43 protein-coding genes and 2 tRNA genes (2 of these 45 only partly in view) are annotated in these 57,671 nt (G+C 60.5%); 28 read left to right on the top strand and 17 right to left on the bottom strand.

Annotated features, from left to right (window positions below; all coding sequences use genetic code 11):
* From ACOYNB_RS04030 to ACOYNB_RS04000, 7 genes are all read left to right on the top strand, one after another.
* Positions 1-1,678, top strand: the 3' portion of a protein-coding gene (locus tag ACOYNB_RS04030) for an efflux RND transporter periplasmic adaptor subunit (RefSeq protein WP_422837835.1). The gene continues 176 nt to the left of window position 1, outside the view; 1,678 of the gene's 1,854 nt are visible here — the last part of the coding sequence; its start codon lies beyond the left edge, outside the window; its stop codon occupies positions 1,676-1,678.
* A 10-nt stretch (positions 1,679-1,688) separates the two neighbouring features.
* Positions 1,689-3,845, top strand: coding sequence for a PqqD family peptide modification chaperone (locus ACOYNB_RS04025; protein ID WP_422837834.1), 2,157 nt, complete (start codon positions 1,689-1,691; stop codon positions 3,843-3,845).
* The gene (locus tag ACOYNB_RS04020; RefSeq protein ID WP_422837833.1) at positions 3,842-5,839 is read left to right on the top strand and encodes a prepilin peptidase; all 1,998 of its coding nucleotides are present in this window, start codon (positions 3,842-3,844) and stop codon (positions 5,837-5,839) included. The genes ACOYNB_RS04025 and ACOYNB_RS04020 overlap by 4 nt, the downstream gene beginning before the upstream one ends.
* On the top strand, positions 5,836-6,600 hold the full coding sequence (locus tag ACOYNB_RS04015) for an efflux RND transporter periplasmic adaptor subunit (protein ID WP_422837832.1): 765 nt from the start codon (positions 5,836-5,838) through the stop codon (positions 6,598-6,600). Before ACOYNB_RS04020 ends, ACOYNB_RS04015 begins: the two co-directional genes overlap by 4 nt.
* A gap of 17 nt (positions 6,601-6,617) precedes the next feature.
* A complete protein-coding gene (locus ACOYNB_RS04010; RefSeq protein WP_422837831.1) occupies positions 6,618-8,678 on the top strand; it encodes a ShlB/FhaC/HecB family hemolysin secretion/activation protein in 2,061 nt (686 codons plus the stop codon).
* A gap of 26 nt (positions 8,679-8,704) precedes the next feature.
* Positions 8,705-18,532, top strand: coding sequence for a filamentous hemagglutinin N-terminal domain-containing protein (locus tag ACOYNB_RS04005; RefSeq protein WP_422837830.1), 9,828 nt, complete (start codon positions 8,705-8,707; stop codon positions 18,530-18,532).
* An 80-nt stretch (positions 18,533-18,612) separates the two neighbouring features.
* Positions 18,613-19,386, top strand: a complete 774-nt coding sequence (locus ACOYNB_RS04000) for a lytic transglycosylase domain-containing protein (RefSeq protein WP_422837829.1) — start codon at positions 18,613-18,615, stop codon at positions 19,384-19,386.
* 114 nt (positions 19,387-19,500) lie between these two features.
* Here ACOYNB_RS04000 and ACOYNB_RS03995 read toward each other — a convergent pair whose 3' ends face one another.
* The 4 genes from ACOYNB_RS03995 to ACOYNB_RS03980 all read right to left on the bottom strand — a co-directional run bounded on the left by ACOYNB_RS03995 (position 19,501) and on the right by ACOYNB_RS03980 (position 21,256).
* Positions 19,501-19,734, bottom strand: a complete 234-nt coding sequence (locus ACOYNB_RS03995) for a cysteine-rich CWC family protein (RefSeq protein ID WP_422837828.1) — start codon at positions 19,732-19,734, stop codon at positions 19,501-19,503.
* A 16-nt stretch (positions 19,735-19,750) separates the two neighbouring features.
* Entirely contained in the window at positions 19,751-19,960 is a 210-nt protein-coding gene (locus ACOYNB_RS03990) for a hypothetical protein (RefSeq protein WP_422837827.1), read from the bottom strand.
* 100 nt (positions 19,961-20,060) lie between these two features.
* Positions 20,061-20,930 (bottom strand): alpha/beta fold hydrolase, encoded by an 870-nt coding sequence (locus tag ACOYNB_RS03985; RefSeq protein ID WP_422837826.1) that lies wholly within the window; start codon positions 20,928-20,930, stop codon positions 20,061-20,063.
* A gap of 116 nt (positions 20,931-21,046) precedes the next feature.
* Positions 21,047-21,256, bottom strand: a complete 210-nt coding sequence (locus ACOYNB_RS03980) for a heavy-metal-associated domain-containing protein (RefSeq protein WP_422837825.1) — start codon at positions 21,254-21,256, stop codon at positions 21,047-21,049.
* 102 nt (positions 21,257-21,358) lie between these two features.
* Between ACOYNB_RS03980 and ACOYNB_RS03975 the strand changes: the two genes are divergently transcribed.
* The 4 genes from ACOYNB_RS03975 (at position 21,359) to ACOYNB_RS03960 (ending at position 26,713) form a co-directional block, all read left to right on the top strand.
* Entirely contained in the window at positions 21,359-23,689 is a 2,331-nt protein-coding gene (locus ACOYNB_RS03975; RefSeq protein WP_422837823.1) for a heavy metal translocating P-type ATPase, read from the top strand.
* 56 nt (positions 23,690-23,745) lie between these two features.
* Positions 23,746-23,822 (top strand) — tRNA-Arg (locus tag ACOYNB_RS03970).
* Between the two features lie 35 nt (positions 23,823-23,857).
* Entirely contained in the window at positions 23,858-24,508 is a 651-nt protein-coding gene (locus tag ACOYNB_RS03965) for a hypothetical protein (RefSeq protein WP_422837822.1), read from the top strand.
* 51 nt (positions 24,509-24,559) lie between these two features.
* Positions 24,560-26,713, top strand: a complete 2,154-nt coding sequence (locus ACOYNB_RS03960) for a type IV pilus assembly protein FimV (protein WP_422837821.1) — start codon at positions 24,560-24,562, stop codon at positions 26,711-26,713.
* Positions 26,714-26,716: 3 nt separating this feature from the next.
* Here ACOYNB_RS03960 and ACOYNB_RS03955 read toward each other — a convergent pair whose 3' ends face one another.
* The 4 genes from ACOYNB_RS03955 to lptF are packed head-to-tail and all read right to left on the bottom strand — an operon-like array spanning position 26,717 to position 30,375.
* The gene (locus ACOYNB_RS03955; RefSeq protein WP_422837820.1) at positions 26,717-27,691 is read right to left on the bottom strand and encodes a CysB family HTH-type transcriptional regulator; all 975 of its coding nucleotides are present in this window, start codon (positions 27,689-27,691) and stop codon (positions 26,717-26,719) included.
* A 26-nt stretch (positions 27,692-27,717) separates the two neighbouring features.
* On the bottom strand, positions 27,718-28,095 hold the full coding sequence (locus tag ACOYNB_RS03950; protein WP_422837819.1) for a sirohydrochlorin chelatase: 378 nt from the start codon (positions 28,093-28,095) through the stop codon (positions 27,718-27,720).
* Between the two features lie 7 nt (positions 28,096-28,102).
* Positions 28,103-29,260: an LPS export ABC transporter permease LptG gene (gene lptG, locus ACOYNB_RS03945; protein WP_422837818.1), complete on the bottom strand. Its 1,158-nt coding sequence runs from the start codon at positions 29,258-29,260 to the stop codon at positions 28,103-28,105.
* Entirely contained in the window at positions 29,257-30,375 is a 1,119-nt protein-coding gene (gene lptF, locus ACOYNB_RS03940) for an LPS export ABC transporter permease LptF (RefSeq protein ID WP_422837817.1), read from the bottom strand. The genes lptG and lptF overlap by 4 nt, the downstream gene beginning before the upstream one ends.
* 42 nt (positions 30,376-30,417) lie before the next feature.
* Here lptF and ACOYNB_RS03935 point away from each other — a divergent pair, with 42 nt between their 5' ends.
* From ACOYNB_RS03935 to ACOYNB_RS03905, 7 genes are all read left to right on the top strand, one after another.
* Entirely contained in the window at positions 30,418-31,971 is a 1,554-nt protein-coding gene (locus ACOYNB_RS03935; protein WP_422837816.1) for a leucyl aminopeptidase, read from the top strand.
* Positions 31,972-31,993: 22 nt separating this feature from the next.
* A complete protein-coding gene (locus ACOYNB_RS03930; RefSeq protein ID WP_422837815.1) occupies positions 31,994-32,431 on the top strand; it encodes a DNA polymerase III subunit chi in 438 nt (145 codons plus the stop codon).
* Complete coding sequence (locus tag ACOYNB_RS03925; protein ID WP_422837814.1) at positions 32,428-33,027, top strand: hypothetical protein; 600 nt, start codon at positions 32,428-32,430, stop codon at positions 33,025-33,027. Before ACOYNB_RS03930 ends, ACOYNB_RS03925 begins: the two co-directional genes overlap by 4 nt.
* A gap of 61 nt (positions 33,028-33,088) precedes the next feature.
* Positions 33,089-34,237: a branched-chain amino acid ABC transporter substrate-binding protein gene (locus ACOYNB_RS03920; protein ID WP_422837813.1), complete on the top strand. Its 1,149-nt coding sequence runs from the start codon at positions 33,089-33,091 to the stop codon at positions 34,235-34,237.
* 39 nt (positions 34,238-34,276) lie between these two features.
* Positions 34,277-34,367, top strand: a tRNA-Ser gene (locus ACOYNB_RS03915).
* A gap of 153 nt (positions 34,368-34,520) precedes the next feature.
* The gene (locus ACOYNB_RS03910) at positions 34,521-35,066 is read left to right on the top strand and encodes a hypothetical protein (RefSeq protein ID WP_422837812.1); all 546 of its coding nucleotides are present in this window, start codon (positions 34,521-34,523) and stop codon (positions 35,064-35,066) included.
* Positions 35,067-35,095: 29 nt separating this feature from the next.
* Entirely contained in the window at positions 35,096-35,806 is a 711-nt protein-coding gene (locus ACOYNB_RS03905) for a glutamine amidotransferase (RefSeq protein WP_422837811.1), read from the top strand.
* Between the two features lie 86 nt (positions 35,807-35,892).
* On the opposite strand, the gene ACOYNB_RS03900 is transcribed toward ACOYNB_RS03905, so the two are convergent.
* A complete protein-coding gene (locus tag ACOYNB_RS03900) occupies positions 35,893-37,731 on the bottom strand; it encodes a TolC family outer membrane protein (RefSeq protein WP_422837810.1) in 1,839 nt (612 codons plus the stop codon).
* A gap of 231 nt (positions 37,732-37,962) precedes the next feature.
* Between ACOYNB_RS03900 and ACOYNB_RS03895 the strand changes: the two genes are divergently transcribed.
* Positions 37,963-38,592, top strand: coding sequence for a transglutaminase-like cysteine peptidase (locus ACOYNB_RS03895; protein WP_422837809.1), 630 nt, complete (start codon positions 37,963-37,965; stop codon positions 38,590-38,592).
* Between the two features lie 23 nt (positions 38,593-38,615).
* A complete protein-coding gene (locus tag ACOYNB_RS03890; protein WP_422837808.1) occupies positions 38,616-40,538 on the top strand; it encodes a bifunctional diguanylate cyclase/phosphodiesterase in 1,923 nt (640 codons plus the stop codon).
* Positions 40,539-40,544: 6 nt separating this feature from the next.
* Here ACOYNB_RS03890 and ACOYNB_RS03885 read toward each other — a convergent pair whose 3' ends face one another.
* From ACOYNB_RS03885 to ACOYNB_RS03870, 4 genes are read right to left on the bottom strand one after another with little or no spacing between them, the layout of a single operon-like run.
* Positions 40,545-41,987, bottom strand: coding sequence for an HlyD family type I secretion periplasmic adaptor subunit (locus ACOYNB_RS03885; RefSeq protein WP_422837807.1), 1,443 nt, complete (start codon positions 41,985-41,987; stop codon positions 40,545-40,547).
* Positions 41,988-42,007: 20 nt separating this feature from the next.
* Positions 42,008-44,194, bottom strand: a complete 2,187-nt coding sequence (locus ACOYNB_RS03880) for a type I secretion system permease/ATPase (protein ID WP_422837806.1) — start codon at positions 44,192-44,194, stop codon at positions 42,008-42,010.
* Positions 44,195-44,209: 15 nt separating this feature from the next.
* A complete protein-coding gene (locus ACOYNB_RS03875; RefSeq protein ID WP_422837804.1) occupies positions 44,210-44,755 on the bottom strand; it encodes an NUDIX hydrolase in 546 nt (181 codons plus the stop codon).
* 30 nt (positions 44,756-44,785) lie between these two features.
* Complete coding sequence (locus ACOYNB_RS03870) at positions 44,786-45,388, bottom strand: chorismate--pyruvate lyase family protein (protein ID WP_422837803.1); 603 nt, start codon at positions 45,386-45,388, stop codon at positions 44,786-44,788.
* 161 nt (positions 45,389-45,549) lie between these two features.
* Here ACOYNB_RS03870 and pgeF point away from each other — a divergent pair, with 161 nt between their 5' ends.
* A complete protein-coding gene (gene pgeF / locus ACOYNB_RS03865; RefSeq protein WP_422837802.1) occupies positions 45,550-46,317 on the top strand; it encodes a peptidoglycan editing factor PgeF in 768 nt (255 codons plus the stop codon).
* Here pgeF and ACOYNB_RS03860 read toward each other — a convergent pair.
* The gene (locus ACOYNB_RS03860; protein WP_422837801.1) at positions 46,249-46,512 is read right to left on the bottom strand and encodes a hypothetical protein; all 264 of its coding nucleotides are present in this window, start codon (positions 46,510-46,512) and stop codon (positions 46,249-46,251) included. The two genes, pgeF and ACOYNB_RS03860, sit on opposite strands and share 69 nt — an antisense overlap.
* A 536-nt stretch (positions 46,513-47,048) precedes the next feature.
* On the opposite strand from ACOYNB_RS03860, the gene ACOYNB_RS03855 reads away from it, so the two are divergent.
* The 3 genes from ACOYNB_RS03855 to phbB are packed head-to-tail and all read left to right on the top strand — an operon-like array spanning position 47,049 to position 50,708.
* A complete protein-coding gene (locus tag ACOYNB_RS03855) occupies positions 47,049-48,707 on the top strand; it encodes a PHA/PHB synthase family protein (RefSeq protein WP_422837909.1) in 1,659 nt (552 codons plus the stop codon).
* 40 nt (positions 48,708-48,747) lie between these two features.
* Complete coding sequence (locus ACOYNB_RS03850; RefSeq protein WP_374255848.1) at positions 48,748-49,926, top strand: acetyl-CoA C-acetyltransferase; 1,179 nt, start codon at positions 48,748-48,750, stop codon at positions 49,924-49,926.
* 44 nt (positions 49,927-49,970) lie between these two features.
* On the top strand, positions 49,971-50,708 hold the full coding sequence (phbB, locus tag ACOYNB_RS03845; protein WP_422837799.1) for an acetoacetyl-CoA reductase: 738 nt from the start codon (positions 49,971-49,973) through the stop codon (positions 50,706-50,708).
* A gap of 88 nt (positions 50,709-50,796) precedes the next feature.
* Here the strand turns inward: phbB and ACOYNB_RS03840 are convergent, their stop codons facing one another.
* Positions 50,797-51,141 carry a hypothetical protein gene (locus ACOYNB_RS03840; protein ID WP_422837798.1) on the bottom strand — a complete coding sequence of 115 codons (345 nt, stop codon included), beginning with the start codon at positions 51,139-51,141 and terminating at the stop codon, positions 50,797-50,799.
* Between the two features lie 124 nt (positions 51,142-51,265).
* A complete protein-coding gene (lexA, locus tag ACOYNB_RS03835; RefSeq protein ID WP_422837796.1) occupies positions 51,266-51,979 on the bottom strand; it encodes a transcriptional repressor LexA in 714 nt (237 codons plus the stop codon).
* A 103-nt stretch (positions 51,980-52,082) separates the two neighbouring features.
* On the opposite strand from lexA, the gene ACOYNB_RS03830 reads away from it, so the two are divergent.
* Positions 52,083-53,054, top strand: coding sequence for an asparaginase (locus ACOYNB_RS03830; protein ID WP_422837795.1), 972 nt, complete (start codon positions 52,083-52,085; stop codon positions 53,052-53,054).
* 152 nt (positions 53,055-53,206) lie between these two features.
* Here ACOYNB_RS03830 and ACOYNB_RS03825 read toward each other — a convergent pair whose 3' ends face one another.
* Positions 53,207-53,956: an SDR family oxidoreductase gene (locus ACOYNB_RS03825; protein ID WP_422837794.1), complete on the bottom strand. Its 750-nt coding sequence runs from the start codon at positions 53,954-53,956 to the stop codon at positions 53,207-53,209.
* Between the two features lie 83 nt (positions 53,957-54,039).
* On the opposite strand from ACOYNB_RS03825, the gene ACOYNB_RS03820 reads away from it, so the two are divergent.
* The 3 genes in view from ACOYNB_RS03820 to ACOYNB_RS03810 are tightly spaced (at most 4 nt apart) and all read left to right on the top strand, a layout consistent with a single transcriptional unit that may run on beyond the window.
* Positions 54,040-55,254 carry an efflux RND transporter periplasmic adaptor subunit gene (locus ACOYNB_RS03820; protein WP_422837908.1) on the top strand — a complete coding sequence of 405 codons (1,215 nt, stop codon included), beginning with the start codon at positions 54,040-54,042 and terminating at the stop codon, positions 55,252-55,254.
* Positions 55,255-55,258: 4 nt separating this feature from the next.
* The gene (locus ACOYNB_RS03815; protein WP_422837793.1) at positions 55,259-57,232 is read left to right on the top strand and encodes a MacB family efflux pump subunit; all 1,974 of its coding nucleotides are present in this window, start codon (positions 55,259-55,261) and stop codon (positions 57,230-57,232) included.
* A protein-coding gene (locus tag ACOYNB_RS03810) for an efflux transporter outer membrane subunit (RefSeq protein WP_422837792.1) crosses the window boundary here: on the top strand, positions 57,229-57,671 show its 5' end (the start). 967 nt of this gene lie beyond the right edge of the window; only the first 443 of its 1,410 coding nucleotides appear in the window; its start codon is at positions 57,229-57,231; its stop codon lies beyond the right edge, outside the window. The genes ACOYNB_RS03815 and ACOYNB_RS03810 overlap by 4 nt, the downstream gene beginning before the upstream one ends.

The following is a 57,671-nucleotide window of genomic DNA, read 5'->3' as shown; positions in this document are numbered from 1 at the left end:
TGCCAGAGCCCTGTGGCCAGAAGGGCAAGCCTGCTCTCCGGAGCTGTCTGCGGCGTGCGAACGTGTGTTGGCGGTGCGCTTGCCGATCGTGCAGCGCACACCTTCAGCCGGCGCGATTCAAGCATTGCCCATCATGGTGGGCAATGCCCTGATCGGTGTCGTGGGTGTGAGGTATGCCCAAGCGCAGGTTCCAGGCACATCGACAGACTGGTTGCGCTGGGGTTGTGGCTGGTTGGCGGCCCGGCATGCCTCATCGGATTCGGAAGACAGTGGGGCTTTGCGTGAGCGCCTCATGGTCGGTCTGGATTTGATGGCACTGGCATTGGGCGAATCCACGCTGGATGCCGCGTGCCAAGCTGTGGTGACCGAGGCCGCGCAGCGGCTGGGTGCCGATCGCGTGGCCCTTGGTTTCGTCAAAGGAAGCCGTGGCGTGCGAGTGGCAGCGCTGTCTCACACCGCCGACGTATCCCGACGTCAAGATTTGACGTTGGCCATCGAAGCAGCCATGACCGAGGCTGCAGATCAAGGTCGTCCCATTGCGTGGGTCGACGAACCGGATGAGACGGCCGCGCCAGACATCGTGCGGCGCGAGCACCAGCGGCTCACACGCGAGTTTGGTAACTGGCGCGTGCTGACCATCCCCTTTTCTGTGACCGTGGACGGTGAAGATGACCGTGAGCACGGTGTCTTCATGTTCGAGTGGTCTCCCGACCGTGATGCCTCCGAGCAGGAAGAGGCTCTGGCGGCGACCTTGCCCTCCATCGTGGGGCATGCCCTGATCATGAAGCGTCGACAGGATCGAACCTGGGCGAGCATGCTGGTGGACAGCATCAAGCGAGAGGCCAAGCATTTCGTGGGGCCACGGCACACCAAGCGCAAGCTGGCCGGACTGGCCTTGCTGGGGTTTCTGGCCTTTTGCGTGTTTGCCAAGGGTGACTTCCGCGTCAGCGGGGATGCTCGCCTGGAGGGGCGCGTCCGCCGCATGATCTCTGCTCCGTTTGATGGATTTGTGGCGTCAGCACAGGCGAGAGCAGGGCAAGTGGTCAAGCAAGGCCAATTGCTGGCCACGCTGGATGACCGCGAACTGCAGCTGGAGGCGTCTCGTTGGACCAGCCAACAATCGCAGTACACACAGCAAGCCAACGACGCCGAGGCGCAACGCAATCTGGCACAAATTCAGATTGCCAAAGCGCAAAGCGATCAGGCTTATGCGCAGCGACAGTTGTCTGAAAGCATGATGGACAAGGCGCGGGTCATTGCCCCCTTTGCCGGGTTGATTGTCAGTGGCGATTTGTCTCAACAGTTGGGTGGTGCCGTCAAAAAAGGGCAGCAACTCTTTGAAATTGCGCCGTTGGACGCCTGGCGCATCGTGCTCGAGGTGCCTGAATCCGACATCGGCCATGTCCGGGTGGGGCAACGCGGCAAGCTGGTTTTGACGGCGATGCCCGACAAGCCCCTGGATTTCGAGGTCACGCTGGTCACCGCTGTGGCGCACGCTGAACAGGGCAAGAACTTTTTCCGGGTGGAGGCCATGCCGCGCTCCAACCTGCCTGATCTGCGTCCTGGGATGCTGGGGCTTGGCAAGGTCACGGTCGGGGAGGCACGTCTGATCTGGATCTGGACGCGCAACTTGACCGACTGGATGAGGCTTCAGGCATGGTCCTGGCTGGGCGTGTGAGGCAGCACGCATGACGTCGGCGCTCTTCTCCTCGTCCTGGTACCGGGTCACAGACCTGAAACCACGCCTGCGCAACCAAGCCAGGCTGGTTCGCCACACCTACCGTGGACAACGTTGGCATGTGATGCAGGATTTGGCCAGTGGGCGTGTGATGCGGTTCAATCCGGCCGCATACCAGGTTCTGGCCTTGATGGATGGCGTGCGCACGCTGGATGACATCTGGCGTCAGGCTTGCCTGATCTTGGGCGACCAGGCACCCACGCAAGACGAAGTGCTCAGTCTGCTGGCGCAGTTGCACCAGGCCAATGTGCTGTTGACCGACAAGCAGCCGGATCTGGACGAGATCACGGAGCGAGGCGATCGGCTGCGCAAAGCCAAGTTGATGCAGTACTTGGCCAACCCACTGTCGGTCAAGCTGCCATTGTTCGATCCGGAGCCCATGATGAGTGCGCTGATGCGCTGGGTGCCGGGCGGGCTCTGGCCTTGGCTTTTGGCCTTGTGGGGCATGATCATTCTGGGGGGCATCGGGATGGCCGCCCTGCACTGGACGGAGCTCACCCACGATCTCACCTCTCGCGTCTTTACGAGCGACAACCTGCTGATCATGGCCTTGGTGTACCCGCTCGTGAAAGGGTTTCACGAGTTTGGGCATGCCTTGGCCATCAAGGCGGTAGGTGGTCGTTGTCGTGAAGTCGGCTTGATGTTTCTGGTGTTCATCCCCGTTCCCTACGTGGATGCGACGCAGTCAGTCATGCTGCCCAACAAGTGGCACCGATTCCTGATCGGTGGCGCAGGGATGCTGGCCGAGTTGGGCTTGGGTGCGATTGCGTTGTGGCTGTGGACACAGGCCAGCGGGGGCATCACTCAAGCGGTGCTTCATCAGGTGGTCATCCTGGCCGGGGTCACCACGGTGGTGTTCAACGCGAATCCATTGCTTCGGTTTGATGGCTACTACATGCTGTCTGATGCCTTGGAGATTCCCAATCTGGCGCAACGCGCCAACCTCTACGTCAGCTATCTGGCCAAGAAGTACCTCTTCCGCGTGGAGGCACGTCCACCTCTTCATCTGACGCCGCGCGAACCCGCCTGGTTGACCTTTTATGCCTTTGGTTCGGTCATTTACCGAACCATGGTCACCTTGTCGATCATCGTGCTCATCGCAGGCAAGTTCTTCGTATTTGGCGTCTTGCTGGCCATGTGGTCGGGCTACGGTCTCCTCATCAAGCCCTTGGTCAACTACGTCAAGTTTGTGCAGACCGATGCCAGCCTGGAGGGCGGACGCCAACGCGTGGTGATCGTGACCGCCGCCGCCGTCATGGCGGTGGCTGCGTTCATCGGATTTGTACCTGTCGCCAACTGGACCATGGCCGAAGGGATCATCTGGATGCCTGAGGAGTCTCGCGTTCGGGTGCCATCTACCTGTTTTGGCGCCAAGGTGTTGGCCAAACCGGGGCAGTTTGTTCAAGCTGGTCAACCACTGCTGTCCTGTGCCGAGCCTACGATCGAGGCACAAGTCGAGCAGGTGCAGGCCTCGGTGCGTGAGCAGGAGGCCCGGCTGGCTCTGGCGGAGACGACAGAGCGCGTCAATTTGCAAATTGCGCGGGCCGAGTTGACCTACCAGCTCCAGCGTCTCGCTGATCTGGAACAACGCCGCAACAACCTGGTGCTGCGGAGTTCACATGCCGGCCGGTTCGACATGGATGCGCCTGCAGATTTCGCTGGCAGCTATTACGACCGAGGCGCCGTGGTGGCCTATGTTCTGGATCCGTCTCGGTACACCTTGCTGACGGTGGTGCCTCAAGATCGTGTGGATCTGGTTCGGCAGCGCACAGAGAGTGTTGAAATCCGGTCTGTCGAAAGCTTGTGGCATGCCTTGCAGGCCCGGATCGTGCGCGAGGTGCCTGCGGCGAGCGCCGAATTGCCCAGCATGGCGTTGGCGCTGCAAGGGGGCGGCAAGATCGGTTTGAATCCGGACGCATCGTCCCGTCAGGAAACGCCTCAAGCTCTGGAGCCGCTCTTTCAGTTCGAGATGCAATTCTCGGGCGATGTGGCGCCGTCTTATCTGGGGGGGCGTGTGTATGTGCGTTTTGCGCACAAGCCAGAGCCGCTGGGAAGCCAGTGGTATCGCAGCCTGCGTCAGCAGTTCATGAAGCACTTCTCTGTGTGAGCACGAACATGTTTGCCCTGGCCCTGCGCTCCGACCCCTATCCACAGAAGCGAGACTGGCAGGATCTGTCTTGGCTTGACCGCGTGGGGGAGAGCTGGCGCATCCGGTCGACCAGCACGTGGCAGTTGCGCGCATCGCGTCGCCAGCAGGTCGTCGCATGGGTGGAGGAATGGGAGCCCTATTGGGCGGCGCTGTCGGAGACCGAGTTGGCGCAAGCGCGCACACAACTGCGCCGCGATCTGACACGCGCAGGCCTGAATGATGATCGCCTGGTCGCCAAAGCGTTTGGCCTGGTGCGGCTGATGTCTCGCCGCCTGCTGGGGATGGGGCATTTCTCGACCCAAATTGAGGGTGCGTTTGTGCTGCTGCATGGCAACGTGGCAGAGATGAACACGGGGGAGGGCAAGTCCCTCACGGCCACTTTGGCAGCGGCCACGGCTGCGCTGTCGGGCATGAAAGTGCATGTGGTCACCGTCAATGACTACCTGGCAGAGCGTGATGCAGCTCATTTCGGCCCCCTGTACGCGTCGTTGGGCCTGAGTTGCACACAGATAGGCGAGCAAACGCCGCCCTCAGACAAAGTCCGGCTGTACGCAGGCGACATCGTTTACTGCAATAACAAGACGCTGGTGTTCGACTACCTTCGAGACCGACTCACGCTCGGCGAACGGACCCAGCCCCTGCGCCTGGCCATGGATCTCATGACCGGACGAACCCGTCAGCCTCAGATGCAGGGTCTGCAGTTCGCCATCGTGGACGAGGCCGACAGCGTGTTTGTGGACGAGGCTCGTACGCCGCTGATCATTTCGGCAACGCGGCGCAGCGAAGAGGCAGAAGCCTTTTTCCGCGAAGCGATTGCCTTGGCCCGCAAGTTGGTGGAGGGCGAGGACTATGAGCTTGCGCCACGCGACCATCACGCAACACTGACTCGGGATGGCCGAGAGCGCCTCCAGCAGTTGACGCAGGACGAGCAGATGTCGCCCGTCTGGCAGAGCCCCTTGCGTGCGGAAGAAGCCGTGCTGCTTGCCCTTCAGGCCTTGCATGCTTTCGTGCCCGATGTGCATTACATCGTGCGCGAGGGCAAGGTCATGATCGTGGATGAGAACACGGGTCGGGTCATGCCGGATCGTTCGTGGGAACGAGGCCTGCAGCAACTCATCGAAGTCAAGGAAGGTGTCGAGCTGTCTGCCGAGAAGGAAACGATGGGGCGCATCAGCTACCAGATGTTCTTTCGCCGCTACCTCCGTCTGTCCGGGATGACCGGGACCTGCAAGGAAGTGTCCAAGGAGCTGGCTGAGGTCTACGGCTTGGGGGTGGTGAAGATCGCGCCTTATAAGCCGACGCTGAGACAGGCGCTGCCCGCGAAGCTGTATGCCACCAGCGGGCAGCGGTGGACTGCCGTGATGGAACGTATCCGCGTCATCGTGGCTGACGGGCGTCCCGTGCTGGTTGGCACGCGGTCGATCGCCGCCTCGGAAGAATTGAGTCGGTTGCTGACCCTGGCCGGTGTCAAGCACCAGGTCCTGAACGCCAAGCAGGACCAGGCAGAAGCGGAATTGGTGGCTGCAGCGGGTGAGGCCGGTTGCGTCACCATCGCCACCAACATGGCAGGGCGGGGTACCGACATCAAGCTGTCGGACGAGGTGTGCGCGCGCGGTGGTCTGCACGTGATCATCACCGAGGGGCATGATTCATCACGCATTGACCGTCAGTTGGCGGGACGCTGCGGTCGGATGGGGGATCCAGGCAGTTGGGAGGCGATGCTGTCCATGGATGACACCTTGGTGCAAGAAGCTTTCCCCATCATTCGAAGTCGTTTGCTGCGATGGCTGGTCAAGCCGGGCATGCAACGTGCAAGTCAGAAGATCGGCTTGACGTACTACAAGTGGGTGCAGCGTCGCGTTGAGCGGGCGCATGGCCTGGTCCGAAATCGGCTGTTGCGTTCGGATTTCAGTAGTCGTCAGGCTTTGTCGTTTACAGGAAAAATGGAATGAGTGTTTCTCGATTCAAGCAGGGACGTCGAGCAGGGCTGGTATCACTGGCTTGTGTGCTTTGGTTGGCCATGGGATCGGTGCAGGCCCAGCAGGCGCGCCCCAAACCCGCTGGAAACATCAGTTGCCTGATCCAGCCTTCTCAAGAAGTGAACGTGGGGACGCCGGTGGACGGCGTGCTGGAAACGGTCAATGTTGACCGCGGTGACATCGTCTCCCAAGGGCAACTGTTGGCCCGCCTCAATGCTGGCGTGGAGTCCGCCGCCGTGGACTTTCAATCGGCCAAGGCCGAGTTCGGTGCACGCAAGCACGCGCGCAATGCCGACCTGCAGCGCAAGCAACTGATCTCGACTCAGGAGTTCGACGAACTGGAGACCGAGTACAAGTTGTCTGAGCTGGAATTGCGTCAGCGACGTGAACAACTCAAGTTGCGGTCCATCGTCAGCCCAATCAGGGGGGTGGTTGTCGATGTTTATCGGCAACGTGGCGATTTGGTTCGCCAGGAAAAAATCTTTCGTGTGGTGCAATTGCAGCCGTTGCATGTTGAAACAGTGTTACCTGCCGCGCTGTTTGGCAAGTTAAGGGTCGATCAGGTGTATGACGTCTCACCAGAGTTGGGTGGTGGGCCGTTCAAGGCGAAAATTAGTCAGATCGACCGTGTAATTGACGCCGCAAGTGGTACGTTTCGCGTTAGGCTTCTGTTACAAAATCCACGGTTGGATATTCCGCCGGGGCAACGCTGCGCCATCAATTTCCCTCTCTGACCATGAAGAGCATTCATATGAACCAAACGCCTACCGTTGAAGCAGGTGTGTCGGCTCCCAAATTGAGCGTTGCCGTGGCCTTGGTGTTGGTGCCTTTGATGGCGCCTGCCGCGCCAACAGCGACGAACGGCAGCGAGACCGGGGTGGTGGTAGAGAGCCTGAATCGGTCAGATGCCGGTTCTGCTGCGGCCAAGCTCACAGGCAAGCCGAAGGCCGTGACGGCCAAGCCTCAGATCAAGTCGTCCATGCCCAAGCTGCAGACGTCGTTGTCTGGACTCAAGCTGTCGATGGCAGGCTTCAAGATTGAGGGCGATGTGCTGGTCTCCCAAGAGGGACTCAAGCAGGCCATGGCGCCTTGGGCGGATCGGGAGCTGGACTTCCCTGAGTTCGAGAAGGCTGTTCACGCGATTGCGGACTATCTCCGTAGCAACGGTCATCCGAACGTGAAGGTGCGCATTTCCCGCACAGCCATGCAGGAAGGGCAGATGGCCGTGGCGATTGAGGGCCTGACGCCGCGCTCCGAAGACTATGCGGCAGCCCCTGCCGTCACGCCGCGCATACAGGTCAAACAGTTCGTGGTCAAAGGCAATAGCGTGTTGACCGCTGCCGAAGTGCAGCAACTGGTGTCGCCGTGGGAAAACAAGGATCTGACGGTCGAGGAAATGCAGAAGCCTGCAGAGGCCATCGCAGCCATGATCCGTCAAAAGGGCTATCCGTTGGCCCAGGCTTTCTTGCCGCCGCAGCGAGTCGACGGTGGCACACTGGAAATTCAGGTCCAGGAGGGCGTGGTCGAGGCGGTGACCGTGCAAGGTGCCGGCAAGCGCATCAAGCCCGAAATCGTGACCGCCGTGGTGGCCAATGGCGCACCAGCAGGCAAGCCGCTCAAGGGCGAAGCGCTGGAGCAAAGCCTGTTGGTTGCCAACGAATATCCTGGCGTGCAAGTCAAGGCCCAGTTGGTTCCAGGCACTCAGCCCGGTACCACTGTGGTTCAAACACAAGTGGAAGAAGGCAAGCTGGTCACCGGCTCGGCCACGTTGGACAACTACGGCAACAAACACTCGGGTGATGTGCGCTTGAGCGTGGCCGCCGCGCTGAATAGCCCGAGCGGTCATGGTGAGACATGGTCCTTCAACGCCAGCGGCTCTGATGGTTCGTCCAGTGGGCGAATCGGCGTGCAAGCGCCAGTGGGCACGCGTGGCGCTCGTGTAGGTGCCTCGTATTCCGTGGCCAATGTGGACACCAAGGCCAGCGTGATTCCGGTCAACCTGGACGGCAGTGTCGAGGCGGGCTCCTTGTTTGGCAGCTATCCGATCTTCCGCAGCGCGACATCAAACCTGTTCGCAGTTGGTGCTTTTGACCAAAAGCGCATGCAGCACAACATCGAAGGCAGCAACTTCAGCGACCGCACGGTGCAGATGTTGACGCTGGGTCTGTCTGGTGACGGCTTGGCGCGACTGGGCAACTACAACTGGGGTGTCAGTCTGGCCGCGGGTAAGGCTGACTTGTCGGACAACCTGGGTAACGAGTTGCGCGACGCCGAAACCACTCGCACAGCAGGACATTTCAAGAAGGGCAACGCCAACGTCAATGGCACTGGCGTGATCCCGGCGTTCGGTCCAGCTTGGAGTGTCTACGCCTCGCTGTCAGGACAGTGGGCGAACAAGAACCTGGATAACGCTGAAAAGTTCCAGTTGGGCGGCCCCAATGGCGTCCGCGCCTATCCTGTGGGTGAGGGCTATGGCGACACTGGCTTGTTGGCGTCTTTGGAGCTGCGTCGCACGCTGGGCAGCTACCGCTGGGGGGACCTCTCGCTCTTCGGCTTCTGGGACTATGGCCGCGTGACCCAATACAAGCGGACCTGGAATGGTTGGACCACCACCGACCTGTCCAACCCCAACACGTATGACCTGCAGGGCTTCGGCTTTGGCCTGAATCTGATCAAGAAGGACGTTGGTTCCCTCAAGGTCATGTTCGCCCAAAAGCTGGGCGACAACCCCAATCCGACCATTACCGGCAAGGACAACGACGGTACCAACCGTTCTGCCCGTATCTGGATCATCGGCACTGTCAGCTTCTGACGAACGGCCCGTCACAAGGAACAATCATGGCTTACCTCGACACGCCGAAAATTCGCCTGCTGCCTTTCATCCTGGCAGCCACGTTCAGCCCTTCGTCTCTGGTGATTGCAGGTACTGTGGCCAACAGCGCTTTGCCCACAGGTGGGCAGATCGTGTCTGGAGCAGGTTCGATTTCCCAGACCGGGTCCGTCCTGAACATTCAGCAGCAGACCAGCAAACTGATCACCAATTGGGAGACGTTCAACATCGGCGCTGGCGCTGCGGTGAACTTCTTCCAGCCATCGGTTGATGCGATTGCGCTGAACCGGGTGCTGTCCGCGGATCCATCTCAGATTCTGGGGCGACTGCAGGCCAATGGCCAGGTGGTGCTGATCAACCCCATGGGGGTGGTGTTCGGGGCTGGTTCTCGTGTGGACGTGGGTGGTTTGGTCGCTGGTGCCATGCAGATGACCGACTCTGACTTCCTGTCGAGCAAGCTGCGATTCACGCAACCTAACGCCGCGGCCAAGGTCGAGAACTTCGGTACTTTGGTCAGCCGTGAGGGCGGCTATGTCGCGCTGCTGGGTGCCCAGGTGAACAACGCCGGCCAGATCGTGACGCCAAAGGGCAGCACGGTGTTGGCAGCAGGCGATCAGATCACCCTGAACATGGGTGTGACTGGCTTGGTGTCGGTCAATGTGGCTGCGGGCACTGACTCGGCGCGGGTGGACAACTCCGGCTTGATCATTGCAGACGGTGGCAACGTGATGTTGACGGCACAAAGCGCGTCACCCATGTTGGCCTCGGCCGTGAACCAGACAGGCACGGTGCGCGCCAACTCGCTGGCCCAGCGTAACGGTGAAATCTGGATCGAAGCCAAGGGCGGTCAAACCACGATCAGTGGGACCACCCAGGCGGCGGGGGCAAACGCCGGTGAGACTGGTGGTCGCATCGTGGCGACCGGCGACAAGGTCGTGCTGCAGTCGGGATCCAAGCTGGACGCCAGTGGCGTCGCGGGCGGTGGTCAAGTTCTGGTTGGTGGCGGCTGGCAGGGGAAAGACGCCAGCATCACCAATGCCCAGACGGTGACGCAAGAGGCTGGCAGCACCATTTCGGTGGACGCCACAGGCTCGGGTCATGGTGGCAAGGCCGTGCTGTGGTCTGAACAGGCCACGCAGATGGCTGGTGCCATCAGTGCGCGTGGTGCTGGTGCAGGCAAGGGCGGGCAGGTCGAAACCTCGTCCAAGGGAGCTTTGGGTCTGACCGGCGAGGTCAACATCGGCGCCGAAAGTGGTAAGGGCGGCAACTGGTTGCTCGACCCGACCGATTTGACGGTGACGGCGACCGGCACTGAGCCCAACTCGGTTTCCAACACGTCGATTCAGAATACGCTGAACACCGGCGGGACGACCGTGACCCTTCAGGCCACGAACAACATCACCGTCAACGCCGATATTTCGAAGACTGCGGGCGCGAAGTCCACCTTGGTGTTCGACACCCTGACGGGTGGTTCCGGGACTGGTTCGATTGTTGTTAACAAACAGATCTCGTCGATTGCCGGGGCTCTGGACATCAATTTCGGTGCGAGCTCATCGGATTCCGGTGGCACGGTGACCTTGAACAACACGCTCGCCACAAACGGGGGCGATGTCAACTTCTTCAAGGCCACGACCCTGGCTCACACCACGCCCATCTCGACCAAAATCACCGAATCGAGTGGTGCGCAGTCTGGGGACGTGATTTTCTGGCAAGACGTGAAGCTGGCCGCGCCAGAGTATTCCGTCACCATCAACACGCAAGGGCCACAAAACGGTGGCAACTTCACGGGCCGTGGCGGCAACATTGAGTTCAAAGGCAACATCACGTCGGCGGCCCCTTCGGCGACCTTGCCAGAGTACCCGCAGGCTCTGATCCTGAACACCACCGGTGCTGACACCGGTACGCCATCGATTGGCCCTGGCACCATTACGTTAGGCTCATCGGCCGCGAACTACATCGGTGGGACAGGTACTCAAGCTTTGCGCAGCCTGTCTCTGATCGGCCCGCAGGCGATTACGCTGAATGCCGCAACAGTCAACCTGTTCTCGACATCCGGTGACGTCATCACGGCTTCGTCACTGCTGGGTACACCTCAGTTGGTGTTGAATGCCGCCAATACAGTCATCAACGTCAAGGGTGGTACATACGGTAGCAATACCGGCTATGCGGACTACCAGCAAACCACGTTTGACATCACGAAGACGGCAGGGGCCAAAACCCTGACCATCAATGCGGACCGATCGATCAAGATCAAAAACCGATTGATTGATGGCTCCACAACATCCGGCACGCTGGATGTGGCGTTGAACTCCTTCCAGGCGGCCGGCGCCATCGGTGGCGCTGTGGTACTGGACACGGCAGCCATCCGCAGTAATGGCGGCAATATCAACATTGGGTCGCTGGCCACGGCCGCGACGGGTTTCGGTAGTGATCTGGAAGGGATCACCAACGGCGTTTACATCAAGAACGGTGAATTGACATCGGCCGGTGGTGACATCAGCATCTACGGCAGCGGCCCGCTGACCACCGATGCTGGGGCTGCGGTGCGCATTGTGGGGGCGCTGACCAACATCAATGCACAAGCGGGTGACCTCACGATCATGGGGGCCCAGTCGAAGTACGCGGCGGCAGGCACGAAGGATGCCGTCATCATCGGTGAGGGCGGCAATGCTCGCTCGACACTGCAGACCACCACCGGCAACATCTACATCACGGGTGATGCCAGCGGCGTGGGTTCGGACAGCTCCGTGACCGGTGGCACGCGCTACGACGGCGTGGTGGTGTCATCGCGCTCCTTGATCCAGTCCACCTCGGGCAACATCACCATCGTGGGTAAGGGTGGTGGTGGTGACAAGAGCTTCATCGATGAAAACCACGGTATCCGACTTGAGGACACCGCGACCAGCATCGTCTCCTCGTCGGGCAACATTTCGCTGTATGGCAGCAGTGGCGGCAAGACATCGGCCACGCAAGGCAGCAACAGTTTCGGCCTGTACGGTGTGGGCAACACCATGTACATCGGTTCTGGTGAGGGTGCTTACAACCCCTCGACGTTGCTGCTGACATCTGGTCCGACCGCGACCGGTGTCATCACACTGGCTGCTGATAGCATGAACTTTGTGAACACCTCGACGGCACGCCTGAAGGTGGCATCGGCTGGTGAGTTGCGCATTCACACTGAACACGCAAACACCAACATCGAGTTGGGCACTGCGGGTGGTGTGGCCGAGGCCAGCGATCCCGCTCAACTGAAGTTGTTCTTGGGAAGCAACTGGTTCAACGGTGGCTCGCTGGGTATCTTCCAGCCTGGCTTCTCTGACGTGGTGATCGGTCATGCTGCGTCTGCAACGTCAGCGTCCTCGATCAACGCGTTGCTTGGCTCGACCGGTTCGCTGACAGTGGCCGCTGCCACCACCATGCGTGATCACGCTGTGCTGGAAATGGACGGGGTCGGTGGTCGCGTGGCCTTGAACGCCGCCTTGACGGTGCAAGGCAACAGTGCTGGTGGAGCTGACACAGCTCGGACTTTGACCATCAACACCCAGGCTGGTGCGGTGGGTACAGGTACCTTGACGGTCAACAGCTTGCAGTTGCTGGGCAGTGGTGACAATGTTCTGACAGGTCCGAACCTGGTGAGCCATCTGGCTGCCAATTTGACAGACGACCTGATCTTCAAGAACGCTCAGGCTTTGGCTGTGGACACGGTGGGGGCACTGGATAAGGCCTCTGCTGGGTCTACCAACTGGTTGGGTGGTGCACAAGCCGCCACGGTGGGGATCACGACCACTGACGATACGGTGTCTTTGCTGACCACCACGGGTGATCTGACGCTGAAGCAGAACATTTCGGCCGGGACCACTTCGGGCGTGACCAGTTTGCTGGCGGACCAAGGTGCAGTCACCGAAGTGAACACGGCTCACGTGAGCTCCTCCAGCCTGTACGTGGGGGCCCGCGATACCTCCAAGCTGCGCAACGACAACGTTGTGAGCACCTTGGCCTCGAACGTGGTTCAAGGTAGTCTGGAGTTCCGCAATACGGTGTCGTTGAACATCGGTTCCGTGTCTGCTCTCGAGCCTGTGGTGCTGACAAGCGGCACTCAGACCAACACCCACACAGGCATCACCGTGCGCGACACGTTGGCCTTGTATCAGTCGGGTGGCGATCTCACCCAGACCCAGGACATCAGCGCTGACAAGCTGCAACTCACATCGGATGCGGGCAACATCGATCTTGGCCGCACCACCAATGATGTCAACACGATCGCTGCAACCCTGACCGGTGCGGGCAAGTGGTTGGCGTACAAGGACAAGGATGACCTCACGGTCGGAACCGTCAGCAGCACCTTGGGTGCTTCTGGCGCGACCTTGACCCTCAATGGCGTGACCACCAGCAATGGCAACGTGACCCTGGCGGCCTCGTCGAATGGTGCTGCCGCTTCGACGGACCTGACCGTTGCACAGTCCATCACTGCGGGCAGTGCGACTGTCGATCTGTACTCTGGTCAAGGTGCCATCAACGAGACCGGTACCGCCATCGTGAGTGCCGACAAGTTGCGACTGAATGCAGTCAATACCTCGTTGCTGAACAATGCCAATGCCGTGAGCCGCTTGGCCGCATCCATCACGGGTGCATCTCAAGGTCTGGACTTCACCAATGCCATCGCACTGAACATCGACAGCATTGGTGCAACCTATCCTTCGCTGGGTTCGACCCTCAACGGGGTGACCTTGGGTACGGTGGCTGCGCGCGGCAAGCTGTTCCTCGATACGCGAGGCGCGACCTCCGGGGAGCGTACGATCACGCAATCGGCCACGGCGCCGATCACCGCAGGCGACATGCTGCTGCTGTCTGACAGTAATGTCACCTTGACCGTTGCGAACAACGACGTGGCCAAGTTGGCAGCCAACACCGGTGGCCACAACCTGCGCTACGTGGACGCCAACAACGTTGCCATCGGTACGCTTGACCGCAATGCGGATGCCTCGGCGACCACTGCAGGCATCACGGCCGGCACGACCACGGGTGGTGCAACGGTGGCCTTGCAGTCCGTCGCAGGCGCGATCACGCAAGATGCGACGTCGCCTGTCACGACGCAATACTTGACCTTGCAAGCCGCCACGGGCGTCACCGTGGACAACACCACCAACGACGTGGCCGTGCTTGCCGGTCGAGTCTCTGGCGCCGGCCAGTTTGTCTACTCCGATAAAAATGCCCTGGAGGTGGGGGCCACGACCGATGTGTCAGGTGCAACGCTGTTGGGTGTTCAAACCAACAACGGTCAGATTCGTTTGTCCGCTTCGAAGGACGCAGCATCGACTTCGGGTGACCTGAACCTCACTCAGGACGTCATCGCCGGTGGTGCCTCCACCATGACCTTGGAAGCCCTGAAGGGCGCCATTACCGAGACCAGCAACGTTGACATCACCGCGAGCTATTTGCTGATCAACGCGTTCAACACGACGCGCTTGGAAAACACCGGCGCCTCGGGCAAGCATCTGATTGGTACCCTGGCAGCCAATATCACCGGTGATGCAGCCGACTTCAGTTTCCGCAACGATCAAGCGCTGACGATTGCTTCCGTCACGGGGCAAGACACCTCGGTGGCGACCGATGGTGTGGCCACCAAGGGTGGCAGCGTGCAGGTGGCCACGCTCACGGGTGATTTGACCGTGACGAAGAACGTGACCGCAGGTACCAACGGTTCTGTTGATTTGCGTGCCGGTGGCAGCAGCGACATCGCCATCAATGGTGCAACGATTGCATCGACCAACGGCGCAGCAAGCGGTAACGGTACCGTTCAGCTGGTCGCCGGACGCAACATCTCGACCAACACAGCGAACAGTTCGACCACCGCCTTGCCAGAGATCCGCACCGCGGGCGACGTCTTGTTGCAAGCCGTGGGCACAATCGGCGCAGACGGTCAGCGCATTGAGTTGCAAGATGTCGCAACGCTGGCCACTTTGGCAGGTGGCAACACATGGCTGCGTAAGCTCGATGGCACGGACAATGATCTGACCATCGGCTCGGTTGCAGCCCTGCACACAGGCGTTGCCTTTGGTGGCGTGGTTGCCAGCCGTGCAGGCTTGGTCACCACCGTTGGCAGCAACGGTGCCATCGCGTTGAACAATGCGGCAGGCAGCCTGACGGTACTCAGCGATGTCTCTGCAAATGGCACGGGTACCGTTGACTTGCGTACCGCTGGCACGGGTAATGCGATCGCCATCAATGGCGCCACCATCAGCTCCGGCTCTGGTCAGGTCCAGTTGATTGCCAGCGGCAACATCAGCACCAACTCGGCCAATGGCGTCAAAAATGAAATCGCCACCACCGGCAATGCGCTGTTGGTTTCTGGCGGCAGCATTGGCGCCGACGGCTATCGCATCGAAACGTCGGGTGTTTCGACGCTGGCAGCCGAATCGGTCGGGGCGCAGTGGCTCCGTCAGACCTTGGGTAGCCTCACCTTGGGCAGCGTGACCGCTTTGACGCCGGGGGATGACCTCATCGACGTGGCTGCTTTGAGCAAAAACGGCTTGGTGACGAAGAGCGGGGACGCATCCATCGCCTTGAATGTGGCGTCAGGTGACCTGACCGTGTTGAAGGACGTGGTTGCCAACGGCAACGGCAGCATTGATCTGCGTGTCAAGGATGGTGCCGTGGCGATCAACGGGGCCACTTTGAAGTCGGGCTCGGCTGGTGCAGGCAACGGCGGTATCCAGGTTTTGGCCAGTGGCGACATCACCACCACAACCGACAACGGAGACACCACCGAAATCGCTACAGCAGGCAACGTTCTGTTGGTATCAGGTGGCGCTGTCGGGGTCGATGGCAAGCGCATTGAAACAGCGGGCGTGAACACGCTCGCCGTGGAATCTGCTGGCGCACAGTGGCTGCGTCAGACGCAGGGGGCCTTGAAGGTGGGCGCCGTGTCGGCCTTGCTGTCCGGTGATGATGCGCTCGACGTCGCTGCCGTCAGCAAGGACGGGTTGGTAACCACAGCGGGCAATGCGCCCATCGCACTGTCCGTGACATCGGGCCACCTGACGGTGGCCAAGGATGTTGTGGCCAATGGCAACGGGACGGTGGACTTGCGTGCGAAGGCCGGCAAGGTCATTCTGGACGCCGCCTCCCTGAAGTCCGGTGCGACTGGCGCCGGCACTGGCACCATCCAGATCGTTGCAAGCGACAGCATCACCACCACGACCGATAACGGCTCCACGGCCGAAATCGCTACAGCAGGTAACGTGCTGCTGAATTCGGGGGGCACCATTGGCGCGGATGGCAAGCGCATCGAATTGGCCGGTGTGAGCACGCTGGCCGCTGAGTCGGCGGGGGCGCAGTGGCTGCGCCAAACCACTGGCAGCCTGACTTTGGGCAGCGTCACGGCGCTGACTCCAGCTGACAGCAGCGTCGATATTGCCGCGGTCAGCAAAGACGGGCTGGTGACGACGGCCAACAGCGCGGCGATTGCGTTGAATGTGTCGGCTGGTGATCTGACGGTTTCCAAGAATGTGGTCGCCAATGGCAATGGCAACATCGATTTGCGTGCCAAGGCTGGCAACGTGGCCATCAACGGCGCCACCCTCAAGTCCGGTAGCGCTGGCGCGGGTTCGGGCACGATTCAGGTGATCGCCAGCGGCAACATCTCGACGAACACCGCCAACGGCGCCACGGACGAGATCGCCACGACCGGCAATGCGCTTCTGGTGGCTGGTGGTGACATCGGTGCAGATGGTCAACGGATCGAGTCGGCTGGGGTCAATACCTTGGCTGCTCAATCTGGCGGGAGCCAATGGCTGCAGCAAACCACCGGTGCGTTGACCTTGGGGGCGGTGACAGCACTGACTCCGGGTGACAACACCGTGGACATGACGGCAGTCAGCAAAAACGGGCTGGTAGCCACCGCGACCGCACAGTCGATTGCCGTGCAAACGCTCAATGGCGGTTTGACAGTGAACAAGGCCGTTACGGCGACGGGCGGCAAGGTCACCTTGGGGGCCTCTGCTGGTGTGACGCAATCGACGTCGGCCGATGCTGCCATCACGGCAGATCAGTTGCGCGTGGTGGCAGGTAACGGTCATGCCTCACTGGAGAACGCCGCCAACGCTGTGAACACGCTGGCAGCAGCGGTCACGGGTGGGGACGTCACGTTTGTGAATAACCAGGCCTTGACCATCGGAACGGTGAACACCGGTACCGATGCAGGTCAGACACAAGGTGTCAAGACCAACACGGCCGGCAAGGCCATCACGATCCAGACCCGCACTGGCAACATCGCCTTGGCACAGCAGGTAACCACCACCGCTGACGCGGGATCGACCGATGTGGTGACCCTGTCTGCAGCCGGTGGCATCACCCAAACCACTGGCGTGTTGACAGCGTCTCAGGCTCGCTTGCTGACTTCGGCAGGGGGCGCGGCCTTGAGCAACAGCGCCAACACCGTTGGCAAACTGGCGGCGGGTGTCACCGGTGGCGGCTTGACCTTCGTGAACAGCGCAGCCTTGTCGCTGGGCGCGGTGACCACGCCGACCACCTTGCTGTCGGGCTCGACCACGGGTGTAACCGCCACGGCCGGCGTGGACGTGAGCACCGTGTCAGGTGACTTGTCTGTCGACGGTGCGCTGAATGCTGGTGGTGCAGTGGCTCTGAATGCTGCGGGTGCGCTGGTGCTGAACCAGTCCATCGTGACGACGTCCACTGCGACCCTGACAGCGGGAGACAGCCTGACGGTCAACAAGGACATCACGGCCTCCGGTGCAGATCTGACGGCAGGCACCGCTCTGACGCAGGGCAACGGCAACATCCATGTCGGCACAGGTACCTTGACCTTGGTCGCTCTGGATGGCGGCGTGAACCAAGCTGGCACAGGCACCATCACCGCAGGGCGTTTGGCCGTCGATGCCACGGCGTCGAGCAGCCTCATGAATGCCGGCAACACGGTAGGCGTGCTGGCAGCCCGTACTGTCAACAGTGGCAGCGCCTTCGCCTTCACCAACGCATCGGATCTGGTGATCGGTAGCGTCGCAGGGCTGGATGGCATCACATCTGCTGGCACGGTCGAAGTTCAGGTACCCGCTCACAGCATCACGGTGAACAAGCCGGTGTCTGGTGTGGGGACGGGCTTCAACGCCAATGCCGTGGTGCTGCGTGCCGGCGGCCGCTTCTACAACAACGTGGGTAGCGCTGCCGTATCGGCCAGCAACGGGCGTTGGTTGATCTACGACGACAACCCCTACCTGCTGAATCCCGAGATGAACGGCTTGGCCCGCGACTTCATCCTGGTGCGGACCCGTTACGACGATTACCCGCCCACGACCGTGGTTGAGCAGGGCAACGGTTACATCACAACGGCCGACTACATCCCGACCGAAGACGCCGCCATGATGGCGAAGTCGACGTCCGGAGTGTCCTTGGGATATGGCTTCCCATTGACGGGTTCCGTGATGACCACGTATCCGAGCCAGCCGAATGGCTACATCGCCATCGGTCAACCGTTCACACCGCCCACCACCTTTGCGCCGGTTCAGTTGTTCGCCGCCGGTGCTCAGGTGCCAGAGGAGCCCTTGCTGGTCCCGGTACTGGTGTCGGTCGAGCCAGGTCAGCACTTCCAGACTTCGCTGTCGTATGTCAGCGGCTTTGGTGAGGTGGTGGCCGTCACGCTGGCGGATGGTCAAGCCTTGCCTGTGTGGATGAACTTCGACAAGTCGACCTTGCGTCTGTTCGGTACCCCACCGAAGGGCGAGCCCCGTGACGTGGCCCTGCTGGTCCAGGTCAAGGAAGGTGAAAACGGCAAGACACGTCGTTTCAACCTGAAGGTTCAGGTCAGTAAGGCGGAGTGATGGTCCTCTGGCGTGGATTGTGGTTGTTTCTGTGCAGCGTTCCCGTTCTGGGAACCGCCGCACAGCTGCCGCCTGAACCCATGCCTTCGCAGTGGTCCGCAGAGCCACCCCGAGTCCGTGCGGTGCTGGAGCGTGCTTGGGCTGCAGAGAAGGGCAGCACGGGCTTGCGCAACGAAGCTTTGGCGGTTGCCCTGTATTGCGAGGCTGCCCGCTATGGCAGCGCGGAAGGCCATTACCGAAGCGGCTTGCTCAAGGCAAAAGGCCCTGAGGGTGTGCGCGACCCTGTGCAGGCCAAGTTCTTCCTGCTTCACGCGAGAGAATTGGGGCATGAACAGGCCGGTCAGATTTTGATGGCCAGTGGGTTGGCCGATGGTCGGCAAGCCATGCCAAATTGTCTGATGGACGACAAGGCATACGAGGCCAGTGTGGACTTTGCCGAGGCCAGCTATCGACAGCAACTCCCGCCTGTCAAACGCAAGGTGGCCGCGATGGTCGCGAAATTGGCGCCCGAATACGGGGTCGATCCCCGGCTGGCGCAGGCCATTGCCGGTGTCGAGTCCAACTTCGACAAGCAGGCTGTGTCTCCCAAGAATGCCATCGGTGTGATGCAGTTGATCCCAGAAACCGCCGCTCGGTTCAATGTGCGGGATCCGTTTGATGCGGAACAAAACATCCGTGGTGGACTGTCCTATTTGCGCTGGCTCACCAGTCATTTTGGTGGTGACCTCGTGCGGGTCGTGGCCGCGTACAACGCGGGTGAGGGGGCGGTACGCAAACACGGTGGCATCCCCCCATTTTTTGAGACCCGCGCCTATGTCTGGCGCGTGCTCAAGGACGCAGGCCTCAGACCTTGACTCAACTTATCCCCGTTTTCTGTGGATAAGTGTGTTGGCAAGATCGGGGCAAAGTGTGATGAATGAGGCATTCCCCTAGGGGTGAACTTAGCCTGCCTCAAAAATGAGCACGCATCACGAACCCGGTTTGGGTTGAGATACATCGTCTGCTTCACGGACGCATGCCTGGCAAATGCAGGCCTGGCCCTCCTGGCTCGGTGGCACGCGATCGAGCAGCGATGGAGGAAAGTGCACGGTGCGACACCAACACGGCTGCGACAGATCGCCACAGCTTGCCGGGGTACAGGCGTTCGGGCCACCGCAGATTGGACAGGCGTGGTTGGGTAGGGCTTGGGGTGATGAACTCAAAATCGGGCGGTGATGCTTAATGAGGTGCCCATTGAAGCACGCCCGCGACGGCAATCATGATCATGCCGGTCAGCACCACCAGCCAAAGCGAACCTCCTTTGGCTTTGCGCCGAGACTTGCGGCGAGTCTGGTGCGTCATCAGTCGAGAATCGTACGAATTGGTCGAATGGAACCCCGATGACTCGTCATACTTTTGCTGCCACCATTGCTGATCTTTGTTGTGCATGGCTGATCTCCCCAAAACTACCTGTACCGATCAGTTTGCGCTTTCTGTGACAAATTGTGTATCCCGGGCTTGCGGGTTATGTTCCCATCTGCTGCCAGGTCTAGGTGGTCCCTAGCTGCTTCTGCATGAATGGGATGAGGGCCTTTGCGACCCCCATCGGGTCATCGGCAAACGGAAAGTGGCCGCTTTGAGGCAAGGTCACGACCTCGGCACCGGGGAAAGTCTCCCGTTGTTGCTTGGCGTGCGCAACGGAGATGTAAGGGTCCGCTGCCCCCCAAATGACCAGCGCACGAAAGCCATGAGGTTTCAGCATGCGGCTGAGCAGTTCGCCTTTTTCCTGCAGATCGCTGGTTGCACGATACAAACGCAAAATTGCCCGGCGGGTGCCGGCGTCCATCTCGTCATACATGCGATTCAGAAATTCGTCAGGTAGCCCTCTTGGGTTGCCAATCCGCATGACCGCCTTGAACCCGATTCGATTGGTCAGCGCCATCTGTAACTCACCCAAAACCGGTGTGCGCCAGACGCGAGCCATGAAGTGCCATCGGTAATTCTTCAGCACACCAGTGTTGATCAAGGTGATGCTGCCGACGCTCAAGGGGTTCATCGCGGCCCACATCAGTCCCCATGGGCCACCAAAATCGTGCAGAACCAGATGCGCTTTCAGCACGCCCAGTTGGCGGAGCGCCTCACCCAGAAATGTTGCGCCGCCCTCGACCGAGTAGGGGTACTCGTCTGGCTTGTCGGCTTGCCCGAACCCCGGCATGTCCATCGCAATGACGCGTCCCAGCGGGGCCGTCTGCTCCATCAGATAGCGCCAATCGGCACATGAACCAGGGTTGCCATGCACAAACACCACGGCTTCTGTGGCTTTGAGGTCTGCGCCACCTTGTAAGACACGGGTTTGAATGCCGCATGCACTCAAGTGGCCCTGCCGCAAAGGCCAGCTGATCTGGGATGGAATGGGCATGTCGCAGTTCCGTTGTGACCACACGTTTAAAACGCGTCATCATGAAACGGCGTGCGGCAGTGGGCGGGGGAGGACTTGCCCGTGGTTGGCGCATCATCCCCCTTAGATGGGGCGTATCAGGCGGTGACGTTGTAGCCTTCGTCGGTAATCGCAACTGCAGCGTCTTCACGCGACAGCGTGGTGATCACGGTGACTTGCTTGCTGGGCAAGTCAATGGCGACGGTTGCGCCGGCATCTTGTGCTTGAATGGCCTGCGTCACTGCTTTGACGCAGTGTTGGCAGCTCATGCCATCAACGGTAAATTGAAAAGTGTTGGTGGTGCTCATGGCGGTTCCAAAGCCTCTGTTGGCGATAGGGTGTCGACCGCGTGCGCAAGTGCGGTCAATGGATACTCCGGGATGTATTGTGAAACGATTTGAGTTGGCGGCATGACGTCGAATGAGCAAACCTTGAAGCAAGACGTGGCATCAGACTCGATCGAGCTGTCTGTGCGTGGCATGACTTGTGCGGCATGTGTCGCACGCGTTGAGCGGGCGTTGAAAAAAGTGCCCGGCGTCAATGATGCGCAGGTCAATTTCGCCACGGAGGTCGCTACAGTCCGTCCTGCTGCTGATGATGCCAACGCCTCTGATGCTGAATCTCTGACTGAAGCACTCATCGCCGCTGTGGCCAAAGCCGGGTACGTCGCACATCACCAGGCATCCGATGCCCCCCTTGATGACGAGCCCGTGTCTTGGTGGTCCGTATGGGGGGCGGTATGCGTGGGGCTGGCGGCCAGCATTCCGCTGGTCGTGCCCATGTTTTTTGGGGCGCATCATTTTTGGCCGGCATGGGTTCAGTTCGTGCTGGCGACCCCCGTGCAATTTATTCTGGGTGCTCGCTTTTACAAAGCAGCATGGTCGGCCTTGAAGGATCGCAGCGGCAACATGGATCAGTTGGTTGCGCTGGGTACCACTGCGGCATGGGGTCTTTCTTGCTGGCTTTGGTGGTCCCAGTCAGGTCATGCGCATGGCGGGCATACTGAGCCGGATCTGTATTTCGAGTCTTCTGCCGTGGTCATCACGCTCGTGCTGCTGGGCAAGGCCTTGGAAGCCCGCGCCAAGCGTCAAACCACGACCGCGATTCGAGCTTTGCAGTCATTGCGTCCGGGGACCGTTCGTCGAGTGGGGCCTGATGGCGAGGTGGATGTGCTATTGCGCCAAGTGGTCGTGGGCGACGAACTCATCGTCAAGGCGGGCGAGCGGATTCCTGTGGATGGCACCTTGACGGCGGGAGCAAGCCATGTCGACGAGTCCATGCTGACGGGTGAACCCCTTCCGGTCAGCAAGTCGGTCGGCGACAAACTGACCGGCGGCAGTATGAACGTGGACGGACTGATCCGCCTGCGCGTGACCGCCGTTGGCGGGCAAACGATGCTGGCGCACATCATCCGCAGCGTGGTGGATGCTCAAGCCAGCAAGGCCCCGATTCAACGTGTGGTGGACAAGGTGTCTGCCGTGTTTGTGCCAACTGTCTTGCTTGTGGCCTTGTTGACTGGCGCAGGCTGGTGGGTGGCGGGTGAGTCGGTGGATGTCGCTCTGATGCGTGCCGTGGCTGTGCTGGTGATTGCCTGCCCCTGTGCGCTGGGGTTGGCGACACCGGCGGCGATCATGGCTGGGACCGGCGCGGCAGCTCGGCAGGGCATTCTGATCAAGGATCCGGAAGCGCTGGAGACCGCGCACCGAGTGCAGATCGTGGCATTTGACAAAACCGGGACATTGACTCGGGGTGCACCGCGAGTCTTGGCTTTCGAGGCCTGGGCAGATAGCGGTGCAGCATGGCCTCAGCCTTTGCATCTGGCGGCAGCTTTGCAGTCGGGGAGCGAGCATCCCCTGGCCAAGGCGGTCGTGGCGTATGCGCTCGAAAGCGGGCAGGGGCCTGCCGATGTGGTACGCGTCCAGAACCTGACCGTGGTGGCAGGCAAAGGCGTTGAGGGCGTTGTGGTTTGCTCGGACGCACAGCGTTGGGCGTTTGGCAGTGCGCGATGGGTCAGGGAGTTGGGGGCACAAAGCGACGACGTCTTGGCATTTGAGCGCAAGTGGTCTGAAGAACAAGGGGCAACCGTTTCCGTTCTGCTCCAACAGCAGCCGAGCAATGGTTGGTTGCCCGTGGCAGGGTTTGCCTTTGGTGATGACCTCAAGCGAGGCGCTGCAGATGCGGTGGCGCAGCTGCACCGAATGGGCGTTCAAACGGCGCTGATCTCCGGCGATGGGGCTCGATCGGTCCAGATGATGGCGGCCAGATTGGGTATTCAACATATTTGGGCGGAAGTTCTCCCCTCAGACAAAGCCCGTTGTGTCCAGCAACTGCGAGGTGCCGAATCGACCGCACCCAAGGTGGTGGCCATGGTGGGGGATGGCATCAACGATGCACCCGCACTGGCTGCCGCTGACATCGGGATGGCGATGGCCAATGCCGGGGGAGGGGCGGACGTTGCCATGCAGGCCGCGGGTGTCACCTTGATGCGTGGTGATCCGTTGCTGGTCCCGGCGGCCATCGATGTGTCTCGCAGAACGGCTGCCAAGATCCGTCAAAACCTTTTATGGGCCTTTGGTTACAACGTCATCGGGATTCCGCTGGCGGCATTTGGCGGCTTGAACCCGATGCTGGCCGGTGCCGCAATGGCCCTGAGTAGTGTCAGTGTTGTCACCAACGCTTTGCTGCTGTCTCGTTGGCGTCCGGCCCGAAGGGGGGCCGCGGAGGGTGTCTCGCCTATGTGACAAGGGCTTGCTCTGGCGAGTGATCCTTGATGCATGGCGTAAACTTCGGTTACCAACTGCCAGTAGCTCAGCTGGATAGAGCACCCGCCTTCTAAGCGGGCGGTCGGGGGTTCGACTCCCTCCTGGCAGGCCAGCGGCACTCAAACAACCACAGGGCTCGCCTTCTACATGTTTGGTTCCATCAAGCGTTTGATCGGTGCGGGCGCACAGTCCAATAAAGCTGCCCATGTTTTGGCCAATTGGGCCAAAGCTGAAGGACATGCTTTCAAGCACGTGAAGCATGCGGGTGGCAAAGGCTATGCGGTCGAATCCGCAGCAGGTTGGCGTGTGGAGTGGGGCACCTCCCAGCGCCCTTACATCGTTGGCAGTGAACTGCGCTTTCGCTGTGAAACTGGTGTGGAGTCCGATGTTCAGATGGTGTTGCTGACAAAGGTTCTGGCGCAGACGCTGGAATCGGATGTATTCAGCCGCTACACCAATGCCATGCAGACGCAGGTCGATACGTCCTTGCCAGACGAAATGCGCTGGCTAGCCATCCACCCCAAGGTCAGTGTGGCGGAATCAGCCACACTCAATCGTCGATTTACCTTGCTTTGCAATGCAGGTGAACTGGCCAAGAAATGGTTTGATGCTTCGTTGATTGAGGCGTTCGACCGAGCCGCCGACTGTTGGTGGAGTGATGCGTTGGTGCTGGTGATCACCCTGAATCGGGGGATGCTCACAGCACGGATGTCCGGACAGCCTTTGGAAGTTGCCCAGCTGAAATTGGTTGGAGAGTTGTTTTCATGCTTGGCCGACAGACTGCGTGCCGCAGCGTGAAATATGCAGCTTCATGCTAGAGTGAAAACTTAGGCCTTGTGATGCACCGATATGAATAAGATCAAGCGGGTATCGGCCGTAGTTCTTGCTGGAACCACATTCGCTCTGACGCCCGGGGCGTCTCACGGCTTGGGCTTCGGACGCCCGAGTAGCCATGCCATTCTGGGAGAGCCCCTGCGGGTCAAGGTCCCCCTGCGCCTTGAGTCTGGCGAAGACGTGGATGACAGCTGTGTCTGGGCTGAAGTGCTGTTCGGTGAGGACAAGCTGCCTGCCGCAGACGTTCTGGTCATTGTTCAATCGACCTCGGGTGGTGAGCGTGTTCTCAAGATCACCACCGGCCGGGTGGTGAACGAGCCTGTGGTGACGGTGACACTGACTGCCGGTTGCCAAGGCAAGATTTCTCGCAAGTTTGTAGCGTTTGCGGATCCTCCCGGCATGAGTTCGGTGGGGGGGGCTGATGCGCCAGAAGGCACGCAAGAGACTGGGCGAGATGCCGCGCCTGCTTCGGCTGTGGCGGTGCCAACGGCGCCAGTCGTCCGGCCAGTGCGCCCGAAGTCGCCCCCCAAAAAGACGGTCAAGCCCTCAACATCTGGGGCTGCTTCATCCGCGGCGACACCGGACATGCCGGATGCGGCCAGTGTGGCAGCCGCTGCTGCGTCGGTGCCGAATGCACCCGTCGAGTCACCTCTTGCCAAGGCGCGACGCTCGCTGGTTTTGAATCCTGCGCCCAAAGTACCCAAGGTCGAGTCCGGACGATTGGTGTTGGATCCGGTCGAGGCCGATGCGACCAACGTGCCGGGTTTGCGCATGGTGCCCGGCATGGATGCTCCCCCTAAGGAAGATGACAAGTCGCCAGACCTGCTGGCGCGGCGTGCTGCAGCCGCTGCGCTGTGGCAGGCCCTGAGTGCCTCCACGGAAGAGTTGGCGCGCAATCGCAAGCATCTGGAAGAGTTGGAGCAGCGCTTGGCTCAACTCCAAAAGGATGGAGACACGGCACGTGCCACCGTGGCAGCACTGGAGGCCCGTGTCAACAAGCCGGATGCCGGCGGTGAGCGCCTGTGGATACTCGGATTGGGTGCCCTCAGCTTGTTGACCATGGGTTTGGCGGGTTACATGTGGAACCAGTTGCGTCGTCGTCAACGCCTGGATGAGGCTTGGTGGCAACAGCAGGCTGCCTCTGTGCCCGCTGCGGGCCTGGAGCCTGCTGGCGAGCCAGCTTCATGTCAAGACGCTGTCATCGAGCCGCCCGCATTGGCCTCTGTAGTGGCGCCGCGCGCTGTCGAAAGGATGCAGCCCGCCGCAGAACCCGTTGCCCGAGAATCTGCGGCACCGGGGGTGGCAAGCCACGATGTGCGCTTGGTGGCAGCTGAGCCAGCACCTGCGACGCAGAAGCCCGTCTCTCCGGCTCCGTCAGTGGTGTCCAATGGCCGGGCGCCTCGCCGCTTTGAGCAAGAGTCGTTGCGTGCCGTGTCGGTAGAAGAGTTGATCGACCTTGAGCAGCAAGCAGAGTTCTTCATCGTATTGGGACAGGACGACGCAGCGGTTGACCTGCTGGAGTCGCATGTTCAAAGCGCAAGTGGGGCGAGTCCGCTTCCGTTCCTCAAGCTGCTGGAGATCTATCGCCGCCTTGGGCGCCGAGAGGATTACGAGCGCGTTCAGTCAGACTTCAATCAGCGCTTCAATGCCTATGCGCCAGCTTGGGAGACCGACCTCCAGCACGGCCACACGCTGGACGATTACCCAGGCGTCCTAGAGCGATTGCAGGCTTTGTGGGCGACGCCTGCGCAAGCCATGGAAGTGCTGGAGAAGTCGTTGACGCGACCTGAAAGCGGTGCCGACACGTTTGAGTTGCCGGCGTACCGCGAGTTGTTGTTCCTCTACGCCATTGCTCGGGATTTGTCTGAGCGTGATACCGAGTCGCGCAACCGCGTCGACCTGATTCTGCCTGTGATAAGGCAGGGTGGGGCGATGTTGTCAACGATCCCGCTGCCTGTTCCCGTGCCTCCGCAGGCAGACATGGAGCCGTTGATGGCAACGCGCCCGGTCAAGGCCATGCCAGAAGTCCAACCAAGTCTGAGCCTGGATCTTCAACTCGATGATCTGGAAATCATCGAACCGCGGAAAATGGGCTCTGTACCTGCGCCAGGCTCGATTGATTTCGAGCACATTGACCTGCCTGATGTGCAGGCTCCACCCAAGCCGTAAGGCTCAGAGGCCGTGATCGCTTCCCATAGGGGCCTGCGTGCCGGGGCCTGAGATGGCTTGCAGGATCATGGCGCGGGTCAAACGATCCGAAATCAGTTCGGCAAATGCCAACACAAACTGTCGCAGGTAGGCGCCGCGCTTGAAAGCGATGCGGGCCAGGTTGGCGCCAAACAGGTGACCGACTGGGCGCCAGATCAATTCGGCGCCTGGTGTGTTCATCGTGGGGTCGTCTTTCACCGCCATTTCGGCGACTAAGCCGATGCCTAGCCCCAGTCGGGTGTAGGTTTTGATCACGTCGGCGTCGATGGCTTCCAAGACGACATTCGGATGCATGCCGCGGTGGGCAAAGGCCATGTCAATGCGCTTGCGACCCGTGAACGATGGGTGGTATGAGATCAAGGGCTCCGCGGCCAGGTGTTCCAGCGTGATGCGCGGAACGCTGGCAAGCGGGTGCGTCGCAGGTATCACGGCCACGTGTTGCCACTCGTAGCACGGCAGGGTAACCAGGTCGGCAAAATCGCTGAGCGACTCAGTGGCCAGTCCAATGTCAGCGACCTCGTCCAAAACCATTTGAGCGACCTGTTCGGGCGTGCCCTGATGCAGGCTGACGGCCACCTTCGGGTACTTCTTGCGCAAGGCCGCAACCGGCTCAGGCAGAACGTAGCGTGCTTGGGTGTGGGTGGTGGCAATCGACAAGGTGCCGGCATCCTGCTTGGCATATTCGTCGCCAATGCGCTTGAGATTGCCCAACTCCCGAAGGATCACGTCAATCGATTTCAGAACCTGCTGACCGGGTTCGGTCACTCGCTTGAGGCGCTTGCCGTGGCGAACAAAAATGTCCACGCCTAACTCTTCTTCCAACTCCAGGATGGCCTTGGAAATGCCTGGCTGAGATGTGTGTAGCGCCTTGGCTGTCTCAGTCAGATTCAGGTTGCGGCGGGCCGCTTCGTGGACGAAGCGAAACTGATGCAGGTTCATGGCGGATGGTGGCTACCGAGACGAGCTCAGTTTGCGCGAGCGAGCGAAAGCGCTGAGGTGGCGAGTGCTTCGATGAGGATGTCGGTTTCTCCGACGGCGGGACTGAGGCGCCAAGCCACGCCGGGGTGAGCTTGCGCCAATTCGTCCATCAGTCGGGGCAAGTCCTTTCGAACATGTCCGCCAGCTCCAAGGAACAGAGGCACAACGGTCACCGACTGGCAGCCCTCCTGAGCGAGCTGAGCGCCGGCTTCCAGCAGGGTTGGCGTCATGAACTCCAGAAAAGCCAGTGCTACGCGTTGTTCGGGGGCTTGTGCTTTCAAGGTCCGGGCGGCGGCTTCAAATGGGCGAGACCAGGCGGGGTCGCGTGCGCCGTGTGCGAACAGCAAGATGCCGGTGTGGGTCATGGGATGCTCAGCGGTATCGGACCAGCCATGCAAATGCACTCATGGCCAGTAACAGGTAAAACAGACTGGGCGCAGCCGCCGCAAGCCAAGGCTGCCAATCGTGCAACAGTCCCAAATGGCTGGCAATGTGGTTGGCCAGAACAAAACTGATACCCAGCATGATGCCGCCAAAGATCTTCAGGCTCATGCCCCCACTTCGGGCATGGAGGTAGGCAAAGGGCAGCGCCAACGCGACCATCACCAGGCAAACCACCGGGTAGAAGACTTTTTTCCAGAATTCCGACTCGTAACGCTGAGCGGCCTGAGCATTGCTCGCCAAGTGCTGCGTGTAATGCCACAGCGCGTAAGCCGACATGGTGTCAGGGGGAAGAACGGACGCGGCAACCACCAGAGGGGTCAGGCCGCTCTCCCATGCCATCGTGTCAAGCTGAGACTCCGCCACGAAGGGCTCACCTCGCTGAACGGCTTCGTCGCTGATCCGGTCTGTTGCGGTCCAGCGTGTTTCTTTCACCTGTGTCAGGTGCCACACCGACCCGGTGTTGGGCGCATTCAATGGTTCGATTTGCGCCGCTTCGGCAGACACGCGACGCAGCAAACGCCCCGAGCTGTCGAACTCAAAAATTCTGATGTCTCCCAGCACTTTGTCGCTGGTGGCCGCGCCGACGTTGACCGTGATGGTGTGACGCCCCTCGGGCACCTGTCGTTGCTCACGCAGCCAGGTGCCCCCCGTCCCGAGACTCAGCCCTTGCTGTGAGCCAAAAAGCGACTTGTGCAGTGAGAGTTGGTGCTCTGTCCAGGGAAGCAGCCAGTTGCCGAGTGCCACGGTCATGCCTGCCGCCAGCAGGCCCAGCACGGCAAGCAGTCCAAGCGCGCGCTCAGGGCCAAGGCCGCCGGTCCGCAGGATGGTGAACTCTGAGGTCTGCGCCAAGCGGGCCAGGGCAATGATGGCGCCGATCAGCAGCGAGATTGGAAAGATGTCGTAGAAGTGCGCGCCTTGCATGTAGAGGCACGTCACCATGGCATCCAGGGTCGTGTAGCCCCCTTTGCCCAACTTGCGAACCTCTTCCACAAAATCGATGAAGAAAAAGAGTGCGGAGAAGGCCAGCGCCACCATGCCGACTTGTCGGATGACCGCGCGATAAATCAGTTTGCGCACGGTTCTCATGCGGTTCCCCCGTTTGGTGTCGCAAGTGTCGCAGCCGGTTTCACTGCGCGACCGGGCAGGGTGGCGCCGTCACGCCACCAGATGACCAGCAGGGCGCCGATCGTCAAGCCGCCGTGTAGCAGGCCTAAGCAAGCCAACCAGTGCAGTTTGCCTTTGGCCACCCAGGACTGACTCAGGCTCAGCAGGTTGAAGTACACCACGAAGACGAGCAAGGCGTAGACCAGGTTCCAGCTGCTGTTGCGGCGCGCGTTCCCGGACGCTAGGCTCAAACCGGCCAGCACCATGTTGAATGCAGCCCAGATCAAACCAAATCGCCAGACCAGCTCGGAAGTGGCTTGCTTGTCGCCAAGCATCAGTAACTCGGGGGTGGATAGCCCGCGCACATCGGTGGTTGTCAGGGTCGGGTCGGGTGCGTCCCCCACCAAGATCCTGGCAGATTCAAAGCGCGACAGGGTTTTGCTGCCGGTCTCCAGGTCGGTTTGCGTGCGCTCACCCTGACGCAGGATCAGATAACGCAACCCTTTTTCGTTGACGAGGTTGCCTTCCTTGGCCGTGATCACGGCCTCCTGCCTTTCAGCAGTCAACACCATGAACACATTGCGCCCGACCTGTTGTCCATCGCTGTGACTGTCGATGAAAAAGACGCGCTTGCCGTTGGCGGACGCCTGAAACTGACCCGGGGCCACTCGCGCCATGTCGGAGCGCTGTTCGAATCGGCGCTTGATGACTTCTGTTTGATTCTGAGCCCAAGGGCGCGCGACGAGGGTGGTGAATGCCAGCAGCGCAATCACTGGCCAAGCCATGCGCGCCAATGGGCCGATGAAGTCGAACTGGCGTGCGCCACTGGCCTGCCAGACGACCATCTCGCTGTCGCGCCACATGCGACTCAGCACGGTCACCACCGACACAAACAATGCCAATGCCAGCAGAACGGCCAGCTGACCAATCACGGTGTAGCTCAGGACCAGACCGACGTCCGTCGGGGCCAGTGCCCCCTTGGTCGCCTGGCTCAGGATGCGGATGAGCACCATGGTTACCACCACGGTCATCAGGACCACCAGCGTGCCGATAAAACTGCGCCAGAGTTCACGGCGCAAGGAGGAATCGAATAACATTGTCTGAATCTGTTTTAGTCGTCCATTATGGACTTTCACTGCATGGACTACCGCGCATCTGTGGCCCAAGGGCCCGCTCTTTCTCAGGTCAATGTCGACGCGCTTCTTTTGGTGCTCACGCCAGAGCAGAGTGTGACCGGCGATCCGGCTTTGGATTCTGTGATCAAAGATGTCGTGGGCGCAGGCGATCTTTCCTTGAAAGCCGGGCGTTCGCTTTATATCCATCGTCCGCTTGGTGCCAAGGCAGCTCGTGTGCTGTTGGTGGTCGCGGCGGATGAATCTGCCAAGTCCTTCAAAGCAGCTGTTCTCAAAGGTGTGGGTGCGGTGAAAGACCTCGGCGTGGCCCACATTGCCGTGGCGGCAGCGCCGGGCCTGAACATTTCTTCAGAACATGCACACTCGCTGGTGCTGGCCGTGGCCGAAGGCACATACGTGTTCCGAGAGACCAAGCCTTCTGCGCCCAAGCCTGTGGCCTTGAAGAAGGTCTCCCTGCTGTGCAGCACCGATGAGTTGAGTGCAGCCAAATCCGCGCTTGTCCGTGCCCGCGGTGTCGCCGAAGGGGTGTCGTTGGCGCGTGAGTTAGGGAATCTTCCTGGCAACTATTGCACGCCGACGCATCTGGCCAACGAGGCGCGCCAAATCGGCAAGACCTTCAAGCACGTCAAGGTCGAGGTGTTGGATCGTCCGGCCCTGGAAAAGCTCAAAATGGGCTCCTTCCTGTCCGTGACCAACGGGTCGGCACAGCCTCCCAAGTTCATCATTCTTCGCTACGAAGGCGCCTCGGCTGCGCAAGCGCCGGTCGTTTTGGTCGGCAAGGGCATCACCTTCGATACTGGCGGCATTTCGCTGAAGCCCGGTGCAGGAATGGATGAGATGAAATACGACATGGGTGGGGCCGCCAGTGTGTTGGGTACGTTCCGCGCCATTGCGGAATTGCAACCCAAGGTCAATGTGGTGGGGTTGATCCCGACCTGCGAGAACATGCCCAGCGGCACCGCGACCAAGCCCGGTGACGTGGTGACGAGCATGTCCGGTCAAACCATCGAAATTTTGAACACGGATGCCGAAGGTCGGTTGATCCTGTGTGATGCGCTGACTTATGCCGAGCGGTTCAAACCAGCGGTGGTGGTGGACATCGCCACATTGACGGGCGCCTGTGTGGTGGCCTTGGGTCACCAGCACAGTGGCCTGTTCTCGTCAGACGATGAACTGGCCCAGGCCTTGCTGCGTGCCGGTCAACAATCGCAGGACACCGCGTGGCGCATGCCCATGGACGATGAATATGGTGAAAGCCTTAAGAGCAATTTCGCCGATTTGGCCAACGTTGGCGGGCGAGATGGTGGGGCCATCACCGCTGCTGTATTCCTGAGTAAATTTGCGAAGGCCTATCGTTGGGCGCATCTGGACATCGCTGGTTCTGCCTGGAAGTCGGGGGCGGCAAAGGGGGGTACGGGGCGTCCTGTCGGGTTGCTGATGCAATTCATCCTGGGGCAAGCTGAGGCGGGTCAGGATGCCTTGAAGCCGCAAGTGGCCAAGGCAGTTGGCAAGGTGAAGGCGGCGCCTGCTCGCAAGGCCGCAGCGCGGCGCGCGGCTTGATTGACGTCCAGGGCCTGTCGTTGTGTTGGGTACGGTCGAGTTTCACTACGGCACGCGCGACAAGATCGGCTACGCCTGCCGCTTGTTGCGCAAAGCCTACCGGTCAGGTGCGTCGGTTGCCGTGACTGGCGCGTTGCCTGATCTCAAGGCGTTGGACCGGCAACTCTGGGTCTTTGATGACGTGGAGTTCTTGCCTCATGTTTTGGTCACCAGTGAGCAGGCGATGCCTGATCGGTTGCTGGAAACAGCCATCTGGTTGACCCAGGACCCGCGTCAAGCCCCCGGAGAGCGCCGTATCCTGATCAACATTGGTCAGAGCCTTCCCGAGGGGATGGACCGCTACCCACGGGTCTTTGATATTGTTTCCAGCGAAGAGCAAGATCGGCAGCTTGGTCGTCAGCGCTGGAAGGCTTATGCCGGGCAGGGCTGGCAAGTGAACCCCCACGAAATTCAGGAATGAACCAGTCTTCACAACCTCATCCTGCTCAGGTGCCACTCCTGACAGAGGTCATCGAAATTGATGCGCCGCAGGTAGCGCCCCCGCCGGGTGCGGATCTGTTGGATCCACCGCAGTTGATCGTGACCCGCGGTTTGCCCGAGGATCCCACGCCTGCCTGGACACCCATGTCCACTGTGATCTTGCCGGTTTTGGACTCGGTGGTGTCTGCCGACGAGATTTCGCCGGAGTCGGGTGAGTTGGTGTTGACGCAGGAACCTCAGCCCCTGTTGCAGGTGCCAACGGTCTCCGTTGAAGAGACAGTTGCGCAGCAGTCGGTTGACGAGGCGGAGGCTCCACAGACCGTAGAAGACTCTGTGAGTATGGGGGGCGTGGATGTCGACATCGACGAGGGGGCGCTGACGCAGCGTGTCATGGTTGACGTCCAGCGACGCATCGACAGCATGCTGGAGTTTCGTTTGCGCGAAGCCATGGCGCCCGTGATGGCGCGGCATACCGAGGCGCTGGTCCGCGATTTGCGTGATGAATTGGCCAGCACCATGCGTGATGTGGTCAGCCGTGCTGTGGCGCAGGAAGTCGCGAAACTTCGGCAGCGTTGACGCATTCTTTTTCGCACTGAACCTTGGCTTTGAACGCCATATCCAACCCAGGAGTTTTGTGATGGTTTCTTCTGTGAATATGCATCGGTTCGCATTGACTGTCGGTGCCGTGATGGCGAGCCTTGTGGCGTCAACCGGTGTGCAAGCACAAACCGTGGTCCGGATCGGGCATGTGGGGCCGGTCTCCGGTCCTCAAGCTCACTATGGGCGAGACAACGAAAACGGCGCGCGTATGGCGGTGGATGAGCTGAACGCTCAAGGTGTGGCCATCGGTGGCAAGAAGGTTCGTTTTGAGCTGGTTGCCGAAGACGATGCCGCTGATCCCAAGCAGGGCACCGCTGCGGCGCAAAAACTGTGCGATGCCAAGGTCAATGGCGTGGTCGGGCACCTGAATTCTGGTACGACCATTCCTGCAGCCAAGGTGTACAGCCAATGCGGGCTTCCCATGGTCAGCCCTTCGGCCACGAATCCCGAACTGACGCAACTGGGATACAAGAACGTCTATCGCGTTTTGGCCAATGACAATGCCTTGGGTTCCGGGTTGGCGCAGTATGCCGCCAGCACCCTCAAGCTCAAGAAAGTGGCCATCATTGACGACCGCACGGCTTACGGCAAGGGTGTTGCCGAGGTGTTCGCCAAAACAGCGAAGAGCTTGGGGCTCGAGGTGGTGAGTCAGCAATACACCAACGACAAAGCCGTTGATTTCATGGCCATCCTCACAGCCATCAAGAACAAGAAGCCGGACGGCATCTTTTTTGGCGGCATGGATCCACAAGCCGGACCCATGTTGCGACAAATGCAGCAACTGGGTCTGAGCAAGACGTATCTGTTCGGCGGCGATGGCATTTGCACGGACAAGCTGGTTGACCTGTCGAGTGGTGCGCGGACACTGTCAAATGTGATTTGCGCCGTGGGCGGTGCGTCGCTCGACAAGTTGCCCAACGGCAAGACTTGGCGCGCACGCTACGACGCAAAGTTTCCGAAGCAGTTCCAAGTTTATTCGCCTTACACCTATGACGCCACCATGGTGCTGGTGGATGCAATGAAGCGCGCCAACTCGGTTGATCCCAAGGTGTACGCCCCGAAGCTGGCGGACACCAGCTACCAAGGTGTGACTGCGAAGGTGATGTTCGAGCCTTCAGGGGATCTGAAGAATCCGGCCATGACGTTGTATGTCTACAAGGATGGCAAGAAAGTGACACTGAATTGAAGAAGTCCTCAAAAACTTGCTATAGTTGAGGGCTTCCACGGAGAGGTGGATGAGCGGTTTAAGTCGCACGCCTGGAAAGCGTGTGTAGGTTAATAGCCTACCGCGGGTTCGAATCCCGCCCTCTCCGCCAAGACATGAGCCCAAGTGATTGATTCACTTGGGCTTTTTTGTTTTTGGCTTGTGGTCAGCGTGACGCAATGAGCCAGCGACGATGAGGGCTTATCGCGAAGCTGTCATGTTGGCGCCAGATATTCCTGCCTGAGTTTGTTGCGGGAGATCTGATGTGGACTTGTTGGTACCGTACGCCAAGACTGACCTTGCGTGGGATGTGATTCGAGGGCGCAGTGTGGCGCTGGATGCGGCGATGCGCGCTTTGTTGATCATGATGGACGGCAAGCGACCTTTGCGAGACTTGTTACCCGCCATGAAAGCGCTGTCTCTGAAGGTCGAGGACGTCCATGCCTTGATGGAGCGTGGCTTTGTGCGCCCCTGTGTGACAGCGAATGCTCAGCAGCGCCGACTGTCGTCACGCATGGCGCTACCTGCGGCCGAACCGGACGACGAGTGTTTGCCATCGCCGGCCTCGGCAGCACCTGCCGTACCGCAGCAGAAGTCCCTGGCTGCCGCCAAGTTTTACGCTTTAGACCAGTTGGCGCGCATCTTGGGTCGTGCGGATGAGTCGCTTCGTCTGGCGTCCAGAGATGTGGTCGATCGGGGCTCGATGGACGCATGGCTGCTCCGATGTCGCCAAGAAATAGCAAACGTGGCTGGCTCTGAGCGGGCGGACCTGTTTGCAGCGCGGGTATTCGAAGAGTTGCCCAAGGCCTGACAGAATCGCTCCAACACGAGAGGAATGCAATGAAGTCAGTGTTGGCAATTCGGCATGTGGCCTTTGAAGATTTGGGTTCGTTTGAGACAGTCCTTCAGCATCATGGCTTTGATGTGACCTATGTGGACGCGTGTGTGGACGATTTGTCTGCCGTGGATGCTGTGGCGCCGGACCTGTTGGTGGTGTTGGGTGGCCCCATCGGCGTCTACGAAGAGGACATTTATCCGTTCCTCAGGCACGAAGTGGCTTTGCTGCAGGCTCGACTTGAACGGCAATTGCCAACCTTGGGGATCTGCTTGGGCGCGCAGTTGATCGCACGCGCAATGGGGGCTCGTGTGTACCCGGGGGCAGCCAAGGAAATTGGTTGGAAGCCGCTGCAACTCACGGACGCTGGACGCTGCTCTGCAGTGGCGCATCTGGACGGTGTGGCAACGTCCATGTTGCATTGGCATGGTGATACGTTTGACCTGCCAGAGGGGGCAACTTTGTTGGCGTCCACTGACCTGTGTGCGCATCAGATCTTCAGCCTGGGTGCACATGTGTTGGCGTTTCAGTGCCACCCAGAAGTCCTCGGTGACACGCTGGAGCGTTGGCTGGTGGGGCATGCTTGCGAGTTGGCGGCGAATTGCATCGATGTGCCTGAATTGCGAGCCGACGGGCAACTGTTCAGTCGGCAACTGGCGCAGCAGGGGAGCTTGTGTCTTACGCAATGGCTCGTTCAAACGGGCTTGGTGAAATAGAGCGGAGCCAATACAAAAGCAAAAGGCGCCCAGGGGCGCCTTTTGCTTTTGCTGAGGATATGCGCAGTGGACTGCGCGCAACCCGATCAGCGATTGCTTTCCTTCACGATCACCCAGTTGCCGCCCAGCTCCTTCCAGGTCAGTGTCTTGGCGGTCTTGTCCTGGAAGTTGCTCGACGTGTAGGTCTGGGTAAACGATGTGGTGACCTCGTCGCCTGTGGAGGTGACCTTGATGTTGTCCAGTTTCACGTCGATGGCGCCGGGCTTGCTCAGAGCCCGCATGCGCTCACCACGCCATTTTTCGGGCGTGGAGCGAGAAGGGGTGAAGCCTTCAGCGTAGAAGCTGAAATAGCGGGCGGGGTCCTTAGACATCCACGCTTCAGCCCAGGTGCGCAGGCGTTGCCCCACCGTGTCGGCAGCCTGGGTTTGTGTCGATGTCACAGGTTGGAGCGCAGGCGCTTCGGCTGGGGCCGCAATCGCGGGTCCTGCCAACTTGCGAGCGCGAGCGTCCAACTCTGCACGACTGGTGTTGGCTACATCAATGGCCACCACAGGGCAGCGTTGCGAGGCTTCGCTGGCAGACTGCCAGTCCTTCGCACCTTCCGGCACGTCACCCTTGGACGGAGACAGACCCAGCGCAGTCGTCAGATTGTGTCGCGATGCCTGTGTACGCGCGTAAGCGAGCATCAGATCGAACTCGGCATTGGCGTAAGCGCGCTTCGCTGTGTAAAGTTCGTTCTCGGCGTTCAGAAGGTCCAGCAGGCTACGCTGCCCGATGTCGAATTGCTGACGGTAAGCGTCGCGGGCTTTTTCGATGGCCAGAACGTTCCGGTCAAGCGCCTTCAGTTGCTCTTGCAGCTTGTGGATGTCGTTGTACGCAATGGCTGCGGTCTGGCGAACGTCCCGGCAAGTCTTGTCACGGAGATCGGCTGCTTGATTGATCTGGTCAGCATACTGCCGCACGCGCGCGCGATCAGAACCGCCGTTATACAGATTCCAATTCAGAACAATTTCGGCTGAGGTGTCGCGCTTCTGATCTTGCACGCCGTCGAAATTGCGACCAGTGCCGCTTCGGACACGCGCCTCGACCGTGGGCTGATATCGGCTCTCAGCACCCTTGGCTTGTGCCTCTGCGGCGCGAAGGTTTTCAACCGCAGCACTGATGCCGGCATGGTGGGCAAGTGCCTGGTTGATGGTGTCGGCATTGGTGGGCGCGATGTTGCGATCCAGACCGTTATCCAGTGGCATGCGTGCCGTCGGAGCCTCGCCCACGACGCGCAGGTAGCGTGCGCTGACGTCGTGCTGGTTGGCGATTTCAGTGGTCAGATTGGACTCTGCCAGTGCCAGGCGAGCGTTCGCCTGCTCGGAGTCCACGCCGCGACCGACTCCAGCCTTGAACTTGGTTTGCAGTTGATCAAAGGCGTATTTGTGCTGGACATAGTTGTCCTCAGCCAAGGCCACCAGTTTGCGGTAGCGCTGCACGTCGATGTAGGCGCGCGTGGCGTCCAGCGCAGTGTCTTCTGTGGCGCTCAGAAATTCGAAATAACGTGTCAGGCGTGCGTGGCTGAGACGCTCAACTTCCTTGCGGGTAGCCAAGCCATCCCACAGCATCTGGCTGGCACTCAAGGCCACGCCATTGCGCGACAGGCTTTGCGATTGGGGATTTCTGCTCGTGATGCGATCCTGGTCACGTCCCACGCTGGCCGACAGGTCGATGTTGGGCAGGTAGGCGCCGCGAGCGACGTCAATTTCGTTGGTGGCTGCACGGAGGGAATTCAGGCGCGCCGTCACGTCCGGGTTGCTGTCGAGAGCTTTCTGAACCGCTTCAGCCAGACCTGTCGGGGCGGTGCCTTGGGCTTGTGCGACCAGCGCTGCGCAAGCAAGAGCCAGAGTTGTTAGGCCGGTCTTGATCATCTTTTTGTTCATATGCCTCGTGGGTACAACCAAAGTGACTCAATGCGCCGGGTTTGACGCAGGACGACGTATTTTGTCACTAATCGTTTCAAGGACGCTTCCTTCGTGGTCATTGAGTCAAGGGGGTCAAGTTTTTGCCACAGCAGCCGATTGAAAGACGTGTTCCGTCTTTTCGACTTATTCCACGTCAAAGCTCTCGGTCGTCGTGCAGCATTTTGTGCTCGACCCGTTGCGGCGTGGGCAATGGTCATCTTGCTTATCGCGGGGCAGCTGGTCTCGGTCGCGCTGGCTTGGGACAGCGTGCGCATGCTCTCCCAAGCTCAGAAGCTGGGGGCGATGACGTTTGCGCGTGCGCAAGCCTTGAGTCAGGAAGTGCGAGAGTCGATGTCTGGCGATGAGTTGGAGCGACTCAAAGTGGTCAACACCTTTTTCAATCGCCAGATTCTCTATCGAGACGATCGCGAGATCTGGCAGGTACCGGATTACTGGGCGTCGCCACTTGAGACCCTGCAAAAGGGGGCGGGCGACTGCGAAGACTTCGCCATCGCCAAGTATTTTTCCTTGCTGGCAGCGGGTGTGCCCGGAGTGAAGATGCGACTGGTGTACGTTCGTGCACAACTGGGCGGTGGCGTCGTGGCACACATGGTGCTCGCTTACTATGCAGAGCCCAATGCCGAGCCATTGATTCTGGATAACCTGATCACCGACATTCGTCCTGCCTCGCGACGTCCTGACCTGACTCCCGTGTTCAGTTTCAACGCGGAAGGTTTGTGGCAGGGCGTGGGCGGGGCCAGTGCAGGGGATCCCTCGGCGCGCTTGTCTCGTTGGCGCGAAGTGTTGTTGAAAGCCCGTAATGAAGGCTGGTGGCCCTGACAGGCCGCGTGAGTGGAGTGTTTATGTCCTTGATACGTCAGATCTGGGTCTTGTTGCTGGTCACGCTGTTGTTGGCGTTCTTCGGCAGTTTTGCGGTCTGGATGGTTTCGTCTCGCTCTTATCTGGAGACGCAGTTGCGTTTGAAAAACGCAGACAACGCCCAATCGCTGGCCTTGACGCTGTCTCAGCAACACGGTGATCAGGTGGCAATGGAAATGGCGTTGACCGCCATGTTCGACACGGGCTTCTATCAACGCATCGCGCTGAAGGATGCAGCCGGTCGTCTGGTGGTCAGCCGCGAAGCTGATGCGCAGACTGTGCGTGAGCAAGCGCCGCAGTGGTTCATTCAGTTGATGCCTGTGGAGTCTTTGGCAGGTGTGGCGCAGGTCTCTGACGGATGGCGTGCATTGGGCTCGGTCGAGGTGGTGAGCCATTCGGCTTTTGCGCATGGTCAGTTGTGGCAGGGGGCGGTCAAAACCGCTGGCTTGCTGGCCTTGCTAGGGGGCGTGGCGGGGCTTGTCGCGACTTTTGGTGTACGAGGCATTCGTCGTCCTCTGGACGCCACCGTCAATCAAGCGCAGGCCCTGATGGAGCGTCGTTTCGTCACGGTCGCGGAGCCACGTGTGCCGGAGTTGGCGCGCTTGAGCCGGGCCATGAACGCCGTGGTTGTGCGCTTGAAGTCGACGTTTGATGAACAGTCATCCCAAGTTGAACAACTGCGTCAGCAGGCTCACTGTGACCCGCTCACAGGACTGTCTCACCGTCGCTACTTCATGACTCAGGTGGGGGCAGAGCTCAGCAAGGAGGAGGGCTCCGGCTCTGGCGTGCTTTATCTGATCCGGCTGATGGATTTGGCCGGAGTCAATCGCGTACTGGGGCATCGCACCACAGACGATTTGCTGCAACGGCTGGCCAAGGGCATTGTGGAGGTGTCCAGTGGCGTGACGGGCGCCGTACACGGACGGCTGAATGGCGGCGATTTTGCGGTGTGCCTGACCACCGACGATGTGCCTTTGCCTTCTGCCATGGATTACGCCGATGCTTTGCGTCAGGTGTTTGTGCAGCAAGCGGTCAATGCAGCTGTGGTCGTTGGCGGTGTTCAGTGGGTACGTGGGACGTCGCTTCAGCAGGTGTTGGCAACGGCTGACTCGGCGCTGGCGCAGGCAGAGTCGCGTGGCGCCTTCTCGGTGGAGGTTGCCGAGTTGCCGGATGGCGGAGCGGGCTCCGTGATGGGTGAAGATGCCTGGCGGGCGCGTTTGCAAGATTCGGTGGAGGCACGTCGCGCCAAGCTTGTGCAATATCCCGTGGTGGATCGGGCTTTGCTGTTGGTGCATCACGAATGCCCCATGCGCTTGCAGTTGGATGTGAATGGCGACTTTGAGCCCGCAGCCAATTGGCTGCCCATGGCGCTGCGCTCGGGCCTTATCTCTCAAATCGACGAGTTGGCTGTCACGATGGCCATTGAAGCAATCCGAGAGGATCAGCAACCGCGCGGCATCAACTTGTCTCCGGCTTCGTTGCTCGACAGCGGCTTCGTGCCACGCGTACGTGCCTTGCTGGCCAGTGCACCGGACGCGGCACACTTGCTGTGGCTGGAAGTCGCAGAGACAGCCGCTGTGGAACGGTTCGAATTGGTGCGCGAACTGTGCAAGCAACTTCGGCCGTTGGGCGCGCGCATTGGTCTGGAGCATGCCGGCGCCCGTCTGGCAAAGATCAATTTCCTCTTCGAAGCCGGGCTAGATTACGTGAAACTGGACCCTTCAGTGGTGCAGGGCGTGTCGCACGATCCGTCACGTGCAGCCTTCGTCTCAGCAACGGTCAGCATGCTGCATGGCTTGGGGCTGCAGGTTTACGCAGAGGGTGTGACTGAGACTGCTGACATCTTTGCGCTTCGCCAATGCGGTATTGATGGCATGACGGGGCCGGCCGTGCGTTTGACGGCCTGAGGCCTGTCAGCGCTCGCGCATGGCGTAAGCCTGCGCTTTGAGGACCGGCTTGAGCAGGTAAGAAAGGATGGTCTTCTTGCCTGTGAGGACGTCCACTTCGGCCGTCATGCCCGGGATGATGGGCATCTTCTCGCTGAAGTTGGTCTTCTTGGTGCGCACACGAACGACGTAATAGGTGTTGACACCCCGCTCGTCGGTCACGGTGTCAGGGCTGATGTTTTCGACGACGGCATCCAGACCGCCGTAAATCGAAAAATCATAGGCCGTGAATTTCACGGTGGCTGCCTGGCCGGGGTGGATGAACGCAATGTCCTTGGGTTGAACACGCGCTTCCAGGACCAGCGCATCGTCAAGGGGAACCACCTCGACGATGTCCTTGCCGGGTGTCACGACGCCACCCACCGTGTTGGCAAGCAGGCGCTGCACACGACCTCGGACGGGGGACTTCACCTGCGACTTGTCCACCTTGTCGGCCAGCGCGACAGCGCCTTCCGTCAAAGCGTTCAGGCGCGCCAGTACGTCCGACAATTCCTTGCGGGCATCGTTGCGGAATGACAGATCCGTTTCCTGAATCTTGCGGGTGGCTTCCATGATGGCTGCCTCCGCGCGAGCAGCCTGAGCCCCCGCTTGCTCCATGTCGCCGCGCGCGCGGCTCACATCTCGCTCCAGGCGCAGTATGTCCACTTCTGAAACGGCGCCACTGGTCAGCAGAGGTCGGGTCTTGGTCAGTTCTTGTTGAGCCAGATCCAGGCTGCGTGTGGCGGACGTGCGCCGCGCAGTGGCTTCGCTCAACTCCTGCCGACGTTGAGCCAGTTGTTGTTGACTGATGGAAACCAGCGCCTCCAGTTCTGACTTGCGTGAGTCATACAGCTGGCGTTCTTCATCGACGATGCGCTGGGCCTCGGGGTCGTCCGATGGCACAGACGGCGGGACGAAGGGGGTTCCTTCCGCCAAGGCCTTGAGTCGGGCCTGCTTGACGCGTAGTGAGAAGACCTGCGCCGCGCTTTCTCGCACACCTGAATTGGCGCGTGTTTCGTCGATTTTGAGCAGCAACTGGCCAGCCTCGACCACGTCGCCCTCTTTGACCAGAATCTGCGACACCACGCCACCGTCCAGAGACTGAATCACCTGCAGTTGGCGAGACGGGATGACCTTGGCCTCGCCTTTGGTCACCTCGTCGATTTCAGCGAGCGATGCCCAGATCAGCAAGAGGGCGGTGAGCAACACCGCGCTCCTGACGAGTGTTTGTGCGCGATAGGTCCCGGTGGTGGACATCACCGCATCGGCCTCTTGCTCGAAGTCGCGCATGCCGCCCAACGCTGCAGCTGTGGCATCGACTCGAGCACCCGTCAGCCTGTCCAGCAGCTTGTCGGTGACCGGGGCAATGCCTTCGCGGATGCGTTCCAGCAGCGTGATGACCTTGTGTCCGGCGTTCAGAATGGGTTTCATGTTGCGCACTCCTGGCCGACTCACGATGCGCGGGCAATGCGGCCCGCAGCCAGTGCCTGCATGATTTGCTCGCGCGGACCATCTGCCACGATCTTGCCTTGGTCCACCACGATCACGCGGTCGACGAAAGCCAGCATGGAAGTGCGGTGCGTGACCAGCACGACGGTTTTGCCTTGCGTGAAGGCTTGCATGCGCTGGGTGACTTGGGCCTCGGTGGAGAAGTCCATGGAACTGGTGGGCTCGTCCAGCAACAAAATGGGGGCGTTGTGCAAAACCGCGCGCGCAATGCCGACGCTTTGGCGTTGGCCGCCTGAGAGCAGTTCACCGCGTTCACCGACCTGCATGTCAAAGCCTTGAGGGTGGCGTTGGACAAAGTCCGTCAAGGCCGCTGTGTCGGCTGCGGCGACGACGGCGTCATCTTGTGCGTGGGGGTAGCCGAAGGTGATGTTGTCTCGCAAAGAACCGTAGAACAGCGTGACGTCCTGCGACACGCTGCCAATGTTGCGCCGCACGTCGGCGGGGTCGAGTTGGCGCATGTCGATGCCATCCAGCAAAACGGCACCATCGGCAGGCTGATACAGCCCCATGATCAGTTTCTGAAGCGTGCTTTTGCCCGACCCGACCTTGCCGATGAGGGCCACCTTCTCGCCAGGGGCGATCTTGAAGCTGACGTCATTCAGCGAGTTGTCCTCGCGATTGGGGTAGGCAAAGGAGACGTGTCGGAACTCGATTTCACCCTTGAACTCGCGGCGCTGAATGAAGCTGGAGCCTTCAGGCCGCTCCACAGGGCGACTCATGATGGCCTCGAGCGACTCCAGGGCTGTTCGAGCGCCCTGGTACTGCATCAGCAAACCCACAATCTGGCCGGCAGGGGCCAGCGCCCGCCCAGCCAGCATGGTCGAGGCGATCAAGCCCCCCATGGTCAATTGCTTTTCGCCGATCAGGTAGACGCCGATGAGGATGATGGCCACCGAGACCATTTGCTGCAGCGTGGCCGTGCTGTACATGGCCGCAGACGACAGCCCACGCATCTTGACGTTCAGCGAAGACAGAAACCGGTTGGCACGCTCCCAGCGCGCCTGAATCACGCCCTCGGCGCCTTGCGCCTTGATGGTTTCGATCCCCGTGAGGCTTTCAACCAGCGTGGCATTGCGTTGGGCGGAAGCCTGATAGGTGCTCTGCGACAACTCGTGGAGCCTGTGTTGCAGCACATAGGCCGACACGATCACGATGGCGAAGATGGTCAGCACCGGCAGAATGAGCCAAGGTGAAATCCATGCCATCACAAAAATGAACAGGATGGCAAACGGCAGGTCAATCAGCGCGGTGACCGTGCTAGACGCGATGAAGTCACGAACCTGCTCAAATCCACGCAGATTGGATGCGAACGAGCCGACGGACTGAGGTCGATGTTCCAGTCGCATGCCCAGCACACGCTCCATCAGCGTGGCCGAAATCTGAACGTCAATGCGCGCGCTGGCCTCGTCCACAAAGTGGCTTCGGAGCAGACGGATGAAAAAGTCCCCTCCCAGCACCAGCGTGATGCCCAGCGCCAGAACCCACAGTGTTTCGACCGCGTGGTTGGGGACCACCCGGTCGTAGACGTTCATGGAGAAGATGGGGAAGGCCAGCGCGAACAGGTTGATCAGCAGCGCCGCCCACATCACGTCTCGATACACGAAACGTTGCGCGAGGACGGGGCCCCAGAACCAGTGCCCCGACCGGGTGGTCCGAATTTCTGGCGTTCTGGCGTCGAAACGGAAACGAGGGCGGGCAAAGAGCACGACCCCGCTGAAACGCAGCGTCAAGCCCTCTGTGTCCAGCACGACTTCGCCTTGCCCGGTTTCTGGCATGAGAACACGCCATTGGGCATCGCTGGTGCGCCCAAGCAGCACACAAGCCCGGTTGCCGTGCAGGATCAGGATGGCGGGCAGGGTGACCGCATCAATCTGATCGAGCTTCAGGCGCTGCAGCTTGGTGCTCAGGCCTGCGCGCGCCGCAGCGCGCTCTGCGAGGGAAACGGTCAATGCACCACGCCCGACGGGCAGTCCGGCAGAGAGCGAAGCCCGTGATGCCGACAGGCCGTGGAGATGGCAAACCTCGACCAGGCAATCTAGCAAAGGGTCCGGGCTGATCAGGTCGTCGCGCAAGCGGGGCGCATCGCTGTTGGGCGGTGTGGGTGTCACAGGTGCTTGAGGTGCGTTCATGGCTGCGGACTGCTGTCAGCGGATATCGGCGCAGTGCACATCAAATTGACCCTTCTTGCGATCATCAAAGAAACGCTGCAGGGTCATGCGAACAGTGCGGAAGGCCAAGTCGTCCCACGGGATTTCATCCTCGCGGAAGAGGCGGGCTTCCATGGTTTCCGGGCCTGGATCGAATGTAGGGTCGAGCAAGCGCGCGCGGTAAAACAGATGGACCTGACCGGCTGCTACCACGTTGATGATGCTGTAGAGCCCCTGCATCTCAATGTTGGCACCGGCTTCCTCGTGGGTTTCGCGAGCGGCGCCTTCTTCGGTTGTTTCGCCCAGCTCCATGAAACCGGCCGGAAGCGTCCATAAGCCCTTGCGCGGCTCAATGTTGCGCTTGCACAGCAGGACTTGTTCGCCCCAGACGGGGACCGTGCCCACGACATTGAGCGGGTTGACATAGTGGATGTGCCCGCACGACGGGCAGACGGCCCGTTCACGGTTGTCATCGGCGGGCACCTTGTGCTCGACAGGGGTGCCACAGACCTGGCAGTGCTCGATTCGGCGTGAAAACAGCATCCCTGCAGTGTAGGGCAACCCGGCGGGGGCTTATCGTCGTGTTTTCAATCGCGTGACCCACGGCGCAAAGGCCTCTTGGACCTGTAGCGGGGCGCCATGGTGCCAAAACACGGAGCGTCGGATCCAGTCTGGTGCCGGTGCGTGTGTGATCTCGGCAAGACCAGGGTGACGTCGCCACTGCCGATCGATGCGCTGGTGCTGACGGGCGTGTCGTTGAATCCGCTGGTGCGTCAAAGGTTCGCGACGCACCTGGCGGTGTGAAAACAGCAGTTCAGCCAGCGGGCGGGCGCCCAGTCCTTTGATGGCGCGCCACGGGCCCTTGACAGCGCGCGATGGGGTGCTGCTGCGAGCCCACACCGCAGGTTGGCCGTTCACGCTCAAAATGACCTCTCGGACATGGCCTTGCGTTGTTCGGATGACCTCACACTCCTGCCGCCAGAGTCGGGTCGAGCCTTGGAACACCACTCGGACGGTAACCGTGCCATGTTCACGCAAGCGGGCAGTCAAGGAGCCGGGGGCGGTCAGCCAAGCCTTCAGGGATGGTCGCGTTGCCCCCGCCCGACTGACTCGCGAGGCATCCGGGCTTCGAACCTGACAGTGTCCGAATCCTGATGGGCGAGCGTGGTGCGACATGGCGAGTGCGGTCTGGCGGGGTAGCATCGGGGCTGGATCATAGCGGCCCGATGCGTCAGTTGTCCCTCATGTCAGTTTCACTCCTTTCTTCGTCTCGTGTGGCGGCTGATCTGCCTGATGGATGGATGCACGTCCCTCTTGGGCGCGGTGTCGGCGCGATCATGTCTGCGCGGCACGGAGGCATCAGTGAAGGCGGCTATGCCCATTGCAACTTGGGTGACCATGTCGGGGATCAGCCTCACGCAGTGGAGCGCAACCGTCAGGTGTTCGGCAGCGCCATCAAGGCGGAGCCTGTGTGGCTGACCCAGGTTCACGGCAATCGGGTGGTCAGGCTCAGTCATCGTGCAGGCCCTGCCAATGCGGTGGACTGGATCGACGTCTCTCAGACCGATGGGCAACCGCAGGCTGACGGCGCGTTGACCACCGAGCCTGGGCTTGCCTGTACGGTCATGGTTGCAGATTGCTTGCCGATTCTGTTGGCGGCGCCTGGCAAGAAGGGTGTCGCTGCGCTTCATGCAGGGTGGCGAGGTTTGGCCGGGGCGGGGGCGATGGGGGGCGTGGGCATCGTGCACAACGGCGTGCGCACGCTGTGCGAAGCGACCGGGTGTGATCCCGCTGCCTTACGCGCCTGGCTGGGCCCTTGCATTGGGCCTCGCCAGTTCGAGGTCGGAGCCGATGTGCTGGCGGGATTTGGTGCCGACCCGGCGTCTCCCAAAGCGCATCGTCGCTTTCTTAAAGCTCAGGACGCAGCCGACGGCCCACGCTGGATGGCCGACTTGCCCGGGCTGGCTCAGGACGTGTTGCACCAAGTTGGTGTGCTGGACATTGGGGGCGGGCGCTGGTGTACGGCCAGTGATGCCTCAAGGTTCTTTTCGTTCAGGCGCGACCGGGTCACAGGCAGGCAGGCTGCCAGCATCTGCCTGCGCTGAGGCGGTTTGCTCGGCCGCCTGTCTGGCTTTGCGGCGTGCCGGCGTGCTGAGGAGATACATCACCAGTGCGACAGGCGCCACGCCGTAGAACAGCAAGGTGATGATCGCACCGAGGATGGTGCCTTGCGGGTTGGTGGCCTCAGCCATGGCCATCATGACGGCCACGTACATCCAGGCGATAGCGACGATCCACATTCGTTTCGGGGGCTAATAGGGGAAAACGCTAGGTATTCTCTCCGGCGCTTGGCATTGCCGTTGCTAGCTCAGAGTCAGAATACAGAAACATTCAGGGTTCATGATTGGAACCGAACAATCACGGAGAAACGAGGAGAGTTATGGCGGTAACACCACGGTCGCGGTCTGTTCGTGCGACCTCAACAGAAGCGAAGATAGCCGGCACCACTGCATCGAAGCCGGCAGGCACGTCTCCCAAAGCCAGCGTTGCCAAGCGCTCTCCTGCGCGCAAGAAGGCGCCTGTGACCCAGCCGGCGCCAGAGGCGGTTGATACCCAAGCCAAGGCAGCGCCGCAAGAGGCGTCGGCCGAGCGTCAAAGTGCGAGCAGTGCCTCAGCACACGCATCGGCATTCGAGCAAATGATGTCGTCGTTTCAGTTGCCTGGCTTCGATCAGTCGAAGTGGACGGCACCCTGGGCGGAACATTGGAGCAAGCTGCAAGGTGGGCTGCCTGGCATGAAGGAGTTGCCCGGCTTCAATGCGGATTTGTTGGCCCCCATGAAGCAGGCCATGGATTCGCTGGGGCAAAGCATGCAAGCCAGCTTGTCCTCCATGGCCGGCTTGAGCGTGCCGAGCGAGCAGCTTCAGACCATTCAGCAAGAGTATCTGCAACAAGCGACCGAGCTTTGGAATGCCGCTTTGCAGCATCCCGACCAGATCAAGGCGTCTGATCGACGTTTTGCGGCGCCGGAGTGGAACAGTCAGCCAGGCAGCGCCTTCATGGCTTCGATGTACCTGCTGAACTCCCGTACGCTGCAAAAACTGGCCGATCAACTGCAGGGCGACGAGAAGGCGCGACAGCGCGTGCGTTTCGCCGTTCAGCAGTGGGCCGACGCTGCGTCTCCCAGCAACTTCCTGGCATTCAATCCAGAGGCGATCAAGAAGGCCGTGGAGACCAAGGGAGAAAGCTTGCAGCAGGGCTTGCAGCACTTGTTGCATGACATCCGCCAAGGACACATGTCTCAGACGGATGAGTCGGTGTTTGAGGTGGGCAAGAACGTGGCGACCACCGAAGGCGCGGTGGTGTTCGAAAATCCATTCTTCCAGTTGATCGAATACACGCCGCTCACAGCGAAGGTGCACGAAACGCCCTTCCTGTTTGTGCCGCCTTGCATCAACAAGTACTACATCCTGGACTTGCAGCCCGATAACTCGCTGGTGCGTTACTTGCTGGAGCAGGGGCATCGCGTGTTCATGGTCAGTTGGGTGAACGCGGACGAGTCTCTCGCGAAGGCGACTTGGGATGACTACATTGAGTCTGGCGTCATCAAAGCGATCGACACCACGCGCGACATCACCGGGGCCGATCAGATCAACGCACTGGGTTTCTGTGTGGGGGGCACCTTGCTGGCTTCTGCACTGGCGACCTTGGCTGCCAAGGGGCGCAAGCCTGTCGCCAGCCTGACCTTGCTCACCACATTCCTGGATTTCGGTGATACCGGCATCATGGACGTGTTTGTGGACGAGGCCATGGTGCGTCTGCGTGAAATGACCCTGGGCCCCAACAGCCCACAAGGTGGTGGCTTGATGAAGGGTTCGGAGTTGGCTGCCACCTTCTCGTTCTTGCGTGCCAACGATCTGGTCTGGAACTACGTGGTGGGCAATTACCTCAAAGGGGAGATGCCCCCCCCGTTTGACCTGCTTTATTGGAACAGTGACAGCACCAATCTGCCAGGCCCCATGTACACGTGGTACCTGCGTAACACCTATCTTGAAAACAATTTGTGCAAGCCTGGTGCGGTGACGGTGTGTGGTGAGCCGCTGGATCTGTCCTTGCTGGACATGCCGGTCTTTGTGTACGGCTCTCGTGAAGATCACATCGTGCCCTGGCAGTCTGCCTACGCTTCCACGCAACTGTTGAGTGGCCCGGTGACCTTTGTGCTGGGGGCCTCGGGCCACATCGCAGGTGTGATCAACCCACCCGCCAAGAAAAAGCGCAGTCACTGGGTAACAGGTTCGTCTGTTCGCCAACTGCCGACCACAGCGGATGCCTGGATGGCATCTGCATCCGAGCAGGCGGGGAGTTGGTGGCCCGTGTGGTCCGACTGGCTGAGTGAGCACGCTGGTGGCACGGTTAATGCACCGCGTCAGGCTGGCAGTAAGAACCATCCCGCCATTGAGTCTGCGCCCGGACGTTACGTGTTGCGCAAGGCCTGATTTTTCTCCAATAACGTCAATTGCTTGAAGGAGCACAGACATGACCGACATCGTCATCGTGGCCGCAGCGCGAACCGCTGTGGGCAAATTCGGCGGTTCACTGGCCAAGACCCCGGCCAGCGAGCTTGGTGCCGTGGTGATCAAGGATCTGCTGCGTCGCACCGGTGTATCCGGCGACCAGATCAGTGAAGTGATCTTGGGTCAGGTGCTTCAGGCTGGCTGCGGGCAAAACCCGGCTCGTCAGGCGGTCATCAAGGCGGGTTTGCCGCACGGTGTGCCCGCCATGACGATCAACAAAGTGTGCGGCTCGGGTTTGAAGGCCGTGATGCTGGCTGCGCAGGCCATCCGTGACGGCGACGCCGAGATCGTGATTGCTGGTGGCCAGGAAAACATGAGCATGTCGCCGCATGTGGTGCCGAACTCGCGTGACGGCATGCGCATGGGCAACTGGCAAATGGTCGATACCATGATCAACGATGGTCTGTGGGACGTCTACAACCAGTACCACATGGGCATCACCGCCGAGAACGTGGCCAAGCAATACGGCATCACGCGCGAAGAGCAGGATGCGCTGGCATTGGCGTCACAGCAGAAGGCCGCCGCGGCACAGGACGCGGGACGTTTCAAGGATGAGATCGTGCCCGTGCTGATTCCCCAGCGCAAGGGTGACCCGCTGGTGTTTGATGCCGACGAGTACCTGAACCGCAAGACTTCTGCCGAAGCGTTGGCTGGCTTGCGTCCCGCGTTTGACAAGGCGGGCAGTGTGACCGCCGGCAATGCGTCCGGGATCAATGACGGCGCGGCAGCCGTGATGGTGATGAGCGCAGCCAAGGCTAAGGAATTGGGCCTGACGCCCATGGGTCGCATCGCGTCGTATGCGAATGCCGGTCTGGATCCCGCCTACATGGGCATGGGGCCGGTGCCTGCATCACGCCGCGCCCTGGAGCGCGCCGGTTGGACGCCAGACCAACTGGATCTGCTGGAAATCAATGAAGCCTTCGCATCCCAGGCCTGTGCGGTGCACAAGGAGATGGGCTGGGATACCAGCAAGGTCAATGTGAACGGCGGTGCGATCGCCATTGGTCACCCCATTGGCGCGTCGGGCTGCCGCGTGCTCGTGTCTTTGTTGCATGAAATGTCCCGCCGTGATGCCAAGAAGGGCATTGCGTCGCTGTGCATCGGTGGTGGGATGGGCGTCGCCCTGACCATTGAGCGTTGATTGAGTTACTCAGTTCATAAATTCATCCCCAAGAGGAGTCAAACATGAGTCAAAAAGTAGCGTACGTGACCGGTGGCATGGGTGGCATCGGGACATCGATTTGCCAGCGTCTGCACAAGGATGGCTACAAGGTCATTGCAGGTTGCGGCCCAAGCCGTGATCACGCCAAGTGGCTCGACGAGCAGAAGGCGCTGGGCTACACCTTCTACGCTTCGGTGGGGAACGTTGCGGACTGGGATTCGACGGTCGAGGCGTTCCGCAAGACCAAGGAAGAGCACGGCCCCGTCGACATTCTGGTCAACAACGCAGGCATCACGCGGGATGGCATGTTCCGCAAAATGACCAAGGCAGATTGGGACGCCGTGATGGACACCAATCTGAACAGCCTGTTCAACGTCACCAAGCAGGTGATTGACGACATGGTGGACCGTGGTTGGGGCCGCATCGTCAACATCAGCTCGGTGAATGGCGAAAAGGGACAGTTTGGTCAGACCAACTACTCTGCCGCCAAGGCAGGCATGCACGGCTTCACGATGGCCTTGGCGCAAGAAGTGGCCAGCAAAGGTGTGACCGTGAACACGGTGTCGCCGGGCTACATCGGTACGGAAATGGTGCGAGCCATTCGTCCCGATGTGCTGGACAAGATCGTTGCAACCATTCCGGTGAAGCGCCTGGGTGCACCGGAGGAAATCGCCTCCATGGTGTCATGGGTGGCCAGCGATGAGGCCGGTTTTGCCACCGGTGCGGACTTCTCCGTCAATGGTGGTCTGCACATGGGTTAAGTCGCCTGGTCTGTTCACATGGGATGCCCCATGTGATTCGCCAGCATCCCGCCCCACCGTCAAGGTGTTGGCGGGATTTTTCATGGCTTCAAGCGGCCGCCTCTTGTTCGATGACCAGGCGATCCAAGGCTGCGCACACTTCGGCAAAGCGACCTGTGATGACGGTTCTGCGAACGTCGCTGGGATCGGAACTGATGCGAACGGCATTGCCTGGCGTCCGCCTAGCATCGTTGGGGCGCAAGGCAATCACGTTGTGGGTGGTTGTGGCCGCATGAGGGGGAACCGTCCAGGGTGTGATGGGGCGAGGGCGAACGGGCTGCGGTTCTTTCGGTGCGTTGCCGGACTGGGCCTGTTGTGCCGCCGGAGCCAGCATGGGCGTGTTTGCCCGCTTGGTTTGACGGAGGAAAAATGCACGAGCCAGATGGTGAATCATGGTGAACTCCTGATGACAGCAATGAAGTTCGGCAGGATTCCAGCAACACGTCTCCCTGCGGGATTGCGCCATCAGATGTGATGGCGCGAATGCCCGCCACCCGCAAGGTGACGACGAAAAGGGATCAGATCAGCGGCTGGTTGCGGATCAGTCCTACGGCCAGGCCTTCCAGTTCAAAGTCTGGGGAGTCTGGCGTGACCACAATGGGTTGGAAGTCTGGGTTTTCGGGCAGCAACTCAATGCCTTGAGCTGTGCGTTGAAAGCGTTTGACGGTGACCTCGTCACCGATGCGGGCGACAACGATTTGCCCATTGCGAGCCTCGCGTGAGCGTGCAACAGCCAGCAAATCGCCGTCCAAAATTCCGATGTCCTTCATGCTCATGCCGCGCACGCGCAGCAGATAGTCAGGGCGCTTGGCGAACAAACTGGGCTCGACGGCGTAGGTTTGCTCGACATGTTCTTGCGCCAGGATGGGTTGGCCCGCGGCCACACGCCCCACCAGAGGCAGCACCAGTTGCTCTAGTCCTGGCAAGGCCAAGCTGAAGGACAAAGACCCGTTGCTGCTCTTGGCGCTGGCTGTTTGCTTGCGGTTTTCGTTGACGGAGCGGAGGGTGTCGGCCTTCAGTCGGATACCGCGGGATGTGCCGCCCACCAGTTCGATGACACCCTTGCGAGCGAGGGCTTGCAGGTGCTCTTCTGCCGCGTTGGCAGACCGAAAACCCAACTCTGCCGCAATTTCAGCGCGAGTTGGCGGCGAGCCAGTGCGAGCAATGGCGCGCTGGATCAACTCGAAAATCTGTTGCTGGCGCGGCGTCAGTTTGGGTTTATCGTTCGTCATCGCGTATGGCCTGTGAGGGCTGTAGGTGAAGCGTCAGAATCGATGCTTGCTGTCATTTTATACAGGACTGTTTGTTTGTCCAGTATTTTTGCGAAGGTGTGGTGTGAGCGCTCAGCGTGTGGTTATTTTGGGTACGGGGGGCACCATCGCAGGCACGGGGGATGACCCGGGGCGTGTGTGGTCTTACCGTGCTGCGCAGTTGTCGGTCGAGCAATTGGTGACCGCGGTGCCAGCGTTGTCCGCTGTCCCTCTGGAAACCATGCAGGTTGCCCAGGTTGACAGCAAGGACATGTCGTGGGCGGTGTGGCGAGCCTTGGGGCATGCGCTGGCGGCTCAGCTGAGCCGGGCTGATGTGGCCGGCGTGGTGGTCACGCATGGAACGGACACGTTGGAGGAAACCGCTTGGCTGCTGAACGCCTTGCATGACGGCTGCAAGCCGGTTGTGTTGACGGCAGCGATGCGGCCGGCCACAGCGCCAGACGCAGACGGGCCGCGCAACTTGCTCGATGCGGTGCATGCGGTGCAAGCGTTGTCAGCACGTCAGGCTGGCGGGGTGTTTGTGGTCATGCAGTCCGTGGCATGGTCTGCGCAACATGTGCGCAAGGCGCACAGTCATGCGCTGGATGCCTTCGACGGCGGTGGTGTATTGCCAGTTGGGCGAGCGGACTCGCAAGGTGTGTGGGACTGGTCTTTGCAAGACGTGTCGACCTGTGCAGGGCTGGGTTGGCAATGGCTTGATATGGCGCCGCCTCGTGTCGAGATCGTCACGAGTCATGTCGACGCTGACGGGTGGGCGGTCGATGCTTTGGTCGCGCATTCGCAAGTCAGCGCGCAACGGCCTTTGCGTGGATTGATCGTGGCATCGACCGGGCACGGCACCATTCATGAAGGCATGACGGCCGCGTTGGTTCGCGCAGCGTCAGCGGGGATCTTGGTTTGGCGAAGCTCGAAGGTGGCTCGAGGGGGTGTCATGTCCAGAGAAGGCGACCGTTGGGTTGGTGTGCCTGGGCTGACGGCCTCGCAGGCCCGCGTGGCAATGATCTTGCATTTACTGGGGGCCTGCGTTACGGAATAAATGTCGGGAGGTCAGCTCGACGATTGACGGTGGTGTCCAGCTCGTCGGTCGGCTTGCCGCCCGCCAGAGCATCGCGATATTGCGTGGCTGTGCTCTGGAACGAACGCTATCTTGTCGTTCAATTGTGAAACCGTGATGACAGTGTGCCTGCCTCATCGTCCGCCAGTGACGTCCAGAATGGCGCCAGCGGTGTAGCTGGCAGCATCTGACAGCAGCCACACGATCGCTTGCGCGACTTCGTCCGGCTGAGCGGCACGCCCCATGGGCAAGGTGGGCGCCAGACGTGTTGCACGATCTGGTTCACCTCCGGTGGCGTGAATGCCTGTGTCGGTGATGCCCGGGCGCACGGCGCAAACTCGAATCCCATCTGCCGCGACCTCTTTGGCCAGCCCTTGCGTCAACACGTCCATGGCGCCTTTGCTGGCTGCGTAATCCACGTACATGGCGGGTGCGCCACTGCGCACGGCGCTGCTGGATACGTTGACAATGACGCCACCGTGTCCACCATGGCGCCACGACAAGCGGCGAATGGCTTCTTTGGCGCACAGCATGGGTCCGACGACATTGACCGCCATCATGCGTTGCAGGCGGGCGGCAGACATGTCTTCCAGTCTGGCGGTTCGATCAATGATCCCTGCGTTGTTGACCAGTCCCGTCAAGGGTGGGAGTGATCGATCGGCCTCCTCAAAGAGGCGGAGCACATCGGCTTCTTCGGCCAGGTCGCCTTGCGCGATGACGGCTTGCGGCGCACCAAGCCGCAGGCATTCGGCCGCAACGGCCAAAGCAAGGTCCGCATGGGCAGCGTAGTGAATCAGCAGCGAGTGACCTTGTCGAGCCAGTAATCTGGCGCATGCCGCGCCAATGCCTTGGCTGGCACCTGTGATCAGCGTAACGGGTTTCATGGTTTGACTTTACATTGCCTTAACCTAGGCGTTGCGCTCTGGCAATCGAGACGGTGGACACTACAAGCATGACGACAATCAGCATGAAGAAATGGTTCTCTGGCTGGCGCCTGGCAGCCGGTGTGATGATTCTGGTGGCCGCGGGCTGGGGTGTGAAGGCGGTTTTGTTTCCACCCAAGGCGGCCCCCCAAGTCATCACGGCCAAGGTCGAGCAGACGGACATGGAGGACACCGTTCTGGCAACGGGCACCATTGAGGCGAGCAAGGAAGTCAGCGTGGGGGCTCAGGTCTCCGGGCAGATCAAGCGTCTGCATGTGGATCTGGGTGACCACGTCAAGGTGGGCCAACTGATCGCGGAGATTGATTCGACCACCCAGCAGAATGCTTTGCGCAACGCTGAGGCCCAGGTCGCACTTTTGCAGGCGCAGTTGCAGGCCAAGAAGGCCTTGCTGAAGCAAGCCGAGTTGAGTTTCAAGCGCAAGCAAGAGCTGTTCAAGCAGGACGCCGGTTCTCGTGCGGACCTGGAGGATGCCGAGGCCAGTCTGTCGACCACCAAGGCCGAAATCGCTGCGCTGGAGGCTCAGATTCGTCAGGCCAATATTTCGGTGGATACAGCCAAGGTGAACCTGGGGTACACGCGCATCGTGGCGCCCATTGATGGCGTGGTGACCGGGGTGCTGGCCGAAGAGGGGCGCACGGTGAATGCTGCGCAGTCGGCACCAACGATCATCAAGCTGTCGAAGGTGGATCAGGTTCGCATCAAGGCGCAGATTTCCGAAGCTGATGTCGTGCGTGTGAAGCCGGGCTTGCCGGTTTACTTCACGATTTTGGGTGAACCACAGAACCGCTATGACGCCAAACTGAGTGCGATTGAGCCGGTGCCAGAGTCGGAGCAGGTCGATACCACCACCAAGACGACCACGACGACCAGCTCTTCCACTACCACCGCGATTTATTACAACGGCCTGTTCGACGTACCCAATCCGGAGGGGAAGTTGCGCGTGGCCATGACCGCGCAAGTGTTCATCGTCTTGGCCAAGGCAGACAAGGCCTTGGTGATCCCGGCGACCGCCTTGGGTGCGAGGGATCGCAAGACCAAACAGTACACGGTGCGGGTCTTGACCACAGAGGCCAATGGCGAGAAGAAGATCGAGCCTCGTCAAGTGCGTGTCGGGTTGAACAATCGCGTGCAGGCTCAGGTTCTGGAAGGCTTGAAGGCGGGCGAAGAAGTCGTGGTGGGCGAGGCGGCTGGCAAGTCGGGTGACGGCAGTGGCGCACGTCCTCCACGCATGTTCTGATGCCATGAGTGATCATTTGTCATCTGTTGTTGCGCCCGCCTTGTTGGAGGTCTCGAACCTCTGGCGGGAGTTCCCCTCAGGCGAGGGGAGTGTGGCGGTGCTCAAGGGCATCAACCTGCGCATTCAGTCTGGCGAGATGGTGGCCATCATGGGGGCCTCGGGGTCCGGGAAGTCCACGTTGATGAACATTCTCGGCTGCCTGGATCGGCCGACGCGCGGTGTTTACAAGGTCAACGGTCAAGAGACTGGACAACTGGGGCCCGATGAGTTGGCCCGCTTGCGCCGAGAGCACTTTGGCTTCATCTTTCAGCGGTATCACCTGCTGGGTGATTTGACGGCGAAAGGCAATGTCGAGATACCGGCCATTTACGCCGGGCACAGCAAGTCGGAGCGTGATGCGCGAGCAGCTGCCTTGCTGGACCGGCTGGGGTTGGGCGAGCGCACGGAACATCGGCCCGGGCAGTTGTCCGGTGGTCAGCAGCAGCGTGTGAGCATTGCGCGGGCCCTGATGAACGGCGGAGACGTCATCTTGGCGGACGAACCTACAGGGGCACTGGACAGTGCCAGCGGGGCGGAGGTGATGCGGATCCTGCAGGAACTGCATGCCGAGGGGCACACCGTCATCATCGTGACGCACGATGCCAAGGTGGCACAGCATGCGCAGCGCATCATCGAGGTGTCCGATGGGCAGATCCTCAGTGATCGAACCAATCCGGATGCCAAACCGAGTGCAGACCTGCGTGCGACCCAGCCAGAGGAGCCTCATCCTTGGCGTGCGCATTGGGATCGATTCTCTGAGGCCTTCACCATGGCGTTGCGCGCCATGGCGGGGCATCGCCTGCGGACCTTGCTGACGATGCTGGGCATCATCATCGGCATTGCGTCGGTGGTGTCGATGGTGGCCTTGGGCGAGGGGTCACGTCAGCGTGTCTTGAAAGACATCTCTGCCATGGGGACCAACACGATTGACGTGTTCTCAGGCAAAAACTTTGGGGATCGTCAGGCATCCAAGATTCGCACCTTGGTGCCGGCAGATGCAGAGGCTTTGGCGCAATTGGGCTATGTCGACAGCGTGACGCCCACTGTCAACACCAGTGTCACGCTGCGACGTGGCAATGTGGAAGCCACCGCCAACGTGACGGGTGTGGGCGATCAGTTTTTCCGGGTCAAGGGCTACACCATGGCGCAAGGCCAGGAGTTCGATGCCGAGGGTGTTCGGCGGCAGTCTCAGGAAGCCGTGATTGACCCTGCGACCCGCAAAGCACTGTTTGCCGAATGGGAGAACCCGGTCGGTCAGGTGATTTTTCTGGGCAGCGTGCCGGTGCGGGTCATTGGCGTGACGGCGCCCCAGGAAAGTGGCTTCCTGATGTCGGACAACCTGAGCGTGTGGGTGCCCTACACGACGGCCATGCGCCGCTTGTTGGGGCAGTCTCATGTGCGCAGCATCACGGTGCGTGTGAGCGACAGTGCTCCGTCGGTGGCGGCCGAAGAAGGCATCACCAAGCTGTTGACCCAGCGGCATGGCACGCAGGACTTTTTCCTGCGCAACAGCGACAGCATCCGTCAAACGATTGAGAGCACCACGCAAACGATGACTTTGCTGATTTCGTCGATCGCGGTGATCTCGCTGATCGTGGGTGGCATTGGCGTGATGAACATCATGCTGGTGTCGGTCACCGAGCGTACGCAGGAAATTGGCGTGCGGATGGCGGTGGGGGCGCGGCAGAGCGACATCTTGCGGCAGTTCTTGATCGAGGCCGTTTTGGTGTGCCTGATTGGGGGCGTGCTCGGGATCGGCCTGGCATTGGGCATTGGGGTGCTCTTTGCCAAGATCGGTGGGTCGTTCCAGATGGTGTATTCGGTGAGTTCGATCGTGGCGGCCTTTGGTGTGTCGTCGCTGATCGGGGTGGTGTTTGGGTTCCTGCCTGCTCGCAATGCGGCGCGTCTGGACCCGGTTGAGGCCTTGTCGAGGCAATGATGCAGATGCAAAACAAGGGCTTGCGCCAAGCGACTTTGTCTGTGGTGGTGCTGGCGGCCTGGATGCTGGGGGCGTGTGCAGGACCCACGGCATATCAGCGGCCATCGGTGACGATGCCAGTTGCGTGGCAGCAAGATGCGATGAAGCACGACGCCGATGCGCGTGCCAAGCAAGACTTGTCGCCATGGTGGCAGCGCATGGGCGATCCGGTGCTGGTGCAACTGATTGATGAAGCACTGGCGCGCAACAACAATCTGGCGCAAGCGGCGATCAAGGTGCAGCGCGCACAGTCGCTGGCCGGTCAGGCCGCCAGCGATCAATTGCCGTCCGTGAAGGTGCAGGGCTCGTCCACGGCTTCTCGCCCCTTGGACGGCGGCAGCACGACGCGCGTGAGTGCTGCCACGGCGTCGGTCAGTTGGGAGCTGGATCTGTGGGGGCG

The organism is Aquabacterium sp., assembly GCF_049317225.1.
Lineage (GTDB): Bacteria > Pseudomonadota > Gammaproteobacteria > Burkholderiales > Burkholderiaceae_C > Aquabacterium.
The sequence above is the reverse complement of the archived record's forward strand: the minus strand, read 5'-3'. Positions and strand labels throughout refer to the sequence as shown.

Coding starts and splice junctions, on each gene's coding strand:
- ACOYNB_RS03965 (WP_422837822.1), top strand. CDS start 23,858: ATGTTTGGTTCCATCAAGCGTTTGATCGGTGCGGGCGCACAGTCCAAT.
- ACOYNB_RS03975 (WP_422837823.1), top strand. CDS start 21,359: ATGACGTCGAATGAGCAAACCTTGAAGCAAGACGTGGCATCAGACTCG.
- ACOYNB_RS03820 (WP_422837908.1), top strand. CDS start 54,040: ATGAAGAAATGGTTCTCTGGCTGGCGCCTGGCAGCCGGTGTGATGATT.
- phbB (WP_422837799.1), top strand. CDS start 49,971: ATGAGTCAAAAAGTAGCGTACGTGACCGGTGGCATGGGTGGCATCGGG.
- ACOYNB_RS03895 (WP_422837809.1), top strand. CDS start 37,963: ATGGTCATCTTGCTTATCGCGGGGCAGCTGGTCTCGGTCGCGCTGGCT.
- ACOYNB_RS04000 (WP_422837829.1), top strand. CDS start 18,613: ATGCCTTCGCAGTGGTCCGCAGAGCCACCCCGAGTCCGTGCGGTGCTG.
- lptF (WP_422837817.1), bottom strand. CDS start 30,375: ATGTTATTCGATTCCTCCTTGCGCCGTGAACTCTGGCGCAGTTTTATC.
- ACOYNB_RS03935 (WP_422837816.1), top strand. CDS start 30,418: ATGGACTACCGCGCATCTGTGGCCCAAGGGCCCGCTCTTTCTCAGGTC.
- ACOYNB_RS03850 (WP_374255848.1), top strand. CDS start 48,748: ATGACCGACATCGTCATCGTGGCCGCAGCGCGAACCGCTGTGGGCAAA.
- ACOYNB_RS03890 (WP_422837808.1), top strand. CDS start 38,616: ATGTCCTTGATACGTCAGATCTGGGTCTTGTTGCTGGTCACGCTGTTG.
- ACOYNB_RS03950 (WP_422837819.1), bottom strand. CDS start 28,095: ATGACCCACACCGGCATCTTGCTGTTCGCACACGGCGCACGCGACCCC.
- ACOYNB_RS03880 (WP_422837806.1), bottom strand. CDS start 44,194: ATGAACGCACCTCAAGCACCTGTGACACCCACACCGCCCAACAGCGAT.
- ACOYNB_RS04010 (WP_422837831.1), top strand. CDS start 6,618: ATGAACCAAACGCCTACCGTTGAAGCAGGTGTGTCGGCTCCCAAATTG.
- ACOYNB_RS03905 (WP_422837811.1), top strand. CDS start 35,096: ATGAAGTCAGTGTTGGCAATTCGGCATGTGGCCTTTGAAGATTTGGGT.
- ACOYNB_RS03925 (WP_422837814.1), top strand. CDS start 32,428: ATGAACCAGTCTTCACAACCTCATCCTGCTCAGGTGCCACTCCTGACA.
- ACOYNB_RS03990 (WP_422837827.1), bottom strand. CDS start 19,960: ATGCACAACAAAGATCAGCAATGGTGGCAGCAAAAGTATGACGAGTCA.
- ACOYNB_RS03840 (WP_422837798.1), bottom strand. CDS start 51,141: ATGATTCACCATCTGGCTCGTGCATTTTTCCTCCGTCAAACCAAGCGG.
- ACOYNB_RS03825 (WP_422837794.1), bottom strand. CDS start 53,956: ATGAAACCCGTTACGCTGATCACAGGTGCCAGCCAAGGCATTGGCGCG.
- ACOYNB_RS03960 (WP_422837821.1), top strand. CDS start 24,560: ATGAATAAGATCAAGCGGGTATCGGCCGTAGTTCTTGCTGGAACCACA.
- ACOYNB_RS04025 (WP_422837834.1), top strand. CDS start 1,689: ATGACGTCGGCGCTCTTCTCCTCGTCCTGGTACCGGGTCACAGACCTG.
- ACOYNB_RS04015 (WP_422837832.1), top strand. CDS start 5,836: ATGAGTGTTTCTCGATTCAAGCAGGGACGTCGAGCAGGGCTGGTATCA.
- pgeF (WP_422837802.1), top strand. CDS start 45,550: ATGTCTGCGCGGCACGGAGGCATCAGTGAAGGCGGCTATGCCCATTGC.
- lptG (WP_422837818.1), bottom strand. CDS start 29,260: ATGAGAACCGTGCGCAAACTGATTTATCGCGCGGTCATCCGACAAGTC.
- ACOYNB_RS03875 (WP_422837804.1), bottom strand. CDS start 44,755: ATGCTGTTTTCACGCCGAATCGAGCACTGCCAGGTCTGTGGCACCCCT.
- ACOYNB_RS03900 (WP_422837810.1), bottom strand. CDS start 37,731: ATGAACAAAAAGATGATCAAGACCGGCCTAACAACTCTGGCTCTTGCT.
- ACOYNB_RS03855 (WP_422837909.1), top strand. CDS start 47,049: ATGAAGCAGGCCATGGATTCGCTGGGGCAAAGCATGCAAGCCAGCTTG.
- ACOYNB_RS03885 (WP_422837807.1), bottom strand. CDS start 41,987: ATGAAACCCATTCTGAACGCCGGACACAAGGTCATCACGCTGCTGGAA.
- ACOYNB_RS03985 (WP_422837826.1), bottom strand. CDS start 20,930: ATGCCCATTCCATCCCAGATCAGCTGGCCTTTGCGGCAGGGCCACTTG.
- ACOYNB_RS03980 (WP_422837825.1), bottom strand. CDS start 21,256: ATGAGCACCACCAACACTTTTCAATTTACCGTTGATGGCATGAGCTGC.
- ACOYNB_RS03920 (WP_422837813.1), top strand. CDS start 33,089: ATGGTTTCTTCTGTGAATATGCATCGGTTCGCATTGACTGTCGGTGCC.
- ACOYNB_RS03815 (WP_422837793.1), top strand. CDS start 55,259: ATGAGTGATCATTTGTCATCTGTTGTTGCGCCCGCCTTGTTGGAGGTC.
- ACOYNB_RS03955 (WP_422837820.1), bottom strand. CDS start 27,691: ATGAACCTGCATCAGTTTCGCTTCGTCCACGAAGCGGCCCGCCGCAAC.
- ACOYNB_RS04005 (WP_422837830.1), top strand. CDS start 8,705: ATGGCTTACCTCGACACGCCGAAAATTCGCCTGCTGCCTTTCATCCTG.
- ACOYNB_RS03860 (WP_422837801.1), bottom strand. CDS start 46,512: ATGTGGATCGTCGCTATCGCCTGGATGTACGTGGCCGTCATGATGGCC.
- ACOYNB_RS03870 (WP_422837803.1), bottom strand. CDS start 45,388: ATGTCGCACCACGCTCGCCCATCAGGATTCGGACACTGTCAGGTTCGA.
- lexA (WP_422837796.1), bottom strand. CDS start 51,979: ATGACGAACGATAAACCCAAACTGACGCCGCGCCAGCAACAGATTTTC.